The organism is uncultured Bradyrhizobium sp., assembly GCF_964252615.1.
Taxonomy (GTDB): Bacteria; Pseudomonadota; Alphaproteobacteria; order Rhizobiales; family Xanthobacteraceae; genus Bradyrhizobium.
Genome location: NZ_CAXUNQ010000018.1, coordinates 1 through 56,857 on the forward strand (window position 1 = coordinate 1; position 56,857 = coordinate 56,857).

Below are 56,857 nucleotides of genomic sequence, written 5' to 3' on the forward strand. Positions count from 1 at the left end.
GCATGAAGAATGCCGCATCGCGCCCGGGACACGGGGAGGCCGTCATGGCCGGGCTTGACCCTACGGAATTCACACATCTCGTCATACGCGGGCTTGACCCGCGTATCCATCCATCTTCGGAAGAGTCGTTTCGAAGGGGATGGATTGCCAGGTCAAGCCCGGCAATGACGATGAGATGTGTGCATCCAGTAGGGACGAGCCCGGCCATGACGTAGAAGCGCCCGGCCTTGTACCGCGCATGACGTAGACCACGCCGTCATGCCCGGCCACGCCCGCATATGACGTGATGCGAATCCGGCAGGGTCAAGCCTGCTCAAGACGGCTGGAATGGTTCGGATCGGCCTTACTTCACCGCCGAGAAGCGGCTCTCGAACGAGTTCGCGGGCACGATCGGCTGCGCGCCGGCGACAAGCGCGTTCGCGGCAGGCGCTGCGGGGTCGGAAATCGTCGGCTTGAACGGCGGCCGTACCGCCGCGACCCTGGTGTCCGCGGGTTTCGGAGCGGTCTTGGGTACGACGGCGGCCGGCCGCGGTGTATCCTTGGCGTCGCCGACTTTCGGCTTGGACGGCGCCGTCGCGGTGGTGTCGGCGTTCGTCAGCCCCACCTTGCGGGCGAGATTGCTGAAAAAGCCATCGGACTTTGCGTCCGGAGCGGCGGACGCCACGCGCGTTGCCGGCGCGGCGGCGGGCGTCACGGCAATGACGGGCTCTTCCTGCGATGCCAGCAGCGGATTACGCGGCGGATTGACGTGGGACGGAATGGTGCCGGGCGCGCGGGACAAGGCCAGCAGCGACAGGCTCTGACCCTCGCCACCTTCCGACAGGCCGGTCTCGCCACCGGGCAGCTTGGCGGCGAACACCTTGTTCATGCCGCCGTCGATGCCGGTGTTGAGCCGCGCCACCGGTGTTCCCCTGGCAATCAGCTTGGCGGTTTCAGCGGCCTCCTGCTGCTGCTTCTCCCGCACCGCGTTGGCGATCTCGTCCGGAATCATATAGGCCGGGCATTTCGCGGAGGCGTTGAACATCAGCGGCTTCGACGAATTCGGCGGCTGCGCCGGATCGAACACGTATTTGTTCTCGCAGAATTCGACCTTGGGCTCCTGCTTCGTCACCTCGAAATGATCGTTGCCTTCCTTGATCATCTTCCAGAACGGCATGTTCGGATTGTTGCGGTGCTTGGCCATGTTGACCGGCGTCATCTTGAACGGATAGGCCTGAAACTGGAATGCGCGCTGGCCGCCGAAGAAGGACTCGCGGCCCAACGAATAGATTTCGGCGATCTGCTCATCGGTCATGGCGTAGCAGCCCCGCGACGAACAGTCGCCATGCACCATCAGTTGCGAGCCGCTGCGTCCCAGCGCCTTGTCGAAGGCGTTGGGATAGCCGGTGTTGAAAGACAGGTAGTAAGCCGATTGCGGGTTCATCTGTCCGGGCGTGATCGAGTAAAAACCTTCCGGCGCCTGGCGATCGCCTTCCCGGACCTTGGGTCCGAGGTCGCCGGACCATCGGCAGATCGGATAGTTCTTCAGCAGCGCGAACTGGCCGGACCGCGTCTGTTTCCAGACCTCGAGCTCGGCTTCGGTCTTGAACAGGCGCACCAGGATCGGCGAATTCAGATCCATGTCCTTCGCCGTCATATCGGCGACAAGCTTTGCAGGAACCGGCTGGTTGGCCTTGGCGTTGTTGGCGAGCGAGATTTCATCGCTGTTGCAGCCGGCCAGCAGGCCGCCGGCTGCGAGCGCAACCGAGGCGACAAGCGCGCGGACCGGGATGCGTTCAATCACTGCAAAGCTCCGCAACCGATAGGCAATCGCGCACCCCAAGTCGTCAAGCGCCGTCGCGTCCATGCCCCAAGCCATTGAATAAAATATTATCCTTAAGCTCTCGGCCCCGCAAGCCGAACCGGCTTTGCGCCGGGTTCCATGATAGCCATGGTGAACAGAGGTTAAATATCGGTCTCAGGGCACAATTGGGGCTGAACGGACCTTATTCGGTGCAAAAAATCGTGCCGGGAAAGCTTTGACGTGGGGGTCGTTCCGCGCAGGCGGGACCAATAATCCTTGCCGTCAGTGTGCAAGATATTGAAACCACTGCTAAAACGCCGATGGAATTGCGTGCCGGTCCGCCCGCGCGGGGACGGCCGCCTTGCCGGCTCACCCCAGTTTCCGGCCAATATCCAGGAATTTCTGACGCCGGGCTTTGCGAATCATGTCGCGATCCAGGTTACGCAGCTCGTTCAGGGATTGGGCGATGGCGTCGCCGGTGATGGCGATCATGGCGACCGGATCGCGGTGCGCGCCGCCGGGCGGTTCGCGCAGGATCTGGTCAATGACCCCGAACCGCAGCATGTCCTGCGCGGTGATCTTCATGCTGGTGGCGGCTTCCTGCGCCTTGCTGCCGTCGCGCCACAGGATCGAGGAGGCGGCCTCGGGCGAGATCACGCTGTAGATCGCGTGCTCGAACATCAGCACCCGGTTCGCCGTGGTGATGGCGATGGCGCCGCCGGACATCCCCTCGCCGGTGATGATGGCGACATTGGGCACCCCGAGCGACAGGCAGGCGTCGGTGGAGCGGGCAATCGCCTCGGCCTGGCCGCGTTCCTCCGCCCCGATGCCGGGATAGGCGCCGGCGGAGTCGACGATCGACAGCACGGGAATGCCGAACCGGTCGGCCATTTCCATCAATCGCACAGCCTTGCGATACCCTTCCGGCCGGGCCATGCCGAAATTGTGCTTGATGCGGGATTCGGTGGTGGCGCCTTTCTCCTGCCCGATCACGCAGATGCTCTCGCCGCGAAAACGGCCGAAGCCGCCCATCAGCGCCTCGTCCTCGCCGAACTTGCGGTCGCCGGCCAGCGGCGTGAATTCAGTGATCAGCGCGTCGATGAAATCGCTCAGGTGAGGTCGCTGCGGATGGCGCGCCACCAGGGTTTTCTGCCACGGCGTCAGGTTGGCGTAGAGGTCTTTCAGCGCCTGCGCGGCCTTGTCCTGGATGCTTGAAATCTCCTCGCCGATGTCGCTGCCGCCGGCGGCCAGCGTGCGCAGTTCGTCGACCTTGGAATCGAGTTCCGCGACGGGTTTTTCAAAATCGAGATAGCTGCGCATGGGGCCGGTCATTCAATCAATATAGGGAGGAAGATGTCGGCAGACGAAGCGTTTTCCGAACGACCGAAGAACTGCCTTCGATTCAATCGTTTAGCATAGATAACCTTTATCCGCGGCGTACAGACCGGACCCATAGCCGCCGCTGGCTGTCGTTGCAACAGCCGCGGCCCCCGCCCTGGTAAAGGTCTCCTCGGTGTCAGGAATACCTTGAATCCTGTCGTCGGGGCCGGCAGCCGCCCGGCCTGCTGGCGGTACGATAAAACTACTTGTCCGCCAGCGGGTGCAGGTCGCGCACCAGGCTCTTCAGTCGTTCTTCCACCACATGGGTATAGATTTGCGTGGTCGAGATATCGGTGTGGCCGAGCAGGGTCTGCACGATGCGCAGATCGGCGCCGTTATGCAGAAGATGGCTGGCGAAGGCATGACGCAGCACATGCGGGCTGACCAGCCGCGGCGCCAGTCCGGCCGCCGCCGCCAGTTCCTTCAGGTCGCGGGCGAAATGCTGCCGGGTCAGGTGGCCGCTCTCGCCGAACGACGGGAATAGCCATTTCGAAACCGCGGCGCTGTTGCCGCGGTCCGTCCGCTGCGCTTCGAGCGCGGCGATGTAATCGGACATCGCCTGTTTGGAGGCTCCGTTGAGCGGCACCAGCCGTTCCTTGTTGCCCTTGCCGCGCACCACGATCATGCGCGCGTCGCGTCGCGCTGCCGCCAGCGGTAATGCGACCAGCTCCGAAACCCGCAGGCCGGTCGCATAGAGCACTTCAAGCAGGCAATACAGCCGAATCGCGCGCAGCCGCTGCGCCGCGGAGTTTTTCGGCGCATCGGTCAGGGCCTTCGCGCGTGTCAGCAGGCGGTCGACGTCGGCGATCGACAGCACCTTCGGCAGGCTGCGGCCGCGTTTCGGCCCGGAGAGGATCGCCGCCGGATCGTCGCTGCGGATGCGCTCGTTCAAAAGAAAGCGAAACAGGTGCCGCATTGCCGACAGCCGCCGCGCCACGCTCGACGACTTGAAGCCGCGGGTGTCGAGGTCGGCGAGATAGTCGCGCAGCGCCTGGGTCTCGGCGCCGGCAAAATTTCGGCCCGTGCGGGCAAGGAACGCGCTGAGATCTGCCAGATCCCGGCAATAGGCGGAAAGCGTGTTGTCGCCGGCGCCCTGTTCGGCCGCGAGCATGTCGAGGAACAGGTGGGTCAGGTGCGGGTCGGAGGTCTTGTGCAACGACATTCGATCGAGTCTCTCCCGTGAGCCGGTGAAACCGCGCGCGCGGCGCGCTCCCGGTCGATCCGATCCTACTCGCTATTTCTTGAGGAACTTGTCGGAAGGGATGGTAACCGTCATTTCCCGGGGTTTCGGGTTGACGAAATTCGCCAGCGCGAAAATCGCGCCATAGATGATGCCGCCGAGCACCGCGACGACCGTCAGGAAGCGGAACAGGCTGGGCATGAGCGGCCTTGGCGGCAATATTGACGGTGAATTGCGGGATAAGCGTGGCCGGACACCCACCATGTTCGCAACTCTCTTGCAAGACTCTCTGGCATCGGGTTTGGCCGGGGTAGTATAGGTGACGCGGAACGCCGCTTTGGCGGCCGACAGGTTCGATCAATGTCCGGAACTGCTGCAGATACCGGTGCCAGCCCCCTCCCGGAGTCCGACATAATCGCGGCGCTGGGGCGGCGTGCGATCGTGCTGGTCGGCATGATGGGTGCGGGCAAATCGACCATCGGCCGGCGGCTTGCCGCGCGGCTGCGGCTGCCGTTTGTGGATGCGGACACCGAAATCGAACTGGCCCACGCCGGCATGACAATCCCCGAAATTTTCGCGGCTCATGGCGAGCCGTATTTCCGCGACGGCGAAGCCCGGGTGATTGCGCGGCTGCTCGACGGGGGCGCCTCCGTGATCGCCACCGGCGGCGGCGCCTTCATGCGCGAGGAAACCCGTTGCCGCATCCGCCAACGGGCGGTGTCGGTCTGGCTCAAGGCCGATGCCGATACCATCATGAAGCGCGTCAAGCGCCGCGCGGACCGGCCGCTACTGCAGACCGCCGATCCGGCCGCGACGATCGGGCGTCTTATCGGGGAGCGCCATCCCCTCTACGAACTGGCCGACATCACGATCGCCTCGCGCGACGTGCCGCACGAAAAGATCGTCGAGGAGACCGTCGCGGCGCTGCATGCGCATCTTGGCGCCGCCAACCAAGCAACCGATGAAACAGCGGGCGCCGCACCATGACCGCGCCGCTGAAAAATTCCGATCCTGTCGTGGTCGATGTCGCGCTCGGCGAGCGCGCCTATGACATCGTCATCGGCCGCGGCGTGCTGCAATCGCTGGGCCGCCGTGTCGCCGGACTGCGGCCCGGCGCGCGGGCGGCCATCGTCACCGACGAATATGTGGCGACGCATTGGCTGCGCCAAACCGAGGCATCGCTGCTCGACGCCGGCGTCGCCACCTCGCGGATCATTGTCGACGAGGGCGAGGTTTCGAAAAGCTATGAGGGCATGGAGTATGTCTGCGAGGAACTGATCGCCGCCAGGATCGAGCGCGGCGATCTCGTGATCGCGCTCGGTGGCGGCGTGGTCGGGGACCTTGCGGGTTTTGCCGCCGCGGTCCTCCGCCGCGGCGTCGATTTCGTGCAGGTGCCGACCTCGCTGCTGGCGCAGGTGGATTCGTCGGTCGGCGGCAAGACCGGCATCAACTCACCGCACGGTAAAAACCTGGTCGGCGCGTTCCACCAGCCAATTCTGGTGGTCGCCGATACCGCAGTGCTCGACACCTTGTCGCCGCGCCAGTTCCGCGCCGGCTATGCCGAGGTCGCTAAATACGGCGCGCTCGGCGACGAGGCGTTCTTTACATGGCTGGAAGCCAACCACGCCGATATCGTCGCCGGCGGCAGCGCGCGCGAACACGCCATCGCCACCTCGTGCCGCGCCAAGGCGGCCATCGTGATGCGCGACGAGCGCGAGAACGGCGAGCGCGCGCTGCTCAATCTTGGCCATACCTTCGGCCACGCGCTGGAAGCGGCGACCGGATTTTCCGAGCGGCTGTTTCACGGCGAGGGCGTCGCCATCGGCATGGTGCTGGCCGCGGAGTTTTCCGCGCGGCTCGGGATGATCCCGGCATCGGACGCGTTACGCGTCAAACATCATCTTGCCGCCGTCGGGCTGCCGACCTGTCTGCAGGACATCGCAGGCTTCACCCAGGAAAAGATCAGCGCCGATGCGCTGATGGCGCTGATGGCGCAGGACAAGAAAGTAAAACGCGGCAGGCTTACCTTCATCCTGCTCGAAGCCGTCGGCCGGGCCGTGATTGCACCCGACGTCGATCCTTCGCTGCTACATGAATTCCTCGAGCGCAAGCTCGCGGGCAAATAAAATCGTCATGCCCGGGCTAGTCCAGGGCATCCACGTCTTACTTTCTTCTTTGGGGGGAAAAGACGTGGATGGCCGGGACAAGCCCGGCCATGACGAAACTTCAACCTGTAACCCGATTGGTCACGCCATGGACTGGATTTCCTTCGCCATCGTCATCACCTGCCTCCTGATCTCGGCGTTTTTCTCGGCCAGCGAGACGGCGCTGACCGGCGCGTCGCGCGCCAGCATGCTGCGGCTGTCGAAGCACGGCAACCGCGACGCCGGCGTCGTCAACAGCCTGTTTGCGATGCGCGAGCGCATGATCGGCGCGCTGCTGCTCGGCAACAATATCGCCAATATCGGAGCGTCGGCGCTGGCAACCGGCGTGTTCACCGCGTGGTTCGGCGAGGTCGGCGTGCTGTATGCCACCGGCGTGATGACGGTGATGGTGGTGATCTTTGCCGAGGTGCTGCCCAAGACCATCGCCATCAATGCGCCGGATCGCGTCTCGCTGCTGGTGGCGCGGCCGATGAAGCTGATGGTCTATGTGCTGGCGCCGCTGCTTACGCTGATCGAAACGATCGTTCGTGCGCTGATGACCTTGCTGGGCATCAAGATCGGCGCCAATCAGCCGGTGCTGTCGCCGAACGAGCGGCTGCGCGGCGCCGTCGATCTTCTGCATCATGAAGGCAAGGTCGAGAAGCAGGACCGCGACATGTTCGGCGGTCTGCTCGATCTCAGCGAGTTGCAGGTATCCGACGTGATGGTTCACCGCACCGAAATGGTGATGATCAATGCCGACCTGCCGCCCGAAGAGCTGGTGCGGGAGGTGCTGGCCACCGAATACACGCGGATTCCGTTATGGCGCGACAAGCCTGAAAACATCATCGGCGTCCTGCACGCCAAGGACCTGCTGCGGGCGATCCGGGCCTCCGAGGGCGACACCTCCAAGATCAACGTCTCCACCATTGCACTGCCGCCGTGGTTCGTGCCGGAGATGCGGCCGTTGTCGGAACAGCTCAAGGCGTTCCGCCGCCGCAAGACCCATTTCGCGCTGGTGGTCGACGAATACGGCGAAGTCGAAGGCATGGTAACGCTGGAAGACATACTGGAGGAAATCGTCGGCGATATTTCCGACGAGCACGACGTCGTGGTGGCCGGCGTGCGCGCCCAGCCGGACGGCTCGGTGGTGGTGGACGGCTCGGTGCCGATCCGCGATCTCAATCGCGCCATGGAGTGGCGGCTCCCGGACGAGGAGGCGACCACCGTTGCCGGCCTGGTCATTCACGAGGCCCGTTCGATCCCCGAGCGCGGCCAGAGCTTCACCTTCCACGGCTTCCGCTTCCGCGTGCTTCGCCGCGAGCGCAACCGCATCACCGCGCTGCGCATCGTGCCGGTGCCGCGCGAGGCGGAAACGGCCGGCGGGGTCGAAAAAAAACCGAAAGCGGGAACGGCGTTTTGACGGTTGTTCCTTAACGGTTGCCGCTCATGCTTCGCCCGGGCACTGCACCTTGAGCGCGAGCGCGTGCACAGGCCCCGCGAGTTCCGCCGCCAGCGTCCTGTTTATCATGCGGTGACGCTCGATCCGGCTCTTCCCTTCGAACGCTTTCGACACAATATACACCCTGAAATGCGTCTCGCCGCCCGGCCTGTGGCCGGAATGGCCCTCATGAAGATGTGATTCATCGACGACATCGAGGCTTTCCGGCGCGAAAGCTTCATGCAACCTGTTTGTGATAGCGTCCCTGACGGTCATGGCCGCGGCAATACGCACCTGGCTGCGGTTCGTCAACGAGAGAGTTTCGCAATGTCAAGACTTGAAGCTTTTTGCATTGCGTTGTCATAGTCAGCCATGCCGATTGATTCATCGAAATTCTTCGACAGCATTCGCATTAAGCCCAACAAGCTGAGCGCCAAGCAGCAGGCGCGCGCGCGCGAAGACGCGGTGATGTGCGAATGGCCGGACTGCAAGAACAAGGGGCCGCACCGCGCCCCCAAGGGCCGCGCCAACGACAAGGAATACTGGCATTTCTGTCTCAACCACGTGCGCGAATACAACCAGTCCTACAATTTTTTTTCCGGCATGAATGCCGATGCGGTGGCGCGCTATCAGAAAGACGCGCTGACCGGCCATCGCCCGACCTGGAAAATGGGTGCCAACGGCACCAAGGGCAAAGGCAAGACCGCCGAGGCCGACCTGGAAGGCGCCGCCGATCCGTTCAGCATGTTCAGCGAACTCAACGGCCGCGGCCGCTGGCGGCCGGGTCCCGGCGCGGGCGCCGAAGCGAAAGCGGAAACGCGGAAAGTCTTCAACGCCGAGCGCAAGGCGCTGCAGGTGATGGGGCTCGGTCCCGAGGCCACGCTCGAGGTCGTGAAGGCGAAGTACAAGGCGCTGGTGAAACAGCACCATCCCGACGCCAATGGCGGCGATCGCTCCACCGAGGATCGCCTGATCGAGATCATCAAGGCCTATAATTACCTCAAGACCGTGGTGCGCGGCGCCAGTTGAACCTCCCCAGTCGTCCAGGCGGGAACCCATGCATTCCGTTTGAGTGATGCGGAAGGTGGCAGCGGTTACCGGCGCTAACTCCAATATGACCACGGTGGTCATGGGTCCCCGCCTGCGCGTGGAAGACGCTGAGATTTTTGCCGCACCGGCGCAGGCTCGACCGCGCCGCCGCCGCGACGGCGGCGAATGATCCAGACGACGAGCGCGCCGATCAGCGCAGCGCCGATCACCAGCGGCATCCAGTAGTGTTTCGCGCTGCCTTCGAGCCCGGCCATGCCGCCGGCGCGATCCAGGGCGGATACCGCCAGCACGCCGGGCAGGATGTGCGCCGGCGCCCACAGCAGGATCGCCGCGATGTTGACCGCGTAGAAGCGCAGCGGCGACATCCCGAGCGCGCCGGCGGTGATCGGTACGAAGGCGCGGATCGGCGGTACGAAGCGCGCGAAAAATACCGCAAGCGTGCCCCAGCGATGAAAGAACGCCTCGCTTTGCGCGATCACGCCGGGATAGCGCGACATCGGCCAGGCGCTCAGGATTTCACGTTGCGCGCGATGCCCGATCCAGAACGCGATGCCGTCGCCCATCACGGCGCCGCCGATCGCGGCGGCGAACACGCCGGCGAGATCCAGTTCGCCGCCCGGCACCAGCGCGCTCAGGGCCAGAATGATGGTCGAACCCGGGATCACTGACCCGACGATAGGCACGGCTTCCAGCAGCGCCGCGACGAAGATCGTCAGGTAGCCGAGCCATGCGTGCGCCGCGACGAAGGAAGTCAGATGATCGATGAATGACGTCACGGCGTTCCCTGTCGTCTGTCGTCATGGCCGGGCTTGACCCTGCTGGATTCATGCATCTCGTCATACGCGGGCTCGACCCGCGTATCCATCCGCTTCGGAAGAGCCGTTTCGAAGCGGATGGATTGCCGGGTCAAGCCCGGCAATGACGGCCGAGATATGTGCATCCAGTAGGGTCAGGCCCGGCAATGACGGCCGAGATGTGTGCATATGGTAGATCAAGCCCGCCTATGACGAGATGTGTGAATCTCGTAGGGCTGGTCCGGCCACGTCTTGCGGGCCTTCAAGGAAGAACGACGCGGATGCCCGGCACGAGGCCGGGCGCCACGATTCCCCGGGGCCACGGTTTGGCACGCTCCGCCCGGCAAAACCGTGGTCAGTCCCCGTTGATTCGCGGGGCAGCCTTCCAAAATCCGCCGTCCCACCCTATCTCGATGATAACGCGACAGAACTTTTCATTGTGCCCCGGGCTTCTGCCGGCCGCTGGTCTCTGCTAGGTTCCTGATAGCACCCATCCGCAGCCACACCACAATCTGGTTTCGGGAGCACCCGGAACTTCGGAGGATTGATGACGACCGCCGCCATGACCAAAGCCCAGGAGCCCGCCGGCTTGCCCGACATGAAGGTGTCGGTCCGGCAGGTGTTCGGCATCGACAGCGACCTCGAGGTGCCGGCCTATTCCGAAGTCGATCCGCACGTGCCCGACATCGATTCGGATTACCGGTTCGATCGCGCCACCACGCTTGCCATTCTCGCCGGCTTCGCCAAGAACCGCCGCGTCATGGTCACCGGCTATCACGGCACCGGCAAGTCGACCCATATCGAGCAGGTCGCGGCGCGGCTGAACTGGCCCTGCGTGCGCGTCAATCTCGACAGCCACATCAGCCGGATCGACCTGGTCGGCAAGGACTCCATCGTGGTGCGCGACGGCATGCAGGTCACGGAATTCCGCGACGGCATTCTGCCGTGGGCGCTGCAGCACAATATCGCGCTGGTGTTCGACGAATATGACGCCGGCCGGCCCGATGTGATGTTCGTGATCCAGCGGGTGCTGGAAGTCTCGGGACGCTTGACCCTGCTCGACCAGAACAAGGTGATCAAACCGCACCCGGCGTTCCGGCTGTTCTCGACCGCCAACACCGTCGGCCTCGGCGACACGTCCGGCCTCTATCACGGCACCCAGCAGATCAACCAGGGCCAGATGGACCGCTGGTCGATCGTGACGACGCTGAATTACCTGGCGCATGACGAGGAAGTGGAAATCGTGCTCGCCAAGGCGCATCACTACCGCACCTCGGAGGGGCGCGACATCGTCAACAAGATGGTGCGGCTCGCCGACCTCACGCGTAACGCATTCGCCAATGGCGACCTCTCGACGGTGATGAGCCCGCGCACGGTGATCACCTGGGCGGAGAACGCGGAAATCTTCAGCGACATCGGATTTGCGTTCCGCGTCACCTTCCTCAACAAATGCGACGAACTGGAACGGCCGCTGGTGGCCGAATTCTATCAGCGCTGCTTCAATGCGGAACTGGCGGAGAGTTCGGTGAACGTGGCGTTGAGCTGACCTTTGCTGCCGCGGGTCGAAAGGACTTGCGTAATGACGACAACCACAAAAGTACGCGGTGGCGCCGAGATTGCGGCGCAGCCTCGGCGACGCTACGAGGATGACCTCTATGGATGGGTCGAAGAGCAGGTCGCGCTATTGAAAGCCGGTCGATTGTCGGAGATCGATGCCGGCAATATCGCAGAAGAGTTGGCGGACGTGGGCAAAGGCCAATACGACAAACTCGAAGGCGCGCTCCGGATCATACTTTTGCACTTGCTCAAGTGGGATCATCAGCCGGCGCGGCGCTCGCGAAGCTGGGTCCTTTCTATCGAAGAGCATCGCCGTCGTATTGCGCGGTTGCTGAAGAAAAATCCGAGCCTCACATCAAGCCTCGATGATGCTGTTGATGAAGGTTACGAGGACGCGCGAGGCGATGCAATTCGGGAAACGGATTTGGCCGCCGAAATCTTTCCGCACGCCTGCCCTTATGTGTGGGATGTCATCCTTGATCGCGTGGTGGCGCTCGATGATGTCGTGTCTCCCGGCGATACCTCAATCCTCCTATGACAACTCCCTCAAATTCCAAATTCCGCACCGGCTCCAAGGAGGCGCCGACCGAGCCGTTCAAGCGCTCGGTGGCGTCGTGCCTGCGCGCGATCGCCAAGGCGCCGGAGCTCGAAGTGACGTTCGCTTCCGAACGCCCCGGCCTTGCACCGGGCAAGGCCCGGCTGCCTGAACCGGCACGGAAGTTGACGCGGCGCGATGCCGCGATCGTGCGCGGACATGCCGATTCCATCGCGCTGAAACTCGCCTGCCATGATCCCAAGGTGCATCGCAAGCTGATGCCGGGAAATCCGCAGGCGCGCGGCGTGTTCGAGGCGGTGGAGCAGGCGCGGGTCGAAGCGCTGGGGTCGCGCCGTATGGCCGGGGTCGCGAAAAATCTCAGCGCGATGCTCGACGATCATTTTCACCGCGGCAAGTTCGACGAGATCACCGACCGCGCCGACGCGCCGCTGTCGGACGCGCTGGCGATGCTGGTGCGCGAACGCCTCACCGGCTTGGCGCCTCCGGCCGCCGCCCGCAAAATGGTCGACCTGTGGCGGCCGCTGCTGGAAGACAGGATCGGCGCGCGGCTGGACCGGCTCGATCGCCTCGCGGAGGACCAGGCCAAATTTGGCGACGCGGTGCATGACCTGTTGTCCGCGCTCGAACTCGGCGACGACCGTAACGCCGATGCCGACGACGACGAGAATGAGGACGACAACCGCGACGGCGAGAACGACCAGTCCGGCGCGGAAGGCTCGCCCGACTCGGACGCCGCGCAGGAGATGAGCGCCGACCAGGCCCAGGCCTCCACCGACGAGATGTCGGAGAGCGCCATGGAAAGCGCGCAGGCTTCCACCAGCGACACCCTCGACGACGGCGAACTCGGCGACGACGAGACGCCGGGCGAAGCGACGCGGCCGAATTCGCGCGGCGCCAACGAGCCGCGCGGGCCGGAGTATCACGCTTTCGCGCCGAAATTCGACGAAATCGTCGCCGCCGAAGACCTGTGCGATCACGACGAGTTGGAGCGGTTGCGCAGCTATCTCGACAAGCAGCTCGCGCATCTGCAAGGCATCGTGGCGCGGCTGGCCAATCGGCTGCAGCGCCGCCTGATGGCGCAGCAGAACCGCGCCTGGGAGTTCGATCTGGAAGAGGGCATCCTCGATCCGGCGCGGCTGTCGCGGGTGGTGACCGATCCCTATCATCCGCTGTCGTTCATGCATGAGAAGGAAGCGACCTTCCGTGACACCGTGGTGACGCTGCTGCTCGACAATTCCGGCTCGATGCGCGGACGGCCGATCACGGTGGCGGCAACCTGCGCGGATATTCTGGCGCGGACGCTGGAGCGCTGCGGCGTCAAGGTCGAGATCCTCGGCTTTACCACGCGCGCATGGAAGGGCGGCCAGTCGCGCGAAGCGTGGCTTGCGGCCGGCAAGCCGCCCAATCCGGGTCGCCTCAACGATCTGCGTCACATCATCTACAAATCCGCCGACGCGCCGTGGCGGCGGGCGCGCAGGAATTTGGGGCTGATGATGCGCGAAGGACTGCTCAAGGAAAACATCGACGGCGAGGCGCTGGACTGGGCGCACAAGCGGCTGCTCGGGCGTTCCGAGCAGCGCAAGATCCTGATGATGATTTCCGACGGCGCGCCGGTCGACGATTCCACCTTGTCGGTCAATCCCGGCAATTATCTCGAGCGCCACCTGCGCTATATCATCGAGGAAATCGAGACCCGCTCCCCGGTCGAACTGATCGCCATCGGCATCGGTCACGACGTCACCCGCTACTATCGCCGCGCGGTGACGATCGTGGACGCCGAAGAACTCGGCGGCGCCATCACCGAGAAACTCGCCGAACTGTTCAGCGAGACCCATGGCGCGGCGCCGGCGCCGGCCCGGGGGCGAAGGTTGCATTCGTAGACATATGGGCCGTCATTCCGGGGCGCGAGTGAAGCAAGCGAGCCCGGAATCCATAACCACCATCGTGGGTATGGATTCCGGACCTGCGCCAAGTAGCGCATCGCGGAATGACGAGGATAAACTTTTCACCCGCCGCCGCTTCCTTGCCGGCGCAGCAGCGGGGCTGGTGCCGACCGTCGTGCAGGCGCAAACGCGGCCAAAACAGCCTTCGCTGGATGAATTTTCGGCGGCGGCTTCCACGCCGATCGAGGTCAATGCCCGCCCCATTCCATCGTTCGATACCCGCGACCGCGGACGTGTCAGGTTCGGCGCGCTGGAATATCGCAGCGGGTTGATCCTGACCTCGGGGTTCCGCGGGTTTGGCGGGCTGTCGGGATGGCGGCTCGATGCCAAAGGCGAACAGTTCATTGCGATGAGCGACAAGGGTACATGGTTCACCGGCCGCATCGTCTACCAGGGCCGCCAGATGACCGGGCTCGGCGACGTCGAGGCGGCACCGATGCTGGGCGCCGACGGCAGACCGATCACCGCGCGCGGCTGGTTCGATACCGAGGCGATCGCGCTCGACGGCGCGCTGGTCTATATCGGGCTGGAACGCGTCAACCAGATCCTGCGTTTCGATTTTACCAAGGGCGGCACGCGTTCGTTCGGACAGCCGATCCCGGCGCCGCCGGCGATACGCAAGCTTCCCTACAACAAGGGACTGGAGGCGCTGGCGATGGTTCCGAAAGGCGTGCCGCTGGCCGGCACGCTGATCGCGATTTCCGAGCGCGGCCTCGACAGCGACGGCAACATCATCGGGTTTCTGATCGGCGGGCCGCAACCCGGCGATTTCTCGATTCGCCGCAGCGGCGATTTCGATATCAGCGACGCCGTCGTGCTGCAGTCCGGCGACCTTTTGATCCTGGAGCGGAAGTTTTCGCTGCTGACCGGGGTCGGCATCCGGATTCGGCGCATCGCGCTGAAATCCTTGAATCGCGGGGCCACCGTCGACGGCCCGCCGGTTTTCGAAGCCGACCTTGGCCACGAGATCGACAACATGGAAGGCATCGACGCCCACGTCACGTCCGAAGGCGACACCGTGCTGACCATGGTCTCCGACGATAATTTCTCGATGATCCAGCGCACGCTGCTGCTGCAATTTACGTTGATGGATGCTTGAGCGGACACGTCGAAAAATCGAAGCAACGACGCGTTCAGCTTGCGGCGCTCCGATGGTGACCCGCAACGGCGGACCATCGAGCGGAATGAATCTTGCAAAGCCGACGATGCGCGATGGTATATCCATCGCCTGCAATGACAAGCGGGAGCGGCGGATGAGAAGACCGGCTTGGTGGCCGTGCATTGTGGCGATGGTGCTGGCGTCGTTCGCCGCGCGGGCGGAAGTCTGGCCCTCGCGATTGATCAAGGCTGTAATTCCATTCGGTGCCGGCAGCGCCACCGACGTGGTGCCCCGGCTGGTGTTCGACCGGCTCGCGGCCGAACTGGGCCAGTCCATCGTGATCGAGAATCGCGTCGGCGCCGGCGGCACGCTGGGCACTGCGGCGGTCGCGAAGGCCGATCCCGATGGCTATACGATCCTGGCGCACTCGTCGGCGCTGACCATCGCGCCGGCGATTTTTCCCAACCTTGCCTATGACGCCACCAGGGATTTGTCGTCGGTCCTGATGATCGGTTCCAATGCCAATGTAATGATCGTGCCGGCGACGCGGCCGTGGAAAACCGTGCAGGATTTCCTGACGGCGGCGAAGGCGAAAGACGCCTCGATCGCCTTCGGCTCGGTCGGCATCGGCAGCGCGGTACATATCAGCGCCGAGAAATTCCGCCTCGCCGCCGGAATCGAGGCCACCCACGTGCCCTATCGCGGCGGCGCGGAGGTCATCACCGATATCCTGGGCGGGCGGATCGATTTCTATTTTTGTCCGCTTGCAACCGCGCTGCCCCTGATCCAGGAGGGACAGGTGCGCGCGCTGCTGGTATCCACGCCGAAGCGCGTCGCCGATCTTCCGGAGGTGCCGACGCCCGGTGAGGCCGGCTTGAAAAACGCCGACAGCGCGATCTGGTTCGGCGTGTTCGTACCGTCGAAAACGCCGCGCGACATCGTCGGCAGGCTTCATGCCGCGGGCACCAGGGTGCTGGCGGATCCGGCGATGCAGGCGAGCCTGAAGAAAGTCGGTATTGAAGCCGCAGCCATGACGCCTGCGGAAATGGACGCGCTGGTGGTGCGCGATACCGCGGCAAACGCCGAGGTGATCAGGGCCGCCGGGATCAAACCGTAAAGTCCCGTTCCGGGATGCGCCTCCGCGCAGGCCCGCAATCCATCCGCACGATGGCGGCATGGATCCGCGCGCCCCGCGGCTTCGCGTCGCCCCGGATGACGGCTATGTTTGGCGTGAGCTTCGCAAGCGACCATCCATGCTCTATTGCAATTCCACCCACCTTCTGTTCTGACCGGAAATCTCCACCATGAGCGCCTTGTTTTCCCCGATCACGCTGCGCGGCCTGACGCTTCCCAACCGCATCATGGTGGCGCCGATGTGCCAGTATTCCGCCGGCAATGGCGAAGCCAATGACTGGCACTTCACGCACATCAACAGCCTGGCGCTGTCGGGAGCTGCGATGTTCTGCATCGAAGCGACGGCGGTCGAAGCCATCGGCCGGATCACGCCGGGCTGTCTCGGGCTGTGGAACGACGCCACCGAAGCGGCGCTGAAGCCTGTCCTGGCCTCTCTGCGCAGGCATTCGAACACCGCGGTGGCGATGCAGCTCGCCCATGCCGGCCGCAAGGCGTCGAGCCATACGCCATGGGACGGCGGCCAGCAAATCCCGATCGCCGAAGGCGGCTGGCAGGCCGAAGGCCCGTCCGCGCTGCCCCACAAGGAAAATGAAGCCGCGCCGTTGGCGCTGGATAGCGCGGGATTGAAGCGCGTCCGCGACGCCTTCGTGGCGGCGGCACGACGCGCCGAACGGCTGGGCATCGACGCGCTGGAAGTGCATTGCGCGCACGGGTACCTGCTGCATCAGTTCCTGTCGCCGATCTCCAACAGACGCACCGACGCGTATGGCGGCAGCCTGCAGAACCGCCTGCGCTTTCCGCTCGACGTGTTCGACGCCGTGCGCGCCGCCTTTCCGCACCACAAGCCGGTCGGCATCAAGGTGTCGTGCACCGACTGGGTCGACGGCGGCTGGGACATCGCACAGACCATCGAGCTTGCGAAGGAGTTGAAACAGCGCGGCGTGGACTGGATCGACGCGTCGTCCGGCGGCGTGTCGCCGCTGCAGAAAATTCCGCTCGAGCCCGGCTATCAGGTGCCGTTCGCGCAGGCCATCAAGCAGGCCGCCGGTGTCAACGTCATGGCGGTAGGACTGATCACCGAAGCGACGCAGGCCGACGACATCGTCACATCCGGCAAGGCCGACATGGTGGCGCTGGCGCGCGGCATGCTCTACGACCCGCGCTGGGGCTGGCATGCCGCGGCGCAACTGGGCGGCCAGGTGGCAGCGCCGCCGGCCTATTGGCGGGCGCCGCCGCACCAACACAAGGATCTGTTCGGCGCGACCACGTTCGGCGCGCGGTGAGGAAAGGACGCCGTCATCCCGGCAGGCTCGCCGCCCTCCCGGGCAATCCGGCGCGCGACAGGGCGCCGTAAAGCGTCTCCTCCGGCATCTCGTCGCGCAGGATCGAACGCACTGCGACCAGTTTCTCGATGTCGATGCCGGTCGCAAAACCCTTGCTCTCGCACAGGAACACCACGTCCTCGAACACGACATTGCCGGTGGCGCCGGGGGCGAACGGACAGCCGCCGAGGCCGCCGAGCGAGCCATCGAGAACCCGCGCGCCGGAATCCAGCGCGGCGGATGCGTTCGCGATACCCATGCCGCGTGTGTCGTGCAGATGCACGCATACCGGCCGCGATTCGGCGATCCTGACCACCGCGGCGGTCAGTTCGCCGACCGCTTTCGGTCCGGCATATCCAACGGTGTCGGCGACCGCGACCATGTCCGCGCCGGCGTCGTAGCATTGCCCGGCAAGCCGGATCACTTCGTTCGGATCCACGGGGCCCGCGATCGAACATCCCAGCGCCATGGAAATGGCGGCCGACACGATCGGCCTGTGGTCGCTCCCGTCGCGCAGTTCGCACAGCCGGCGGATATTGGCGATGGCCTCATTGCGCGAGCGGTTGGCGTTGGCCTGGCTGTGCTCTTCGGTGGCCGAAACCACCGAGCCGATTTCGGCGACACCCGACGCCAGCGCCGCGTTGACGCCGCGCTCGTTGAGCGCCAGCGCCACGCCATGCGCGCCGGGCAGCGCTGCGACGCCGCCGACCACCTCGAGCACATCGGCGAATTGCGGAAACGTCCTGGCCGGCAGGAACGAGCCGACCTCGAAATGCCGCACGCCGCAGTCGTATTCCCGCTCGATCCATTTCCGCTTCGCCGCGGTGGAAGGAAAACGTTTTACAAGCTGCAGGCCATCGCGCAGCCCGACTTCGCGCAGGATGATCCGTCCGGCGGGATAAATCTCGTGGACATTGCTCATGGCGCCCTCGCTATGCGTTGCCGGCGGCGCGTCCGCCGCCGGGTCCCAGTTCCAGAAGTACGGAAGCGGTATCGGCGCCGAGGGTCGGCACCTTCAGTCCGTCACCGATGCTCTCGCCGTTCCACTCGACAGGAAGCGCCGGCACGCGGAAGCCCGCGCCGTCGGCATTGGTGGCATTGACGAGGCCGCCCGGGCGCAGCACGTGGGAATCGCCGAACAGATCCTCAGGCCGGTTGATCGGCGAGAAGCAGATGTTGAGCCGGTCCAGCGTCGCGGACAGTTCGGCCGGGTTCCATTGTCTGATCACGTCGGCGACGCGCGGAATGATCCGCGCCCGCGCCAGAATCCGGTCGGTGGTGGTGCGCAGGGCGGGATCGCCGGAAAACTCCGCGAGGCCGAATTCCCGGCAGAAGCTCTGCCAGTGACCTTCGGTGACGACGCCGATGAAGATGCGTTCGCCATTCGCCGTCTCGAAAATATCATAGATAGGCCACGCATGCTCGCGTTCCGGCATTGAGCGCGGCTTGTTGCCGGTCATCTCGTATTCGACCATATGCTGGGCTACCATGAACAGGCAGTTTTCGAACAGCCCGATGCGGATGCCGGCTCCGTCAGCACCGCCGCCGCGCTTCTGGTACAGCGCCGCTATGATCGCGATGGCGCCGAACATGCCGCCCATGATGTCATTGGCCGAGGAGCCGACGCGCTGCGGTTTCGCTTTGGTCCCGGTCATCACGGCGAGGCCCGACATCATCTGCACCACCTCGTCGAGCGCCGGGCGATGCTCGTAGGGGCCGGACAGGAATCCCTTGTGGCCCGCGACGATCAGATGCGGATGCCGTCGCTTCAATTCGTCGGCGCCAAGCCCCTGCCGGTCGAGCAGGCCGTCGCGAAAATTCTCCAGGAACACGTCGGCGCTCGCGAGCAGCCGGTGCATGGTTTCCTGCTCGGCGGGTTTTGCAAGGTCGAGCACGACGCTGCGCTTGCCGCGGTTGAACAGCGGGAAAAACGAGGTGCCCATGCCGCCGAGGCTGCGGGTCTTGTCGCCTGACGGCGGTTCGACCTTGATCACCTCCGCGCCGAGTTGCGCCAGGATCATTCCGCAGGCCGGACCCATCACCATGTGCGTCATCTCGACGACGCGCACGCCGGTCAGCGGCAGGTTGGGCATGGTCATCGGCGTCTCCCTTGCATCCGGGCGCTGGCGGTCAACGTCAAGCAGGACAAATGACGGCTGCAGGTATCGGCTCGGCTCACCGCGCGTCCTCCAGAATCATCCGCGACGCCTTTTCGGCGATCATGATGATGGCGGCGTTGGTGTTGCCCGAAACCAGGTCGGGCATCACCGATCCATCGACCACGCGCAGGCCGGAGGTGCCGCGCACCCGCAGCCGTTGATCGACCACCGCGAGCGGATCGCTGCCCATCCGGCAGGTCGAGGTCGGATGATAGACCGTGCTGCCGCGCTGCCGGCAGAACGCCAGCAAATCCGCATCTGTCGATACGTCAGGGCCGGGATCGACCTCCTCGGTCACGTAAGGCCGCAGCGCCGGCGCCGCCAGGATCCTGCGCAGGATCTTCAGGCCTTCGACAATGGCGGTGCGGTCGGTTTCGGTGGCGAGATAGTTGACGCGTATTTCCGGCGCCACCGCCGGATCGGCGCTCTTGATCCGCAGGCTGCCGCGGCTCTCCGGCCGCAACTGGCACACCGAAGCCGAAAATCCGGAATAGGCATGCAGTGCCTCGCCCATCCTGTCGGTCGAGAACGGCAGGAAGTGAATCTGCACGTCCGGCGTTGCCAGCCGCGGATCGGTTTTCAGGAACGCGCCCGACGTGCCGGCCGCGATCGTCAGCGGCCCGGTGCGGAAGGCGGCATATTGCATCCCCATCCTCATCCTGCGCCACGGACTGCCGACGATATCGTTGAGGGTGACGCGCTGCGTGCAGCGCGTCACAATCCGCACCTGCATGTGATCCTGCAGGTCGCGGCCGACGCCGGGCGCATCGAGCACGACATCGATCCCGTGGCCGCCGAGCAGCCCGGCGGGACCGACGCCGGAGAGCTGCAGCAGTTGCGGCGAATTGTAGGCGCCGCCGGAGATCAGGATCTCTTGTCGCGCCCGCGCCGTTCGCAGCGTCCCGGCCTGCTTGTATTCGATCGCCGCCGCGCGGCGGCCCTCGAACACAATGCGCTGCGCCAGCGCCGAGGTTTCGACGCGCAGATTGCGGTTGCGCCGGGCGGGTCGAAGGTACGACCGCGCCGTGCTGGCGCGCCGTCCGTGCCGGGTCGTGGTCTGAAACCACCCGGCGCCTTCCTGGGTTGCGCCGTTGAAGTCGGGATTTTTCGGAATGCCGGTTTCGGCGGCGGCCTCGATGAAGGCCTGCGACAGCGGATCCGGATGCCGCGAATCCGACACCGGCAACGGCCCGCCGCTGCCGTGAAAGGCGTCGGCGCCGCGCTGCTGATCCTCCGCCGCCTTGAAATAGGGCAGCACGTCGTCAAAACCCCACCCCTGATTGCCGAGTTGCCGCCAGCGGTCGTAATCCTCGTGCTGCCCGCGCACATAGAGCAGCCCATTGATCGAACTCGACCCGCCCAGCACCTTTCCGCGCGGCTGAAACACCTTGCGTCCGTTCAGGCCCGGCTCCGGCTCGGTGTGGTACATCCAGTTGACCGTGGTGTTCTTAAACAGCTTTCCGTAGCCGAGCGGCACATGGATCCAGATGTTGCGATCGCGGGGACCGGCCTCGAGCAGCAGCACGGCGTGCTTGCCGGAGGCGGAGAGCCGGTTGGCGAGTACGCAGCCGGCGGAGCCGGCTCCGACGATGATGTAGTCGTAGGTGGGAGTATCGATCGCGAGCGAGGTGTTCATGGGGGTCTCGTCCCTGGCGGCGAAGTGCAATCGATAGCAAGTTGCAGGACTGCAGGCAAAAGAGCCATGGCGTCGCAGGACGGCCGCGCTGCAAAATTCTCCTCCCTCATCCTTGCGCAACGGCTGCGCCGTTGTCGCTAGGAGGGGCCCGCCGCGCCGCGCTTCGAGGATCGGCGACAATTCCGTTACCCGCAGGGCGCCATCCTTCGAAGGCCAGCTTCGCCGGCGCCTGCGGCGGGCGGCGGGGTCTTGCCGCGTCCCGGCACGCCGCCATGCCGATGTTCAGGTGTCGGCGGAGCCGCTCAGCCGCGGCCGGTGCGCTTCGCGGTAGGCGCTCGGGTCGGCCGCGAAGGCGCTGCGGAAGGCGCGTGAAAAATAGCTGCGGCTGGAATAGCCGACGCTGACGGCAATGGCCTTGACCGGAAGGCTGGTTGTCTTGAGCAGGTGCGCTGCGAATTTCAGCCGGAATTCCTGGATGAACTCGGTCGGGCTTTGCGCGAATACCTCGCGGAATCTGTCGGCAAACACGGTTCGGCTCATGCCGGCTGCGGCGGCAAGGCTTTCCAGCGTATGCGGCTGCTCCGGCCGTTCCAGCACATCGATCATCGCGCGCGCCAATCGCGGATCGCTCATCATCACAAACACCGACGACGATGCATGACCGTGCCGCAAGTGTCGCCGCAACATCAGGACCAGAAAGGCCTTCATCAGCGTTTCCGCGATCGCATGGGAGCCCATCGCGGGCTGGGCAAGTTCGGCGATCATCAGTTCGAAAATCTGCCGCGCCGCATCATTGTCGAAAAAGCGCTCGACAACCGGCTGCCGCAGATGATCGAAAAAACCGGCGATACCGCCGGTCGTGACCTGTATCTCGCTGCGCACGATTGAAACCGCTTCGTCGGACTGCCCTCGCGTCACCAGCTGCGCCAGTTTGTCGTCCACCGACGTGCAGCGTTCCCGCCCATGGGTGTCGTCGCCTGCGTCCCGATGGCTCGCCCAGAACTGCAACGTTTTGGCCGGAGCGATAACGATGCTCTCAGGGCCCAATGGCAACGCCGCCGCGTTGCCGAGTTGAAAGAAACCGGTTCCTGCCACGACGTAATGCACGGTGACGGCGTCGATCGGCTCAAACCGCGCGCGCGCATTGTTCGGAATGCTGCAAACCACGCATCGCTGCACGTCGACCGACAGCGCATTCAGCAGGCGATCAAGCGCGGCATTATCCTCGGTTGCAGTATCCGGATCGTGCATGATGAAGGTACAAAGCTCCGCTAGGCGGCTTCCATTGCGGATCCGCTGAGTTCTAAACCTGGACTTGCAACCGCAAGCATTGAGGGCATTCGAAAAGACGCCGGATGAGGCCCCGTCAGGGCACCCAATTCGGACGATAGAGCACCGGCCATTTCGCCGCTCGGATTGTTATTGATCCGGTCGCCGAATGTCGGACGCGTAATGTCGCATTGCCCAAACATCAGCAGATACGCTTTTTCATCGCGTGACGTTTCGCTGGGCGACGCCGCCGAACGCATTAAGCGGATTAATTTATCGTCATGTTCGTCGCCCCGACGCGGACAGCGGTTCCGGAACATCCGGTTCCGACATCCGACAACGAGATCTCATGGGCGTGCCTTCTGCAGGGGTTGCGGAAGACGCGCACCGTCGCAACCGATTCATCGGCGCCGCCTGGTCGGCGTGGTGAGTGCGAGGTGGCGGAACCATGCCACTTCGTCCCAGCATCTGAAACCAGTATTCACACCTTGAGGAGAATGAAATGAATAAAACGATGTTAGCAGCCGCTTGCGCGCTGTTGTTGTCCGGATCGCTTGCACTGGCCCAGCCGAGCCAGGGTCAGGCCGGCGCCAATACGGGCCCGACAAGTAATTCGGCAACCAGCGAGAGAGCTCCGATGAACAGCGGGGCGATGCAGGACGGCAGCACCAGCGGAGCCAGCTCCGGCAGCGGATCGGGCATGACCACGTCCGGCGGCGCCAACGGAAATCCGGGCGGGATGCCGAAGACCACGACGGGTCCGACCGGCGCAGCATCAAAGGATGAATCGCCGGCGAAGTAGAACACGCGGTTAGCCGACCAGATCAACGAAGACTTGTTCTTGCCGATCGCGATCCGGCGGGACGAGACAAATCCCGATCGCTTTCAAACGGAGACGATAAATGAAGAAGATTCTTGTTGCGGCGTGCTGCGCCGCGCTCATAGGCGGCATCTCGATTGCGTCCGCGCAGACCACCGGCCCGCAAGGCCAGCAGACCATGAAATCCAATGACGGCATGGATGCCAATGCGCGGATGATGAAGAAAAAGAAGATGAAGAAGGGAATGATGAAGTCCGGCGACGGCATGTCGAAGGGCGGCATGATGGACAAGGGCGGGATGTCCAAGTAATCCCCGTCCGCGCAAGGGCCGCGCCGCCTCCGGGCGGCGCGGCCTTGCCGAGGTTTGAGCGATGTCAAACCGAGACATATTCATGTGGCTGATGGCAAGCCTGATCGCGGTCGGTGTGATGATCTGGATCGCGATCTTTATGATCGATCACTATCTGTTCGCTGAAGACCGTTCCGCGCCAGCCGGGGCCGCCGTCATTTCGGTGCCGCCCGCTGTGTCGCTCGGGGCCTTGCTCCAGGCCTGGCGTGGCGGCTGGACCGGTCAGGCATAAGCCCTGATAAGACGCGGCGAGTGCAGTCGCAGCCGGCAAAAAGCCGGGTCGTTTGACCCGGGCTTTGAAAATTTCAAGCCGCCTGGAAGCTTCAGCTCGCCTTCGCCGCGGGCTCCCCCGCCTTCTTCTTCTCGATCGCCCGCTTCAAGTCCAGCGCGCGCGGCGACAATTCCGGCCCCTTGGCCTTGAGCAGAAATGCATCCAGCCCGCCGCGGTGGTCGACGCTCTTGAGCGCATGGGTGGAGACGCGCAGGCGGACATTGCGGCCAAGCGCTTCGGACATGAAGGTGACGTTGCAGAGGTTGGGCAGGAACCTGCGCTTGGTCTTGATGTTGGAATGGCTCACCTTGTGGCCGACCAGGGGACCCTTGGCCGTCAATTCGCAGCGCCGCGACATCGCGAAAATCCTCTTGTCGCCCGCATCTCGCGGCCCTTCGAAGGCGCGGCGGGGGTTGAAAATCTGATCCTTTCAGGAACCGCGGACGTATAGGCAATGCGCCTTGCTGCGTCAAGATATCGGGGCCCGCAGCAGGGCGACGCGCCGAAGCTCGGTGAGAAGCGGATTTTGCAGGCGGACCAACCATATAAACGGCGTATTCGCTGCCGACACCATGCGGTTCCAACGACTTCAGCCAGCCGCGCCCGAATTCCACCAAACCGGGCACTATCGCGTTGTTTGCCGGATGTTTTTGCTTAAATGACAGATCGCATGTCGCAACCGGCAAATTCAAACCATCAGCATCGTCATTCCGGGGCGCGACGAAGTCGCAGGCCCGGAATCCATAACCACGGGCGGGGGTTACGGATTCCGGACCCGCGCCAGGAGGCGCGTCCCGGAATGACGATTGGTGGGCACGGCGCAACGGCGCCTTTGTCCGCCCTACGGTTCGCCGCGCTTGCGGTCCTCGCGCTGCTCGCGGCTGCGCCGCCCGCCGCGGCGCAGGGAAAGCTCGACGCGCGCTATGAGGTGACGCTTGCCGGCATACCCGTCGGCAAGGGCACCTGGGTAATCGACATTTCCGACGATGCGTATTCGGCGTCGGCTTCCGGCGGCACGTCCGGATTGCTGCAGGCATTCGCTTCCGGCTCCGGCACCGGCGGCTCGCAGGGCCGCATCGTGGGCGGCGCGCTGCTGCCGCAAAACTATTCCGCCACCGTGCGTTCGTCGAAAAAATCCGAAACCATCCGGATGTCGCTTGCCGCCGGCAATATCAAGGAATTCGCCATCGAGCCGGAGCCGCCGGTCGATCCTGACCGCATCGTCGTCACCGAGGCGCATCGCCGCGGCGTGCTTGATCCGATGACCGGTTCGCTGCTGCGCGTGCCCGGCTCCGCCGATCCGCTCAGCCCCGAAGCGTGCCGGGCGGGAGGCGCGATCTTCGACGGCCGCATGCGCTATGAACTCAGGCTCGATTACAAGCGGATGGAAACGGTGCGGGCCGAACGGGGCTATTCCGGTCCGGCCGTGGTGTGCGCGGTGTATTTTACGCCGATCGCGGGCTACATCCCCGACCGCGCCGCGATCAAATGGCTCGCCGCGCAGCGCAACATCGAGGCCTGGTTCGCGCCGATCGCCGGCACCCGCATCCTGGTGCCGTTCCGGATGATGATTCCGACCCCGCTCGGCATGGGCATGCTCGAAGCCACTCAGTTCCTGACCCAGGCCTCGCCGCCCCGCGTCGCCAAAACCCAGTGAGCCCGATGATCCATCCGTTGTCGTTGCCGGGTTCGACCCGGCAATCCATCCCCTTCGAAACGGCTCTTCCGAAGATGGATGGATACGCGGGCCAAGCCCGCGTATGACCAGTCGAGGCAGGATTCCGGCTTGACTCCGGTCGGCTTCTGATTCGACTCCCAATCGCATCCAGCTTTAAGGATTTGACCGAAAAACCACCGCTTGTTCGACGCCGACAAACTTGATCTAGTGTTGCCTGTCGCGCGCCAACGCGAGATGTTGCGGCGGCCGGGCCTGCAATCTTCCGAGTCAGCGATTCGGGCGTGTTTCGTTCCTTACCCGTTCCGAAGCTTAAGCCGCGACCTGGCAGGCGTCGCATTGTGAAACATATACCAACGCCGGCGACGCAGGAATTCCCTTAAACATATGGCCTTTTCTTCTCCCACGCCGATGTCCGGAAACGGCAGGGCTCCCGGCGCCGGCGTCACCGCGGTGCTCGGTCCCACCAATACCGGCAAGACCCATCTTGCGATCGAGCGCATGCTTGCGCATTCCTCCGGCGTGATCGGGCTGCCGCTGCGGCTGCTCGCGCGCGAGGTCTACAACAAGATCGTCGATCGCGCCGGCGTCGATTCGGTCGCGCTGATCACCGGTGAAGAGAAGATCAAACCGCCGAAAGCGCGATTCTGGGTCTCCACCGTGGAAGCGATGCCGCGCGACCTGGAGGTGTCGTTCCTCGCCGTCGATGAAATACAGATCAGTGCCGATCTCGAGCGCGGCCACGTCTTCACCGATCGCATCCTGCATCGCCGCGGCCGCGACGAAACGCTGCTGCTGGGCGCGGCCACCATGCGTCCGATCATCGAGCGGCTGCTGCCGGGCGCCAGTATCGTCACCCGGCCGCGACTGTCGCAGCTCGAATTTGCCGGCGACCGCAAGATCACCCGGCAGCCGCGGCGCACCGCGATCGTCGCGTTTTCCGCCGATGAAGTTTACGCCATCGCCGAACTGATCAAGCGCCAGCATGGCGGCGCGGCGGTGGTGCTGGGATCGCTCAGCCCCCGCACCCGCAACGCGCAGGTGGCGATGTTCCAGTCCGGCGACGTCGATTACCTGGTGGCGACCGACGCCGTCGGCATGGGGCTCAACCTCGACGTCGACCACGTCGCCTTTGCCTCCGACCGCAAATATGACGGCTATCAATTCCGCCGCCTCAATCCATCGGAATTCGCGCAGATCGCCGGCCGCGCCGGCCGCGCTACCCGCGACGGCACGTTCGGGACCACCGGGCGCTGCGCGCCGTTCGAGCCGGAATTGGTCAACGCGCTGCAGAACCACACTTTCGACAGCGTCAAAGTGCTGCAATGGCGCAATTCGAAGCTGGATTTTTCCTCGCTCGGCGCCCTGCAGGTATCGCTGGCGCTTAACCCGTCGCACGAGGCGCTGACCCGTGCGCCGGTCGCGGAGGACCTGCGCGTGCTCGATCACGCCGCCCGCGATGGCGACGTTCGCGACATGGCGCAGGGCGCCGCCGCCGTCGAGCGGCTGTGGGATGCCTGCCAGATCCCGGATTATCGCAAGCTGTCGCCGGCCGCGCACGCCGAACTGGTGACCACGCTGTTCGGCTTTCTGATGCGCAAGGGCAGGATCCCGGATGCCTGGTTTGCGGCGCAGATCGACCAGGCCGACCGCACCGACGGCGACATCGACACCCTGTCGCACCGGATCGCGCAGATCCGCACCTGGACCTTCGTGGCGAACCGGCCGGACTGGCTGGCCGATCCCGAACATTGGCAGGGCATTTCGCGCGACGTCGAAAATAAATTGTCCGATGCACTGCACGAACGGCTCACGGAGCGTTTCGTTGATCGCCGGACCAGTGTATTGATGCGCCGCCTGCGGGAAAACACGATGTTGAATACGGAAATCGGCAAGACCGGCGAAGTGATCGTAGAGGGCCATGTGATCGGCCGCCTCGACGGATTCACCTTTGCGCCTGATGCGGCCGAGGCCGGTTCCGACGCCAAGGCCTTGCAGGCGACGGCGCAGAAAGCGCTGGCCGGCGAGATCGACGCCCGCGCCGAGAAGCTGTCGGCGGCGAAAGACGATGCGTTCGTGCTGGCATCGGACGGCACCATCCGCTGGACCGGCGACGCCGTCGCCAGGCTGGTTGCGACCGACAACGTGCTGCATCCGCGCATCCGCATCATTTCCGACGATCGGCTGACCGGCGCGCCGCGCGAAGCGGTGCAGGCGCGGCTCGACCTCTGGCTCAAGACCCACATCGAGAAACTGCTGGGCCCGCTGTTCGACCTCAACAAGGCCGAGGATATCACCGGCATCGCCCGCGGCATCGCGTTCCAGCTGATCGAAGCGCTGGGCGTGCTGGAGCGCGCCAGGATCGCGGCCGAGATGAAGGACCTCGACCAGCCGTCGCGCGCGTCTTTACGCAAATACGGCGTGCGGTTCGGCGCCTATCACATCTATGTTCCGGCGCTGCTCAAGCCTGCGGCGCGCGCGCTGGCCTCGCTGCTGTGGTCGGAGAAGCAGGACGGTGTCGACACTTCTGCGCTGTCCGGCGCGCAGCATCTGGCCGGCAGCGGCCGCACCTCGTTTCCGGTCGACAAGCAGCTCGATCGCGATGCCTATCGTATCCTGGGCTACAAGCAATGCGGCGAACGCGCGGTGCGCGTCGATATCCTGGAGCGTCTGGCCGACCTCATTCGTCCGGCGCTGTCGTGGCGGCCGGGCGCGCTCGGCGAAAAGCCCGCCGGAGCGTTCGACGGCCGCGGTTTTGTGATCACGCAGGCGATGACGTCGCTGACCGGTTCGGCCGGCGAGGATTTCGCATCGATCCTGCGCGCGCTGGGTTACCGGATGGAGAAGCGGCCGCCGCTGCCGCCGGCGCCGGCCGCGGTGAAAGCCGCACCTGCGCAGGCTGCGGCAGTCGAAGCTGCACCTGCCGAAGCTGCACTTGGCGAAACTGGACTTGCCGAAACTGCACTTGCCGAAGCTGCGGCCGTGGAAGCCGTCGCGGCGGAAGCCGGCGCGGAAACGGCGCTCGCCGACCCGGCTGTGGAAGCAGGCGCCGCGCTGCAAGTACTCGACGAGTCCGGCGCGACCGCTGAAGCCGTGGCCGCGGACCCGCCGGCTGCGACCGGGAGCGCGGAGACGTCGGCAGCGCCCGGCGAGGCGCCCCAGATCCTGGATGAATCGGGGGCCGCGTTGCCGGAAGCCGAATTGCCGACGGCGCCTGATGCAAGCGGGTCGGCGTCCGGCGCGGCCGAACCGGCAACCGCAGCGGCCGGCGCCGCTGCAGATGTGCCGGCGGAAGCGGCCTCTGGAATCGATGCCGCGCCTGCGGTTGTTGCGGTTCCCGAACTGGTCGAGGTATGGCGCCCCGGCGGCCGATCGGAAGAACGCCGGCCGCGTCACGATCGCAACCGCCCTCGCCGGCCCGATCGCCCGCAAGCCCCGGCGCAGGAGGCTGCCCAGCCGGCCGGGGCCGAGCCGGGTGCCCAGCGCGAACGGCATGGACGCGCAAATAAAGGATCGCGGCGCGAGCGCAACAGCGAGTTCCGTAAATCCCGCACCGATGCGGTCGAATCCGGCGCGCCGGCGGTCGTCGCCGAAGGCGCGCAGGCTCGTGAGCCGCCCGAGAACAAAGGCCGCCCGCCGCCGCGCGAGCGCTTCCAGGGCAAGGGCAGGGAAAGGGACAAGAGCAGCAAGTTCGGCAAGCCGAAAGGCGATCGTGAAGGCCGTTCCGGCGGCGGACCGTCGCACCGGCAGTATGCGAGCAGCGCGCCGCCGCGCGAACGCGAACGGCCGGCCGACCCCAATTCGCCTTTCGCCAAGCTGGCGGCGCTCAAGGAGCAGCTCACCGCCGGCCGCAAGGATTAGCGATGGCGCCGGGCGGAACAGGCGGCGCGTTCTCACCTCTCCCCTGCGGGAAGAGGTGACGAGGGTCCGGGTTCGAGGAGCGTCTGCTTGGAGCGCCAGCGCCTCGACAAATGGTTGTGGCATGCGCGGGTGGTCAAAGCCCGCAGCAGCGCGGCGGCGCTGGTCGAGGCCGGCCGTGTCCGTGTCAACGGGTCGCGCGAGACCTCGCCTGGCCATGCCGTGAAGGCCGGCGACGTCCTCACTATCGGCCTCGATCGCACGGTGCGCATTCTCAAGGTGGTCGGATTTGCCGAGCGGCGCGGCGACGCCGCCGCGGCGCGGGTGCTGTATGCCGATTTGCAGGCGCGGCCGGAATGACTACCTGAATTGAGCGTTCCGGCGAAGGTCTGGTTCGCTTAACGCTTGTGCGTGTGCCGTGCTTGCGGCAACGCAGTTCCTGCGCTACGCAACCCTTCGAATTGACCGTTTCGGAGCCCTGGATGACTTACGTCGTCACTGAAGCCTGCATCAAGTGCAAATACACCGATTGCGTCGAGGTCTGCCCCGTGGACTGCTTTTACGAGGGCGACAACATGCTGGTCATCCATCCGGACGAATGCATCGACTGCGGCGTGTGCGAACCCGAATGCCCGGCCGATGCGATCAAGCCCGATACCGAGCCGGGACTGGAGAAATGGCTCGAGGTGAACACGGAATATGCCAAGAGCTGGCCCAACATCACGCAAAAAAAGGAATCCCCGCCCGACGCCAAGGATTTCGAGGGCATGGAGGGAAAGTTCGAGAAATATTTTTCTCCCGCTCCGGGCACCGGAGACTGACCGCCGCGGTATCTGCCGCCCGTGGATCGACCGCACGACTTAACCCTAATCGCTGTTTTGCCCGGTTATCGGCCCTGCCGGGGCCGGAATCGGCCATGAATCTTTGATTTTTGCGGCAAATGTGCTATTATGAGCACATAAGGTTAGCTCGGATCCTGTTGCCCGTTATTTGGCCCCAAGGGTTCCCGTGAAACATCGAACAGGGGCGCGGCGTTTCCGCGCGCAGGCCGTGTCACAGAAAACGCGTAAAAAAAGTTCCAGGGGTACCAAAAAAGCCGCTGCGGCCAGCCGCGGTGCAACCAAAGTCCGTGCCCGGGCTTCTCTTAAGAACACCCGGACAGCCACCAAGGCCACGGCTGCCAAGTCCTCAAAAAACAAAAGAAGCGCAATGCCCAGCAAGACTGCAACGACTTCCGTGAAAGCGGCCGGTTCGAAGGCCACTGCTTCCAAGCCCGCTCCCAGGACCCCTCTTAAGAGCGCCTCTCCCAAGACCGCCGCACTCAAGACCGCCGCACTCAAGACCGCCGCACTCAAGACCGCCGCACTCAAGACTGCCGCACCGAAGGCTGCGGCCAGACCAGCGGCAGGCAAAGTTGCCGCCGCCAGGCCGGCGGTCAAGCCGGTGGCTGTCGCGGCCAGGGTCGAGGAACCGAAGAAGGTGCTGACCCAGCGCCAGGGCTTCAAGACCAACGAATTCGTGGTCTATCCCGCCCATGGCGTCGGCCAGATCCTGGCCATCGAGGAGCAGGAGATCGCGGGCGCCAAGCTCGAGCTGTTCGTGATCAATTTCATGAAAGACAAGATGACGCTGCGGGTGCCGACCGCCAAGGTCGCCAATGTCGGCATGCGCAAGCTGTCGGAGCCGGCGCTGGTCAAGCGCGCGCTGGAAACCCTGAAAGGCCGCGCCCGCATCAAGCGCACGATGTGGTCGCGCCGCGCCCAGGAATACGAAGCCAAGATCAATTCCGGCGACATCGTCGCCATCGCCGAAGTGGTGCGCGACCTCTATCGAAGCGACTCGCAGCCCGAACAGTCCTACAGCGAACGCCAGCTCTATGAAGCGGCGCTGGACCGGTTGTCGCGCGAGATCGCGGTGGTGCAGCACGTCACCGAAACCGAGGCGGTCAAGGAGATCGAAGGCCAGCTCGCCAAGAGCCCGCGGCGCGGGGCGAAGAGCGAGACCGAGGCCGGCGCGGAAGGCGAGGGCGATACGGAAGCCGACGCCGAGGGTGATGATGCGGTGGCGGCGGACGAGGCGGCGTAACGGCGCTCACGGAACGCGAGACGACCAAAGCCCGGCCCGAAAGGCCGGGCTTTTGTTCGTCTTGCCCTACCTCAGCCTTCCCACCCCCGTCGCATGCGCCACGCACCCGTCGATGTGCTCGGTCAAAATCTCCTTTGCCCCCTCCGCATCCCGCTTCAGCGCGCACTCCTTGAGCGCGCGGTGCTGTTCCACCGTGGCGCTGCCGCGATATTGCAAGGCGTAGCGGAAGTATTTGTCGAACACGACCGCATGGGTCTGCATCAGCTCGCGCGAGCCGCAGTTCGAGATCAGGGCCTGATGGAATTCGCCGTCGTAGCGCTTGCGCAGTTCGGGGTCGTCGCCGGCGGTGAGGATGGCACGCTCGGTGGCGGCGAGCTTGTGGTGGGCCGACACCACGCGTCCTTCCCATTCGACGTCGCCGGCGCGGAAGGACTCGGTCATGGCGTGATGTTCGAGCAGGATTCGAAGCTGCGCGAGTTCGCGCAGGTTCTGGATCGAAACCGGGGCGACCTCGAAACCGCGCTGGCCTTCGGCGACGACAAAGCCCTCCGAGGCCAGGCGATTGAGGATCTCGCGCAACGTCGAGACGCTCAGCCCGTAGTCTTCCTTCATCGATTCCAGCCTGAGGCGCCCGGAGGGGGTCAGCACGCCGAAGATGATGTCGGAGCGGATGCGCTGGTAGCCGCTGTCGCCGGCGGACAGGGACGGCTGCGATGGGTCGAGAAATGTCAAAGTCCTGGTCCAGGTTGGATGGTTGTCCGGCGATCAGATGCCGACAGCGCGGCAAACGCCGCGCCTGCGGCACGCCGGCGCGGCATCAGGCAGATACGAATATATCATATATTTCATTGATTATCATATGACAATGATTTCATAATATGGTTTTCAGCAAAAAAGATCGCAAGCGGCGACCAGCCGCCGACGGCACCGGTTGTTTCGGGGAGGACGTGATGAGGCTGTCCAGAATTCTGTCCGCCGCGCTGCTCGCCGGGGCGCTGTCTGGTTCCCCCGCCTCGGCGCAGGAGGAGCGCACGATCCGGTGGGGGCATCTCAACAACACCGATCATCCGGTCTCCTTCGGCGTGCAGAAATTCGCGGAGATCCTCTCGCCAAGAGCGGCGGCAAGCTGAAGGTTCGCGAGTTCGCCTCCTCGCAGCTCGGCAACGAATTGCAGCAGCAGTCGGCGCTGCGCGGCGGCACCCAGGAGATGCTGTCGGCCTCCACTACCTCGCTGGCGACCGTGATGCCGGAATTCGGCCTGCTGGATTTTCCGTTCATCGTCGGCACCACCGATCAGGCCCAGGCGCTCGCCCGTGGCGCCTTCGGCAGGACCATGATCGATGCCCTGCCGCAGCGCGGCTTGATCGGGCTCGGCTATTGGGGGCTCGGCTTTCGCAACGTCACCAACAGCAGGCATCCGATTGCGAAACTCGAGGATTTCAGCGGCCTCAAGCTGCGCGTGATTCCGAACCCGGTCTATCTGGAGTCCTTTGGCGCCTTCAAGGCCAATCCGGTGCCGATGGCGTTCGGCGAACTGTATTCGGCGCTGGAGACGCGCACGGTCGACGGCCAGGAAAATCCCTACACAGTGATCCTGTCCAACAAGTTCTATGAAGTGCAGAAATACGTCTCGGCCACCAACCACACCTACACGCAGAACATCATCCTGGTCAGCAAGATCTTCTGGGACAGGCTTGCGCCGGCCGAGCAGAAGATGATGCGGGAAGCCTATGACGAGAGCCGCGACTATCAGAGCGAGCAGACCCGGCTGCAGACCGAAAAGGCGCTTTCCGAACTGCAGGCCAAAGGAATGCAGTACAACGCGGTCGCGCCGGAAGAACTCGAGCGCATGCGCAAGGCGGCGCAGCCGGTGGTCGACAGGATTTCCGCGAGCCTGCGTCCGGAGACCGTGAAGATCTTCAACGCCGAGCTCGAGCGCATCCGCAAGGACGTGAAGTGAGGCGTCACCCTTCCCGCTTGCGGGGAGAAGTGAGCAACCACGAACCTCCGGCCCGCCCATGGAACGCATCTTCGACCTGTACTGCGCCTTCCTTAAAGCCGTGATCGCGCTGTGCCTTGCCGTGATGGTGGTGCTGGTGTTCGGCAATGTCGTGCTGCGTTACGGCTTCAATTCCGGCATCACGATTTCGGAGGAGCTGTCGCGCTGGCTCCTGGTGTGGCTGACCTTTCTCGGCGCCGTCGTCGCGGTGCGCGAGCACACGCATCTCGGCGTCGACACGCTGGTGCGGATGCTGCCGGCCGGCGGCAAGCGGATCTGTTTCATCATCAATTATGGCCTGATGCTGTGGGCGGACTGGCTGCTGCTGACCGGGAGCTGGCGCCAGACCCTCATCAACATCGACGACCGCGCGCCGGCGACCGGCCTGTCGCTGGGCATCTTCTATTTCGCCGGCGTCGTGTTCGGCGTCTCGGCCGGCATCCTGCTGCTCTACGACCTGTTCCGCGTCGTCTCCGGGCAGGCCAGCGAGGCCGACATGGTCGCGGTCCGCGAATCCGAGGAGCACGGATGACGATCGCGGTGTTCACCTTCTCGCTGCTCGGCGCCATGGCGCTGGGCATGCCGATCGCGTTCGCGCTGATCATCTGCGGCGTGGCGCTGATGGGCGCCATCGGAATGTTCGATGCCCAGATCGTGGCGCAGAACGTCATCAACGGCGCCGACAGTTTTCCGCTGATGGCGATCCCGTTCTTCATGCTGGCCGGCGAGCTGATGAACAAGGGCGGCCTGGCGAAACGCATCGTCAACGTCGCCCTGGTCGCCGTCGGTCATCTTCGCGGCGGGCTCGGCTACGTCACCATCCTGGCGTCCTGCATCCTGGCCTCGCTGTCCGGCTCGGCCGCCGCCGATGCCGCCGCGCTGGCGGCGCTGCTGGTGCCGATGATGGTGGCCGCCGGCCACGACAAATCCCATGCGGCGGGCCTCGTCGCCGCCGGCGGCATCATCGCGCCGGTGATCCCGCCCAGCATCGGTTTTGTCATCTTCGGCGTGGCCGCGGGGGTCTCGATCTCGAAACTGTTCCTCGCCGGCATCGTTCCGGGCCTGATGCTCGGCGCCGGCCTGTGCGTGTCCTGGTGGTGGGTGGTGCGCAAGGAAAACCTGGTGCCGCCGCCGCGGGCGTCCTTGGCCGAAATGGCCAGGGCGGTGATCGACGGGTTCTGGGCGCTGATGCTGCCGGTCATCATCGTCGCAGGCCTGCGCTTCGGCATCTTCACGCCGACCGAAGCCGCGGTGGTGGTCGCGGTCTATTCGCTGTTGGTGGCGACCTGCGTCTATCGCGAACTGAAGTTCTCGCAGCTATATGAGGTTTTCGTCTCCGCCGCGCTGACCACCAGCATCGTGATGTTCCTGGTGGCGGCGGCGCTGGTGTCGTCCTGGCTGATCACGGTATCCGAGATATCGGCCCAGATCGTCACCTTGCTGAAACCGTTCATGGGCAGCAGCACGCTGCTGATGGTCGCGATCATGATCATCGTCGTCATCGTCGGCACCGCGCTCGACATGACGCCGACGATCCTGATCCTGACCCCGATCCTGATGCCGATCGTCAAGACCGCGGGCATCGATCCGGTGTATTTCGGCGTGCTGTTCATCATCAACAACGCGATCGGCCTGATCACGCCGCCGGTGGGGGTGGTGCTCAACGTCGTCTGCGGGGTCACCGGCATCAGCATGGAGCAGATCATCAAGGGCGTCTGGCCGTTCATGATCGCGCAACTGGTCGTGCTGTTCCTGATGGTGATTTTTCCCGGGCTGGTGACGGTTCCGGCGAAGTGGTTCGGGGGCTAGCGCGTGACGAGTTCAAGCCAACCGCGCGCGCACGGCGAAAACAATCCGTCGTCGCCGCGAAGACGGGGACGGCGTTTGTGGAGCTGCATCGCTATAAGAGGGAGCCAGCATGGCCGCCAGCATCATGATCCTGAACGGGCCGAACCTGAATTTCCTCGGCATCCGCGAACCGCATATCTACGGCTCGACCACGCTTGCACAAATCGAGGCGAGCTGCCGGGCGGCGGCCAGGCTGCTCGGCGTCTCGATGTCCTTCCACCAGTCCAACCTGGAAGGCGAACTGGTCAACCTGATCCAGTCGGCGCACGGCACGGCCGACGCCATCATCATGAACCCCGCGGCCTATTCGTTCACGTCGATCGCGCTGATCGACGCGCTGAAGATCTTCGAAGGGCCGAAGATCGAGGTCCATATTTCCAACATCCACGCGCGCGACGACCTGCACCGGCATTCGATCACCTCGAGCGCTTCCACCGCCGTGATCTGCGGCCTCGGACCTTACGGATACATCGCCGCCATGCTGGCGGCCGTGCAGCGGCTGGGCAGGCTGCCGGATCAGGTTCCGGCGGCGCTGCACGGCCTGCGGCCTGGCGGCAAGGCCTGAGCCGATTCATGGAGGCCGCAACCACCGCCATCAGGTTGGTCATGCCCGGCACGCGTTCCCCGGACGCAGCGCAGCGCGTAGCCCTTGCGGAGCGGTGCGCTGCAGAGCCGGGGTCCCGGTTCTGCGAAGCGGCATGAAGAATGCCGCATCGCGCCCGGGACACGGGGAGGTCGTCATGGCCGGGCTTGACCCTACTGGATCATACGCGGGTCAAGCCCGCGTATGACGAGATGCGTGAATGCAGCAGGGCCTGTCCCGGATCCACGTCTTCAAGGCGCGGAAGCAGGATAAAGACGTGGATGGCCGGGATGACGCCCGGCCATGACGGAAATGTTTGCAGAGGAGAAGCGAGATGCGCGGCGCGGGTTTCCTGGCGATCTGGAGCGACGTCGAACCGGCGGCGCTGACCGACTACCGGCACTGGCTGACGCGCGAGCACACCACCGAACGCGTGACCACCAGGGGCTTCCTCGCCGTCCGTGTGTTCGGCGCCGCGCGCGCCGGCACCAATCGCTTCTTCATCCTCTACGAGCTGGAATCCCCCGAGGTGCTCGACGGCGAAGCCTACCTGGCGCGCCTCAACGCGCCGACGCCCTGGTCGCAGCGCATCATGCCGCAGCTCGGCAACTTCATCCGCGGCGGCGGTGTCATGGCCGCCCGCGCCGGCCGCGGCGAGGCCGCCACCATCGCAGCGTTGCGGCTCGAACAGCTCCCCGACGCGCCGCAAGCGCTGGCCGACGCCTTGGTCGCGCTGGACGGGATTGCCGCGGTGCAGGTCGGGGTCACCGACGCGGCGCGGACCCAGGTGCCGACGGTGGAAAAGGGCATGCGGCAGCAGGAGGGGTTCTTTACCGGGCTCCTGATCATCGAGGCGCTGGACGAGACCTCGCTGCACGGCGCGCTGCGCGCGGCGGCGGAAATCGCGCCGCAAGCCGTGCCGGGAGGCGAGGCGGAGGTCTACCGTGGGGTGTTTGGGCTGGATGGGCGGATGGTGGATTCACCGACGTCGCTCCAACGGGGCCGGATGAGCTCTTCGGTGACGAACTGGCCACGCGTCTCTTCTCGACAATCGAATCGATCAACACCAGCGCGGTAGGCTAAATGCCTATTTCCTTCGGCGACAGACTTTTCGGCCGCATGACAACTCCGCGGCCCATCCATGGCAGTCGTGTTTTTCGCCGCCCCCACGCCCTGCCACACCTTCGCCACGACTTTGCCGCAAGAAATTTGCGCGATCGGCTTTGCCGCCAGTTTGCCGCAAGACTCGTCGGCGCAGGTCATGGTCGACTTGGCGAAATTATGGCGGCGCGGGCTTAAGCTATTGATGTCGTGTTCGATTTGACGCCGCCGGTGCGGCGCTGGGCGCCCTGCGCCGCGGCGAATGCCGCATAAGTGCTTGTCGGGGCACAGGATTTTGTGCGCGACGTGAGGCGGGGTCGCCATGCGGCTCAAGCGCTTGAGGTCATGCGCTTTTTTGCCTTGGCCGCGTGCGGGGCGGCGCGGCTGCCTTCAGTTCGCCGCAACGTGCCTGAAGTTTGCCGCAAGACTCGGCATTTTGCGCTAAGTGCTGCCGCCACATTTCGGAGTGCAAAGATTAAACCGTTGATTTAAATTCAGATTTGCCGCGCTAAACGGGCCAAGTCCGAGACGTAATTTCGGTTCAGTCCACCACGATCTTGACCCGGTCTCGCGCCTTCACTTGCCCGTGCGCGTCCAGCCCGTTGAGCACCCGGAACCGTTCGGCCGGCCGGTCGATGCCCATCATCCGGTGCGACAGCGACTCCACGGTGTCGCCGGGCTGCACGGTGATCACCTTGATGCGCAGCGGGCGGGCGGCCTGGATTTCCTCCAGCGTCAGGCGGCGGAACGAGGCGATGGTTTCGCGGGCGTTGCGGTCGCTCTCGGTGGTCTTCTGCTTGGCCGCGAAGATGAAACGGTAGACGTCGCTGCCGAAGCGCAGCGCGTAGACGCGGAATTGCCACTGGTCGCCGCGCGCCACCGCGGTCGCGGCCGGAAAGCCGTTGACGGTGATGTCCTCGGTCGAGGCCTTGTCGACATTCTCCATCCAGCCCGAATTGAGATAGTCGCCCAGCGTCTGCTCGGCCGGCACCCGGACCACGTCGAAGCGCATCGCCTGGCTGCCGCCGTCGCGCACGCCGATCACCGCCTGCGCGGTGTTGTCCAGCGTGAAGGCCTCCGGGGCCTGGAAGGTGAAGCCGAGCTTCGGATGCAGGAAGCGGCGGCCGCGCACGAAGCCCTCGCTGGGGTCTTCGCCGTAGACGATGTTGTCGATCGCATTCAGGTAGGTTTCGCGGTCCTGCTCGCCGCTCTGCGGCGCGCTGTATTGCCGCGCATTGGCCTGCGCGTTCTGCACCCGCTCCGGCGTTGCCGGATGCGATGACAGAAAGTCCTGCGAGCGTGGATCAAGTGAGGTCTTGCCGGCCTTCATCGCGGCGTTGCGTTCCATCGCGGTCAGGAAGCGCGAGGCGCCGTAGGGATCGAAACGCGCGCGGGCCGAAATGCCGACGCCGATGCCGTCGGCTTCGAATTCCTGGGCGCGCGAAAAGCTCGCCATAGTCAGCTTGGATTTTGCCAGCGCCAGCGCGGTGAGATCGGGATCGTTGCCCATATCCGTGACGACGCGCGTGACGATGGCGGCCTGCCGCGCCTGGTCCTCGCGGATCGAGGCGTGTTTTGCGAGCACATGCGCCATCTCGTGGCTCAGCACCGAGGACAATTCCGAGGTATCGCTCGCCAGCGCCACCAGCCCCCGCGTCACATAAAGCTGCCCGGTCGGAAGCGCGAATGCGTTCACCGCGCCTGAATTGAGGATCGTCACCCTGTAGGCGAGGTCGGGACGGTCGGACGCCGCCACCAGCCGGTCGACGGTCTTGGTGATCAGCGCTTCCAGCCTGGGGTCGTCATACGCGCCGCCGTAAGAGGACAGGATCCGCTCATGCTCGCGCTCGGCGGCGGGCGTCTGCGCCACCGTCCGCGCCGGCTTGGCCGCAGGAGGCGCGGCCGGAGACGACGTCTGGAACCGGTTGATATCGCCGCAGCCGGCAAGCGTCGCGGTTGCGCACAGCACGACCGACACAGCCAAACCACGGCGGCTGATCCAGGTCTGGCGCCGTCGCAAACACCGTTTTGCGGTCGTCATCTGCCTCTGCCCAGCCGCCCTAATTCTCGCCGGCCAATTCAATTTGCCCCGGCGTGCGCGCATCAATCCGCGGCCCGCCACGCGACTCGACCCAGCCGCGAACACGAATTCTTTTGTTTTCCAAGGCTTTAAGACTTATTCCCACAGCCTCGAAGGTCGGCATCACGCGCCTTGAAATAGTTACAGCAAAGTCCTGTGTCCAGCGCCTGCCAAAATTGATGTAGGACGTCGCCCCGGCCTGCCTCACCGACAGAACCTTGCCTTCGACCACGGTAAACCGCCCGATCCTGGTCAGGATATCGCCGGGGCTTTCTGCGTTTTTTATGACCTCCGTGTCGGCCCAAACGCCGCGTTTAGCCCGCCGCGCGGCGGTTTCGGCCGCGGCCAGTTCCGCGGCGCACGCCATGTCGGCGACGGTGCCCGACACCAGCGCCTCGCCCTGCGCCAGCAGCAGGCCCTGCACCGATGCGCCGCCGGCATCGGCAAACACGAAAGCGGGCTGCCGGCCGTAGCGGTCCGGAGCATCGGTCTCGCCGCGCAACACCACGCCGCGACCGGCAACCAGCGCCGACAGCGCCGGGGTGCCGTCGGCTTTGCCCGCGGCGTCTGCGGTTTCGATGCCGGCCAGATGCACCTCGCGGCCATCCTCCATGCGAAAGCTGCGGGCATCGATGACCGCCGCGACACGGCCTTCGCCTTGCGCCTCGAAGTTGCAGGCTGACGCGAATGCAAGGTTCGCGTTTGCGGCGGCGAATGCGATCACGCAAAGCAAAACGGTCGCGGCCCGGCCATCGATGTTCTTCGATTCCGCCATTCCGGAATGCGCCCTCTTGGATGCCTTGAATCCAGCACCGTGACTTGCCCTGGATTCCGGCGCATGACTATGACGCAATCGTAGCCCTGCGCATTCCGTTTTGCGGAAATAACCGTCGGCTTGCCGCTGGATGGCGGTTGCGGCATGATCGCCGTCACATAAGAAAACGCCGCGCGACAACGATGCGGCATGGACGGGAGGGTGCGATGAAGCGAATTGCGTCTGGATTACTGGCGTCGGTGATGGTCGTCGCGGCCACGGCGGCAATGGCGCAAACCAAACCTGCATTAAAACTCGGCGCCATTCTCGACATGTCCGGACTGTACGCCGACATTACCGGACCGGGCAGCGAGACCGCGGCGAAGATGGCGGCGGAGGATTTCGGCGGCGAGGTGCTGGGCCGCAAAATCGAGATCATCGCGGCGGACCATCTCAACAAGGCCGATCTTTCCGCCAATATCGCCCGCGACATGCTCGACAATCAGGGCGTCGAGGCCATTGTCGACGTCGCGGCCTCCGCCACCGCGCTGGCCGCCGGCGAGATCGCCAAAGCGCGCAACAAGATCATCATGTTCAGCGGCCCGGGATCGATCCGCCTCACCAACGAGGCCTGCGGACCCTACACCGTGCATTATGTGTTCGACACGTTCGCGCAGGCGAATACGACCGGTTACGCGGCGGTCAAGGCCGGGCTCGACACCTGGTTCTTCCTGACCGCCGACTATGCGTTCGGACAGGACCTGGAAAAGGACACCACCAACGTCGTGCTGAAGGCCGGCGGCAAGGTGCTGGGCAGCGTCAAGCATCCATTGAACACGTCCGATTTTTCGTCCTTCCTGCTGCAGGCGCAAGGCTCTAAAGCCAAAGTGGTCGGTCTCGCCAATGCCGGCGGTGACACCATCAACGCCATCAAGCAGGCGTCCGAATTCGGACTGACCAAAAGCGGCCAGAAACTGTCGCCGCTATTGGCGTTCGTGACCGATATCGACAGCGTCGGGCTTGAGACCGCGCAGGGCCTGCTGCTGGCCGAGGCGTTCTACTGGGATCTCAATGACGACACCCGCGCCTTCTCCAAGCGCTTCATGGAGCGGGTCAAGCGCGTGCCGACGTCGGCGCAGGCCGGGGTCTACTCGTCCGTCACGCATTACCTCAGGGCCGTGAAAGCCGCCGGCACCACCGATTCCGCCGCCGTGATGAAGATCATGAAGGACACGCCGATCAACGATTTCTTCGCCAACAACGGCAGGATTCGCGAGGACGGCCGCATGGTGCACGACATGTATCTGTTCGAGGTCAAGAAGCCCTCGGAATCCAAGGCGCGCTGGGACGATTACAGGCTGGTTGCCACCGTGCCCGGCAACGAAGCCTTCCAGTCGCTGGAACTGTCGCGCTGCCCGCTGGTGAAGAAGTGACGCTTCGTCGCAAAGGTTCCCTGCAATGACGGCTTCGGCAAAACGACGAAAACAAAAGGCAACATCCCGATGAACGACATGGTCCTGCAATCCCTCGACAACGGCCTGCTTACCATCACCATGAACCGACCGGATCGGCGCAACGCACTCAATCCGGAGATGACACGCGGTCTGGTCGAAGCGGCACGGCGCGCGGCGGAGGATCATGAGGTGCGCGCGGTTCTGCTCAAGGGCGCCGGCGGCACGTTCTGCGTCGGCGGCGACGTGAAATCGATGGCGGAGGGACGCGCGCCGCTGCCGTTCGAGGCCAAGAAAGCGAACCTGCGGCGCGGCATGGAAGTCTCCCGCATCCTGCACGAGATGCCGAAGCCGGTGGTGGCACAGGTCGACGGCGCCGCGGCGGGCGCGGGCCTTTCGATCGCGCTGGCCTGCGACCTCCGCGTTGCCAGCGCGTCCGCCAAGATCACCACCGCGTTCGCAAAAGTCGGACTGTCCGGCGACTACGGCGGCACCTATTTTCTGACCCATCTGCTCGGCAGCGCCAAGGCGCGCGAGCTCTATCTGATGTCGCCGGTGCTGACCGCGCAGGAAGCGCTGGCGCTCGGAATCGTCACCAAAGTGGTTCCCGATGCGGAAGTCGAGGCGGCGGCGCAGGAACTTGCGATGTCGCTGGCGCGGGGTCCGACGGTAACGCTGGGCTATATCAAGACCAACATCAACAACGCCGAACGCCTGTCGCTGGAAGCGTGCTTCGATGCGGAAGCGATGCATCACTCGCGCTCCGGCGACACTGCCGATCACAAGGAAGCTGCAAAGGCCTTTGTGGAGAAGCGCAAGCCTGCCTTCGTGGGTCATTGAGGTGGCGCCCTATCTACGGCTGCGGCAAATCTGCCTGGTGGCGCCGCAGCTTGCGCCGGTAATCTCGGACATTAGCTCAATCATGGGCCTCAACGTCTGCTATCGCGACGGCAATGTGGCTAAGTACGGGCTGGAGAACGCACTGCTGCCGGTCGACACGATCCTGCTGGAAGTGGTGGCACCGTTGCAGCCCGGCACCGCGGCGGGACGCTTCATGGACAAGACCCTGGGGCGCGGCGGCTACATGGCGATTTTCTGCTGCGACGATCCGGATGAACGCGGGCGCGCCGCCAATGCGATGGGCGTGCGCACCGCCAACGTGATCGACCATCCCCCGTATCACGGCGTGCAGTTGCATCCGCGCGATTGCCGCGCCGCCTTTATCGAGTTCAATCACACCGGCGGCAGCGACGATATGCTTGGACCCTACCCGCCGGCGGGCCCGGACTGGCAAAAGTCGATCCGCAAGGATGTGACGCAGGCGCTGGTCAGCGTGGAGATGGAAAGCCCCGAGCCGGAGGAGCTTGCCGCGCATTGGGGGCAAATCATCGGAATTCCCGCAGTCAAAGGCAGCAGCGGCGAAACCCAGATCGTACTGCCCAATTGCACGTTCAGCTTTGTCAAAGGCTTCCGCGAGATCATGGGCGCTCTGACGTTTCGGGTCGGCGACGTCGCCAAGGTGGGCGATGCCGCCAGGGCCAAGGGCCATACGGTCGCCGGCGACTCGTTTTTCCTCGGCGGCGTCACCTTCCTGCTCACGTCGTGAATGTTGACCGCGCGCCGCGCGGGCGTTCGAACCAATAACGATAAACCAGGACCGCTCTGAATGTCCGCCGCAACCAGGCCTGCCACGCATCCGCTCGATTCGTTCTTCTCGCCCTCCAGCATTGCCCTGATCGGCGCCTCGCGCGACCTCGAGAAGATTCCCGGCCGGCTGCTGTCGATGCTGCGCAAGAACCGGTATCCCGGCCGGATTTATCCGATCAATCCGAACTACGGCGAACTCGATGGGCTGAAATGCTATCCCTCGATATCGGATGTCGGAGCGCCGATCGACCTTGCCATCGTCATCATCCCGGCGCGCGCGGTATTAGGCGCGCTCGAGCAATGCGCCGCCGTCGGCGTCAAGAACGCGGTGATCATTTCGTCGGGATTTGCCGAGGAGGGCGGCGACAGCACGGCGATGCAGGACGCCATCGTGGCGCTGGCCAAAAAAAGCGGCATGCGGATTTCCGGCCCTAATGCGGAGGGCTTCTACAGCGAAGCCCAGCACGTCGCGGCGACCTTCAGCCCCACCGTGGACGTCAAGCCGGGTGCGGTGGACCTCGTCGCGACTAAGCGGCGGGCCGCCATCGTCGCCCAGAGCGGCGGCATCGGCTTTGCGATCAAGCACCGCGCCAAGGCGCTGGGTGTCGCGATCAGCTACTGCGTCAGCGCCGGCAATGAGGCCGATCTCGGCGCCGGGGAATTTCTCGACTACATGGTGCAGGATTCTTCCACCGACGTGATCCTGTTGTTCATCGAGGGCATCCGCGACGTCGACAAGTTTCTCGCTGCCGCCCGGCGCGCGGCGGATCTTGGCAAGCCCGTGATCGTCACCAAGGTCGGCCGCTCCGGCGCCGGCGAGCGCGCCGCCGCCTCGCACACCGCCAGCATGGCCGGCTGGTCCGCGGCCTACGACGCGGTGTTCGCCAAATACGGTTTTATCGTCTCCAACGATCTGGACGAGGCGGTGACCATCGCGGCGGTGTTGGTCACATCGCCATTGCCGAAAGGCGACCGGGTGGGCGTCGTCACTGTTTCCGGCGGCGCCGGCATCTGGGGGGCGGACACCGTGTCGATGCAAGGCCTGCAAGTGCCGGAACTGCCGGCGCCGATGCAGGCGGAAATCCGCAAGCTGCTGCCGTCCTATGGCGCGGCGCGCAACCCGATCGACGTCACTGCGCAGGGCGTGCACAGCGGCGGCCTGCAGAAGAGCATCGATCTGCTCGATGCGTCCGACGAGATCGACGCCATCCTGGTGGTGCTGTCGCTGTCAAGCGATATGCGGCTGCTGTTCAAGCGTGACGAACTGAAGCCGGTGATCGACGCGCAGCGCAAGCCGATCGTGTTCTACTCCTACACGCTGCCTTCAAATTTCGCACGTACCGCGCTGGCGGAGTCCGGCGTCGTCGTGCTGTCGGGCCTGACGCATGTCGGTGTTGCGATGCGCAAGATCACTGACTATGCGAGATTCAAGCTGGCGCCGCCGGTGAGCGAGACGGCATCCAGGCCGTTCGATCTGGCAGCGCGGCTGACGTCGAAAACCCTGTCGGAGCACGACAGCAAGTCGCTGCTGCGCGATGCAGGCATCGCGCTGCCCGATGAAATGCTGGTAACGGAGAAGGCCGCGCTCGACGAGGCGATCACGCGAACGGAATTTCCGCTGGTGATGAAAATCCAGTCCCGCGACATCCCGCACAAAAGCGAGGTCGGCGGCGTTCGCATCAATATCACCAGCAAGGGCGAGGCGTGGGCCGCTTACACGGCGTTGCTGGATAGCGCGCGGCGGCATCGGCCGGACGCGGTCATTCAAGGTGTGCTGGTTGGTCCGATGGCGAAGAAGGGCGTCGAGATCATAATCGGCACCATGCTGGATGCCACGTTCGGTTCGATGATCATGGTCGGCCTCGGCGGTGTCACCACCGAATTGTTCAAGGACGTGGTCTATCGCCCGGCGCCGGTCAGTCCCGCGGAAGCCGCGGCCATGCTTGGCGAACTCAAGGCGGCGCCGCTGCTCAATGGATTTCGGGGCGCGCTGAAAGCGGATATCGCGGCCCTATCGCAGTTGATTTCGCAAATTTCGCAGCTTGCCGCACGCTTCAAAGCCGGGATTTCAGAGATCGAACTGAATCCGGTGCTGGTCCATTGCGAAGGCCAGGGCGTCACTATCGTCGACGCACTGGTGGTGCCGAAAACGCGGTAGTTGTCGCGCATTCCGACGCCGTCCCCGCCTTGCAAAGATGGATGGTACGCGGGTCAAGCCCGCATATGACGAGATAGGTGCATGCGCCGGCGCCTGCGGGGAAGACGTGTCGAAGCGATGGCGGATTTCACCGTCCCTTGAAATTCGCCACCCGCCGTTCTTCGGTCGCCTTGATGCCTTCCTTGAAATCTTCCGTCGCGCGCAGCCGTGTCTGTTCGGCGAGTTCGTAGTTGGTGGCTGCCATCACGCGGTCGGCAAGACCGGCGCGCATGGTGGCGCGGGTCGAGAGCAGCCCCAGCGGCGAGCATTCGGCGATTTCGCCCGCGAGCTTCATTGCCTCGACGCGCACCTGATCCTGCGGCACGCAGACATTGGCAAGGCCCATTCGGGTGGCCTCCTCGCCACCGACGCGGCGACTGGTGTAGAAAATCAATTCGGCGTTGTTCTTTCCGACCAATTCGGGAAGCGTCGCGGTCAATCCAAAGCCGGGATGAAATCCGAGCTTGGTAAAATTGGCCGCGAAGCGCGCCTCGGGACAGGTGACGCGAAAGTCCGCTGAAACCGCCAAGCCCAGTCCGCCGCCGATGGCGGCGCCATGAACCGCGGCGACGATCGGTTTCCTGTTGCGGAAGATGCGCACTGCCTGGAGGTAGAGATGATTGATCTGGCCGAGGCTCGACGCCGGATCGGATTTTTCGCGCGCCTCGGCTTCCTGGCGGGCCGGGTCGTTGAAATTGGCGCCGGCGCAAAACGCCTTGCCTTGGGCCGCGAGCACGGATGCACGAATTTCGATGTCGCGGTCAAAGTCTTCCAGTGCATCCGCGATCTGGTTGATCAGCGAGATGTCGAAGAAATTAAGCGGCGGCCGCTGGATTTCGATGATCCCGACATGCCCATGGGTCTCGACGCCGATGTCCTTGTACTTGCTCATGATGGTCCTCCGGGTGCCTCCGAATCTCTACTCCGTCATGACCGGGCTTGTCTCCCGGTCATCCACGTCTTTCGGCGCCCAGGACGTGGATGGCCGGGACAGGCGCGGCCATGACGCGGCGAGACGTGGAACGTCCCGCCTTCAAATCAGCGCAGTCCAAGCCCGCGTGCAATGATGCCGCGCAGCACTTCGGTGGTGCCGCCCTGGATCGTCAGTTTTGGCGCGGTCTTGGTGGCGAAGGCCAGTTGCTCGTCGAGTGTCGCGTGGTTTGAAACGTTGTCATCAACGAACGCGGCGAGTTCGCGGACCCGATGCGGCAATCGCTGCTCCCAGATCGTGCCGATGTCCTTGACGATGGCGGCTTCCACCACCGGCTCCTTGCCGGCCTGCAGCATGCCGGCGACCGAAACCGACATCCGCCGCATGGTATGGAGCTGCGCCACCAGCTTGCCGATCCCCTCCGCGGCGCGCGCATCCGGCTTCGGACCGATCGCGCGAACCAGTTCCGTCAGCACGTAATAGGTTTCCAGGAATCGTTCCGGCCCCGATCGTTCATAGGCGAGTTCGCTGGTGGCCTGCTTCCAGGCGCCGTCGATTTCGCCCAATACGTGATCGTCGGGCATGAAAGCGTCGGTGAATACCACCTCGTTGAATTCGAATTGGCCGGTGATCTGGCCAATCGGATTGACTTTAATGCCGCGGGTTTTCATATCGACCAGAAACTGCGTCAGGCCGTGGCGGCGGTTTTCCTTGGTCGATGGCGAGGTACGGAAAATCGCGATCATGTAATCGGCGATGTGTGCCGACGAAGTCCAGATCTTGGTGCCGTTGATCAGCCAGCCGCCATCGGTCCTGGTCGCCTTGGTCTTGGCCGCGAACAGATCGGAGCCGGAATTCGGTTCGCTCATGCCGATCGAGAAACAGACCTCGCCGCGGCAGATCCGCGGCAGGATATCCAGCTTGATATGCTCGGGTGCGTATTTGAGAAGCACCGGCCCGCTCTGCCGGTCGGCGACGAAGAAGCGCCGCGTCGGCGCGTTGGCCACGCGCATTTCCTCGGTGACCACATAGCGCTCCAGAAAGCTGCGCTCGTGGCCGCCGTATTTCTTCGGCCAGGTCATGCCGAGCCAGCCGCGCTCGCCGACGCGTCGGGAAAATTCCGGCGCGTCGGTGTCTTCCCGGTTGGGCTTGTGCGGATCGAAGGTGCCCGCGGCGATCTCGTCGGCGAGGAAGGCGCGTACTTCCTGGCGCAGCACTTCGCATTCAGGCGGCAGGCGGATTGGATCGAAACGAAGGGCTGCGGTCATTTGAAATCTCGATTTCCAGGTGGGCTAATCTCGTTCATCTCAGCGCGACGCCACCAGCGGCCATAACTCGTCGGCGCCGCGCGCGGCAACCATCTTTCCGAGTTCCACCGCCCACCAGCTTTCATGGCCGAAATCGTCGCGCCATGCCAGCGCGCGCAGGGTATAGCGATGCAAAATATGCTCGATGGTGAAACCGATCGCGCCATGCACCTGGTGCGCGATCGCGGCGCCGTTTTCGGCGGCCTCCGAGCAGCGGATTTTAGCCGCGGAGGCCTCCAGAAACACCGCGTCGTCGAACGCCGTGCTGTTGGCGATGGTGTCCGCAGCGGAGCTTGCGGCTGCGAGGGCCGCAGCGGCTTCGCCCGCGAGTTTCGCCAGGTTGTGCTGCACGGCCTGGAATTTCGAGATTTTCTTCTCAAAGGCGACGCGTTCGTTGGAGTAGCGCACGCTGACGTCGAGCATGGATTCCAGCGCACCCGCGATCTGCAGGCTGCGCGCGACCGCGCCCATCAGCATCAGCGATGTCTGGTCGAAACCGTTCGGCGCCGGCTTGACGGCGATCGGCTCCACCTTGTTGAAGGTCACGACGTCGCTGGCGTCGCTGGCAAGGTTCAGGCCCTGCTCGATCCGGCATGCGGCGGCTTCAACCAGCGCGATCGAAACACCGCGCGTGCCGGTCGCAAGAACGGCGATATGTTTGGCGGCCTTGGCAAATGGAATGCCGCGCGCGCGCCCCGACAATGTGCCGTCCAGATCGAACGTGATGCGATCTTTCGGGCTTGCCGGCGCAACCGTCATCGCGCCTTCCGGCGATGCAATGCTCGCCCGCGCCAGCAGCCACCCCGCCAGCATGGTTTCGGCGAGCGGTACGGCTATCGCGAAACGTCCCGCCGAACTGAGGACGCTGAAGCCCTCCGCGAGACCGGCACCCGAGCCGCCAAGTTCCTCGGGCACCCATGACAGCGGCAATCCGGCTTCGGTCAGCGCCTGCCACAGCGGTGTTTTCCAGCGGCCGTCCTTGGCGTTGTTGATGGTTTGGGCGTCGGCGAGATCGGCGAGAATTCGCTCCGCGGTCTCGGCAACAATGTTCTCACTCTCCACAGCGTTCCCCTTTTCTTAAGCGCCATGATGGGGAAAAGCGCTGGCGATGACAAGCGCCGATGTCCGCTTGCAGGGCACCCGGTCATACGGGATGCGTGCCAACGGTCCGCGCAAAGCGTGGCGCGATTTCGCGTAACCGAGAAACGCACCTTGTTCCCAATTCACCGGGCGATGTGGTAGATCGCGGTATGCCAGACGCATAATCAAGAAAAGGACTGCAGATGTTCAAGGACGGTATGTGTGTTGCGATTACGGGGTCGGCATCGGGCCTAGGTGCGGCGACGGCGGTGAGCCTTGCCAAGGGCGGCGCGCGCATCGTCATCAATTATGCGTCGAGCCAGAAGGAGGCGGAGCAGACCGCCGACCTCTGCCGTACCGCCGGCGCCGAGGTTGCCCTCGTCCAGGGCGACGTATCTCGTGACGAGGACTGCAAGAAGATCGTCGCGGCGGCAGCCCCGTGGGGACGCCTGGACGCATTGATCAACAATGCCGGCACCACCAAGCATATGGCGCACGGCAATCTGGACGGACTGTCGGCCGAAGACTTTCAGCGGTTGTTCGGGGTCAACACCATCGGACCGTTCCAGATGGTCCGGGCGGCGCGATCGTTGCTCGAAGCCGGCGCCAATGCATCCGGCCGGCCGTCGGCGGTGGTAAACGTCTCCTCTGTAGCAGGCATCAGCGGCGTCGGTTCATCGGTTGCCTATGCCGCGAGCAAGGGCGCGCTGAATACCATGACGTTGTCGCTGGCGCGGGCATTGGCGCCGTTGATCCGCGTCAACACGGTGTGTCCCGGCTATATCGATACGCCGTGGTTCACCAAGGGCCGTGGCGAGGCGGGGGCCAAGCAGGTGCGCGATATGGTTGTCGGCAAAGTACCACTCAAGGTCGCATCGACAGCGGAAGACGTTGCAGCGGTGGTATGCTTCCTCGCTACTTTCGCCTCAAGCAACATGACCGGCGAACTGGTCCGCATTGATGCCGGCCTGCATCTAGTGAATTGAAGAGTTGTAAGGCGGGTTAACGCCAAAGGCGCGTAACCCGCCAGCCCAATCCATGGCGAGTCTGAGCGCGGGTTACGGCGCTTCGCGCCTAACCCACCCTACGCATTTACGTCTACCGCCCGCCCGGATCCGAAATCACACCGTGGTGCACCAACCGGTTCCAGATAAACAGCACCACCAGCGCGCCGATCGTCGCCATGATGAATCCCGCGCCCTGATCGGGGCCGTAATGCCCGATCGCCTGGCCGATCCATGTCGCCACAAAGGCGCCGACGATGCCGAGCACGGTGGTCAGGATAAATCCGCTGGGATTGTTCGGACCTGGCGAGAGCATTCGCGCGATAATGCCGGCGACGAAGCCGACAAGGATGATCCAGAGAATTCCGCCCATGGCCATGGTCCTTTTTTTAAAATGCAGAGTCTAGATCGACACTTCGTTCTCGTGCGGCAGCCGCCCGTGCGGGGTCAGTTGGTTGATCACGTCGGGCAGATGCTGGCTGAGGCCGGCAAGCAGTTCATCGCGCGAAAGTCCGGTTTGCGACGACAGCGTATTGATCTGGTCGGCGCCGAGCGCGCGCCCGAGATCGTTCGGTGAAATCTCCTTGTTCGGGCCGGGGCTCACCCATGAATTGGCGGTGTCGCCATGGCCGCTGTCCTGGAACTGCTTGAGCAGGTCGCCGAGGCCGCCGCTGATCACGCTTCCCGCGGCGCCGCCTGCCAGCAGGCCGCCAAGCCCGCCCTTGAGCAGATTGCCCAGTCCGCCACCGAGTCCTCCACCGCCAAATGCGCCGCCCAGTCCGCCGGGCAAACCGGCGTTCACCGTGTTAGGCGACGGAGCCGGCGTCGGTGCCGGATTGCCGCCCGATGGGCCGCCGCCGATATGCTTTACCGCCTTGTAGGCAAGCAATGCAAGGATCGCCATGGTCATCGGCGACATGCCGCCCTGGCCGGCGGAATCGCCTGGAACGCTTTGACCTCGCGGGCCGTTCTGCATGCCGTTGAGGATATCGAGCAAACCCATGGTTCTCTCCTGTCGCGCTCCGCCCACAACGCGAACATAACGTTGCGGCATGACGGTTACAAGGCGCGCGCCCGGCGAACGCGCAACCAGATAGGCACACGACGCGCGCTCTGCTACCGATCTGAACAGCGCCCTGACCTCGGATGCCAGCATGATCGCGACCACGCCCATCTGTATGGCCGGCGCCGGCAGCATCGGCTGCTTTGTCGGAGGCGTTCTTGCCGATGCCGGCCGCCGCGTTTCGCTGCTGGCGCGCCCGCGCATGATCGAAGAAATTAAAGGCAACGGCCTGAAGGTAACGAGCTTCGAGGGCTTTGACCGCCGGGTCGCCGCGAACCAACTCTCGCTCTCGGAGGACCCCTCGATCTTGCAGGACGCCGGTGCCGTGCTGGTGACCGTGAAAAGCACGGATACCGCCGAGATAGCCGATCTGATTGCACGGCACGCGCGACCGGACGCGGTCATTGTCAGCCTGCAAAACGGCGTCGGCAATGTTGCGGTGCTGCGCGAACGCCTCGTCGGCCGGCGCGTGCTGGGCGGAATGGTGCCGTTCAATGTCATTGCGCTGGGGCAGGGGCGGTTTCATCGGGCGACCTCCGGCGATATCGTCATCGAGCGGGACGAGGTCGGCACCGCGGCGCAACTTTCGGTCCCGAGCCTGGCGATGCAGCCGACCGATGACATCGTCGGCGTGCAATGGGGCAAGCTGCTGCTCAATCTCAACAATGCGCTGAATGCCTTATCCGGCCTGCCGTTGCGAGAGCAGCTTTCGCGGCGGTCGTGGCGCGTGCTGTTCGCAAACCAGATGGCGGAAGGGCTGGCCGCCATGAAGGCCGAAGGCATCAAGCCGGTCGCGTCGACGCCGGTCCCGCCGGCCTTGACGCCGCATCTGCTGCGGTTGCCGGATATCGCATTTCAATTGCTGCTGGGCCGGACGATGAAGATCGATCCGGAGGCGCGGTCATCGATGTGGGAGGATTTGCAACGCCGCAGGCGTACCGAGATCGATTATCTGCAGGGCGTCATCGTGGCGATTGCGCAACGGCATGGGCTGCAAGCGCCGCTGTCCCGGCGCATCGTGGAATTGATTAAGCATGCGGAGGCCGATGGCAAGGGCTCGCCGGGACTGACGCCGGAGCAGATACGTTTCGGGCCGTCAGAATAACCGGGCACTAGCTGCTGATGCGGGCGTCGGCGACGGCTTTCTGAAACAGCGCATTCATCGCCTGTGAAATCGCCTGAGTCGGGCTGACTTCGAAATAGAGTCCGGAGGACGCGCAGCTTTTCATATTGTTGGCGATCTCGCTGTTCGGCGAGGGGCCATAGGGGCCGATATTAAAGGGCGCGATCCACGTGTTGTACCAGGCGTTGGTCGGCAACGCGAGATAGGTCGTGTACAACACCGCGACCTTGATGCCGCGATTCTTGAGCGTGGTGCATAAAGCGGGATTGATCGGCGACTGGCAGCGCCCGCCGGTGGCCGGCTTGCTGCACGATCCGCCATTGTTTTCGTCAGCGACGCCATCCGACACGAAGAACAGATACTTTTTGCGGCGCCTCCGATGTCCCTGCGCCGGGCGAACTGATCGCGTTGTTGATCGAGGGAAAAATGTTGGTGTAGCCGGTGTCCTGATCGTTGTTGTCGTTCTGGCCGTTGACGGTCATCAGGTCGATATTGCCGGCCGCCGTCTTGGCGCTGGTCAGGCTGGAGGACAGGGAAAACAGGCTCCTTAGCCCGGCCGTCTGCGCGGGGCCGCCGAAATCGACATGTTGCCCTTGAATAATTTCTTCGCGTCGCTCACGCCCGCCGGTACTGGTCCGTCGGAGGTCACCGAACCGGAAGGTTCGTGATGATGCGAGCGGCAGCCGCGGTGATCGGCAGCGTTCTCGGCGAAGCCGCGATGGCCGCACGGCCAACGGTCGTGCCGTCGCCCGGCTATGATGCCTGATTGCAGGAGCAGCGCGCGGCTTCACGCCGAAGCCGGTCGACGACCCGGCGCCGCGCCGAAGGCCCAAGCCGCATCACGGCGCGCCGCGTTGACAGGCCTGCTCGTTCACCGAGCCGACGTCGCAAGCTCGGTCGGTGGCCGGCCGCGTCGCGTCCTGTCCGGCGAAGCGCCGAACAGCTTCTTCAAGTCGTTGATGCCCTCGGAAAGCCGGGGCCAGTTGCACGAAAACGAATCCCTGGCGCAGGCTGCATTCGCCGGCCGAGCACCGGGGCTGCCGGCGGTGACCACCCGCGGCTTGTTCGTTACCGCAGGCGCTGCCGGCTTGCTTTGGCTCTGCAGCGCTTCATGCTGTAGCTGCTTCTGGAGCTGCTGCTGCTTCTGAGCGAATGCCGCGGCGATGGCGCTGCGCCGCTCGCGGCCGAGATAGGCGGCATATTGCTCGTTGATATACTTCTGCTCTTCCGCGGTCGGGTTCGGGCCGGCGATGTCGAAATGCCGGTTCTGCATGAAGTCGAAATAGCTGTAGCCGCCGCCGGCCTTGCGCCGCGCGGCGAATTTCACGCCGCACTCAGCAAGCTGCGCCGCCTTGGCATCCGCGGCCTTGCCGGCAATCTCCGCGCATTCCTCATAGTCGGCCGGGCTGCGCACTCCCCACCATTGCGCCTGCGCGCGCGCCGAAAGGAGGGCGACGCAGCAGACGATTGCGGCAAGCAACAGCACGGATTGACGGGACGCATTCACAGGCGATCTTCTCAGAGTATGCAACCGGTAATTTACCGTATTCAGGACCCGGTTGTCAGCCGGGAAATGGCTTTCCTGTTTCTATTTCCGCAACGGGTTCCGGGTGGCGATGCCGCCGCCGCTCTGATATGAGCTTGCCAAGACCGCGCTTGTCGGAGGTCTTCGGTCCCGTAGCTCAGCCGGATAGAGCGGCGGTTTCCTAAACCGTAGGTCGGATGTTCGAGTCATCCCGGGATCGCCACGCTGCCGCAGACGCGGGCTCGCTTAGCCGCAGTGGCGGCGCGCGAGTGGTGCATTTCTATTTGAATGCAAATCATGCGGCATCAGTAGAGGCGCCTTGATTAGACGGTCCGCTTCCGGGCCGGGCTGCAATCAGCGCTGCTGTTTTGCGAGCAGCCGGCGCTCGACGCTGGTGAGCCGCCGTCCTGCGAGCTAACGACCGCACCTTGAATTATCGCTCTCGAAAAAGCGTCCGTCCGAAGACGTCAACTATATACATCTCTAGGTCGAGCCCGAGGGGTTTGCGGTTATATGGAGAAACATACGACATGACGATTGCATTTCTGCAACGCGGCCAGGCTGCAAGGAAGTCCCATCATGAACCGTCGCCGGTTTCTTCGGCTGCTGCCCGTGTCGGTTCTGATCGCGAGCGCCGCACGTAGCGCTTACGCGGCCTCCGAATGGCCAGTGCGCCCGATTCGGATCGTCGTTCCGTTTCCACCCGGCGGCAGCGTCGATACGCTTGCCCGGGTGATCGGTCCGGCGCTCTCGGACCGTTTCGGCCAAGCGATCGTCATCGACAACAGGTCGGGAGCCGGCGGCGCGATCGGGACCGCCGAAGCCGCACGTTCGCCCGCCGACGGCTATACGCTGCTGATGGTGTACGACACCCATGCGGTCAATCATCACCTCCATAGGCGATTACCCTACGACACCTTCACGGCGTTCCGGCCGATCAGTTTGCTCGCAACATCGCCGATGGTCTTGATAACGCCCACCCGTCTGGAGGTGAGAACGGTGGAGGATCTGATTGCGTTGGCGCGATCGCGCCCCGAAGGGCTCAGTGTCGGCCACGCCGGAGCAGGCAGCTCGAACCAGCTGCTAGCGTTGCAATTTTCTTCGCAGGCCAACATCACGATCAACCAGATACCCTATCGCGGCGCCGCCCCGATGTTGAACGACGTCGTCGGCGGTCATTTGGATTTCGTGATCTCGGCGCTTCCGGCGGTGCTGCCGCAGGTGAAAGCCGGGACCGTGCGCGCGCTTGCGGTGACGACCGCGAAGGCCGCCCCGCAGCTTCCCGACGTCCCGCCCCTCGCAACTGCCGTGCCGGGCTTCGAAGGACGTTCCTGGGTCGGCCTGCTGGTGCCGGCGGCGGTGCCCGACCCGGCGGCCGAACAGTTGGAACAGGCCGTCAGGACCATTCTCAACGACCGGGCCATTCGCGCGCGGCTGGAGGAGACGGGCTATCACGTGGAGGGCAGCGACGCCGGTACCTTCCTGTCGTTCCTGCACGCCGAATCCGACCGTTGGGGCGCCGTCATCAAGCGGTATGGAATCTCGTCTTCGGAATGAGGCGGCCGTTCAGGGCGTCATTTAGCGGACGACGCCCGCCAATTCCGCAGGTCGAGAGCCGATGAGCATGTTTGCACCGTGCAAATCATGCGATATTGTTTTTTATCTATAACGTCCGCCGGACACTCGCAGCATCGGGCAATCGCCGCGTTTGCAGCCGATGCTGCCGTCATTTGGAGAACCATGTGCGCATCTCCGTAATGGGCGGAGGCCCCGGCGGTCTCTATTTCGCCACGCTGTGGAAGCAGCGCCACCCGGATGCGCAGATCGATCTGTTCGAACAGAATCCCGCCGGCGCCACATGGGGGTTTGGCGTGGTGTTTTCCGAACAGGCGCTTGAATTCCTGCGTGCTGACGATCCCGACACGGTCGACGCCATCGCGCCGCGGATGCAGCGTTGGAACAACATCACCCTGAATTTGCGCGGCGAAAGCATCGAGATCGACGGCGTCGGCTTCTCCTCGATCGGCCGGCTCGACCTGCTCGCCATCCTGCAGCAGCGCGTTCATGCGGTCGGGGTCACGCCGCGTTACCAGACGCCGGTCCAATCGATCGACGAACTGAAAGGCTACGACCTGATCGTCGCGGCGGACGGTCTCAACTCACTGGTGCGGCGCGCCTTCGAGGGCGATTTCGGCACCTCGGTGTCGTATTCCGTGAACAAATTCGCGTGGTATGGCACACCTAAACGGTTCGAGACGCTGTCGCAGACCTTTGTCGAAACCGGACTCGGCGCTTTCAACGCGCATCACTACAGGTACGCGCCCGACATGAGTACATTCCTGGTCGAATGTGATCGCGAGACGTGGCGGCGCTATGGTTTTGCCGACAAGACGGTCGAGGAGTCCAAGGCTGTTTGCGAAACGGTGTTCGCAAGCACGCTCGACGGAGAGCCGCTGGTTTCGAACAAATCGGTATGGCGCAATTTTCCATGGATATGGAACGAACACTGGTCGTTCAAGAACATGGTGCTGATCGGCGATGCGCTGCATTCCGCGCATTTCTCGATCGGGTCCGGCACCCGCCTTGCGATGGAAGACGGCATCGCGCTGGTCAAGGCGCTGGAAACGGAGCGCGACATCCCCGCAGCGCTCGCGCGTTATGAAGCCGGGCGCAAGCCGATCGTGAAGAAGCTGGTCGCTGCCGCGCGCGCCAGCGCGGCCTGGTACGAACAATTTCCCGAACACATGAAGCTCGGCCTGATGGATTTTGCCCTCAGCTACATCACCCGATCGGGACGGATCGATGACGCGCGGCTGCGCGCCATGTCGCCGCTGTTCATGGCACGCTATGAAGCCTCGCAACATGCGGCGCGTGCATCGCGCGGCGGCGGGAACAGGAAATGAGCGCCCCGGATTCTGACAAAGCCCGCGGGATCGCCGACAAGGTGCCTTATGACAGTCCCGGCGCCTTGGAGATCGGTTTTTCGATTCCGCAAGCCTATAACGCCAGCCGTATCCTGTTCGACAATCTTTCTGCCGGCCGCGGCGACAGGCTCGCGCTCACCGGGCCCGGCGGAACGCGCACATATTCGGAGCTCTGCGCGGACGCCTCGCGATGGGGGCATGGCTTTACGTCGTTGGGCCTGCGGCGCGGCGATCGCATCCTGATGTTTTGTGACGATACGCCGGCTTATCCGGCGGCTTTGTTCGGCGCGGTGCGCGCCGGCTTCGTCCCGCTGCTGATCAACACATTGACGCCGCCGGATCTGCTGCAGTTTTATCTCGCGGATTCCGCCGCCTCGGTCGCGGTCGCCGATGCGGAGTTTTCTGCGCAGTTCGACGCCGTGGCCTGCAAGGATACCCAATTGCGGACCCTGATCGTCGTCGGCAGCCCGGCAGGCAGCGACGCGGTGCCGCACGCGGTAATGGCCGAGCAGTGGCTGCGGGATTTCCCCGCAGGGCTTGCAGAAGCCGGCACGCATCGCAACGAGATGGCATTCTGGATGTATTCGTCGGGCTCGACCGGGCGGCCCAAGGGCATCGTCCATCTGCAGCACGACATGGCTTACAGCGAAGCCGCGTTCGCACGCAACGTGTTGAAGCTCGAGCCGGACGACGTCTGCTTTTCGGTGCCGAAGATTTTTTTCGCCTATGGTTTTG

53 protein-coding genes, 1 tRNA gene and 1 pseudogene (1 of these 55 cut by a window edge) are annotated in these 56,857 nt (G+C 64.3%); 33 read left to right on the forward strand and 22 right to left on the reverse strand.

The annotated features are described in order from the left end of the window. Positions 1-343 precede the first annotated feature (343 nt). From ACFE72_RS11755 to ACFE72_RS11770, 4 genes are all read right to left on the reverse strand, one after another. On the reverse strand, positions 344-1,783 hold the full coding sequence (locus ACFE72_RS11755; protein ID WP_375413270.1) for a L,D-transpeptidase family protein: 1,440 nt from the start codon (positions 1,781-1,783) through the stop codon (positions 344-346). Positions 1,784-2,152: 369 nt separating this feature from the next. After that, a complete protein-coding gene (locus tag ACFE72_RS11760; protein ID WP_375413271.1) occupies positions 2,153-3,115 on the reverse strand; it encodes an acetyl-CoA carboxylase carboxyltransferase subunit alpha in 963 nt (320 codons plus the stop codon). A gap of 250 nt (positions 3,116-3,365) precedes the next feature. After that, positions 3,366-4,325 (reverse strand): site-specific tyrosine recombinase XerD, encoded by a 960-nt coding sequence (xerD, locus tag ACFE72_RS11765; RefSeq protein ID WP_375413272.1) that lies wholly within the window; start codon positions 4,323-4,325, stop codon positions 3,366-3,368. 72 nt (positions 4,326-4,397) lie between these two features. Continuing rightward, positions 4,398-4,544 (reverse strand): histidine kinase, encoded by a 147-nt coding sequence (locus ACFE72_RS11770; protein ID WP_375413273.1) that lies wholly within the window; start codon positions 4,542-4,544, stop codon positions 4,398-4,400. A gap of 159 nt (positions 4,545-4,703) precedes the next feature. Here ACFE72_RS11770 and ACFE72_RS11775 point away from each other — a divergent pair, with 159 nt between their 5' ends. The 3 genes from ACFE72_RS11775 (at position 4,704) to ACFE72_RS11785 (ending at position 7,910) form a co-directional block, all read left to right on the forward strand. Next, positions 4,704-5,330 (forward strand): shikimate kinase, encoded by a 627-nt coding sequence (locus ACFE72_RS11775; RefSeq protein ID WP_375413274.1) that lies wholly within the window; start codon positions 4,704-4,706, stop codon positions 5,328-5,330. Further along, positions 5,327-6,469, forward strand: coding sequence for a 3-dehydroquinate synthase (aroB, locus tag ACFE72_RS11780; protein ID WP_375413275.1), 1,143 nt, complete (start codon positions 5,327-5,329; stop codon positions 6,467-6,469). The genes ACFE72_RS11775 and aroB overlap by 4 nt, the downstream gene beginning before the upstream one ends. A 127-nt stretch (positions 6,470-6,596) precedes the next feature. Then, complete coding sequence (locus ACFE72_RS11785; RefSeq protein WP_375413276.1) at positions 6,597-7,910, forward strand: HlyC/CorC family transporter; 1,314 nt, start codon at positions 6,597-6,599, stop codon at positions 7,908-7,910. Positions 7,911-7,934: 24 nt separating this feature from the next. Here the strand turns inward: ACFE72_RS11785 and ACFE72_RS11790 are convergent, their stop codons facing one another. Further along, a complete protein-coding gene (locus tag ACFE72_RS11790; protein ID WP_375413341.1) occupies positions 7,935-8,204 on the reverse strand; it encodes a BolA family protein in 270 nt (89 codons plus the stop codon). A 96-nt stretch (positions 8,205-8,300) separates the two neighbouring features. Between ACFE72_RS11790 and ACFE72_RS11795 the strand changes: the two genes are divergently transcribed. Continuing rightward, positions 8,301-8,957, forward strand: a complete 657-nt coding sequence (locus ACFE72_RS11795; protein ID WP_375413277.1) for a J domain-containing protein — start codon at positions 8,301-8,303, stop codon at positions 8,955-8,957. 98 nt (positions 8,958-9,055) lie between these two features. Here the strand turns inward: ACFE72_RS11795 and ACFE72_RS11800 are convergent, their stop codons facing one another. Beyond that, positions 9,056-9,754 (reverse strand): DedA family protein, encoded by a 699-nt coding sequence (locus ACFE72_RS11800; RefSeq protein WP_375413278.1) that lies wholly within the window; start codon positions 9,752-9,754, stop codon positions 9,056-9,058. 565 nt (positions 9,755-10,319) lie between these two features. Here ACFE72_RS11800 and cobS point away from each other — a divergent pair. The 6 genes from cobS (at position 10,320) to ACFE72_RS11830 (ending at position 17,344) form a co-directional block, all read left to right on the forward strand. Further along, positions 10,320-11,318: a cobaltochelatase subunit CobS gene (gene cobS / locus ACFE72_RS11805; protein WP_375413279.1), complete on the forward strand. Its 999-nt coding sequence runs from the start codon at positions 10,320-10,322 to the stop codon at positions 11,316-11,318. Between the two features lie 33 nt (positions 11,319-11,351). Next, positions 11,352-11,867, forward strand: coding sequence for a DUF29 domain-containing protein (locus tag ACFE72_RS11810; RefSeq protein ID WP_375413280.1), 516 nt, complete (start codon positions 11,352-11,354; stop codon positions 11,865-11,867). Then, entirely contained in the window at positions 11,864-13,765 is a 1,902-nt protein-coding gene (gene cobT / locus ACFE72_RS11815) for a cobaltochelatase subunit CobT (RefSeq protein WP_375413281.1), read from the forward strand. The genes ACFE72_RS11810 and cobT overlap by 4 nt, the downstream gene beginning before the upstream one ends. Positions 13,766-13,835: 70 nt before the next feature. Then, positions 13,836-14,927, forward strand: a complete 1,092-nt coding sequence (locus ACFE72_RS11820; protein WP_375413342.1) for an esterase-like activity of phytase family protein — start codon at positions 13,836-13,838, stop codon at positions 14,925-14,927. A gap of 154 nt (positions 14,928-15,081) precedes the next feature. Continuing rightward, entirely contained in the window at positions 15,082-16,044 is a 963-nt protein-coding gene (locus ACFE72_RS11825) for a Bug family tripartite tricarboxylate transporter substrate binding protein (RefSeq protein ID WP_375413282.1), read from the forward strand. 187 nt (positions 16,045-16,231) lie between these two features. Further along, the gene (locus tag ACFE72_RS11830) at positions 16,232-17,344 is read left to right on the forward strand and encodes an NADH:flavin oxidoreductase/NADH oxidase (protein WP_375413283.1); all 1,113 of its coding nucleotides are present in this window, start codon (positions 16,232-16,234) and stop codon (positions 17,342-17,344) included. Positions 17,345-17,357: 13 nt separating this feature from the next. Here the strand turns inward: ACFE72_RS11830 and ACFE72_RS11835 are convergent, their stop codons facing one another. The 5 genes from ACFE72_RS11835 to ACFE72_RS11855 form a co-directional block, all read right to left on the reverse strand. After that, positions 17,358-18,305: a hydroxymethylglutaryl-CoA lyase gene (locus tag ACFE72_RS11835; protein ID WP_375413284.1), complete on the reverse strand. Its 948-nt coding sequence runs from the start codon at positions 18,303-18,305 to the stop codon at positions 17,358-17,360. A 10-nt stretch (positions 18,306-18,315) separates the two neighbouring features. Further along, a complete protein-coding gene (locus ACFE72_RS11840; RefSeq protein WP_375413285.1) occupies positions 18,316-19,482 on the reverse strand; it encodes a CaiB/BaiF CoA transferase family protein in 1,167 nt (388 codons plus the stop codon). 76 nt (positions 19,483-19,558) lie between these two features. After that, positions 19,559-21,178 carry a GMC family oxidoreductase gene (locus ACFE72_RS11845; RefSeq protein WP_375413286.1) on the reverse strand — a complete coding sequence of 540 codons (1,620 nt, stop codon included), beginning with the start codon at positions 21,176-21,178 and terminating at the stop codon, positions 19,559-19,561. A gap of 282 nt (positions 21,179-21,460) precedes the next feature. Beyond that, positions 21,461-22,429 carry a helix-turn-helix domain-containing protein gene (locus ACFE72_RS11850; RefSeq protein ID WP_375413287.1) on the reverse strand — a complete coding sequence of 323 codons (969 nt, stop codon included), beginning with the start codon at positions 22,427-22,429 and terminating at the stop codon, positions 21,461-21,463. Between the two features lie 597 nt (positions 22,430-23,026). Next, positions 23,027-23,275 (reverse strand): hypothetical protein, encoded by a 249-nt coding sequence (locus ACFE72_RS11855; RefSeq protein WP_375413288.1) that lies wholly within the window; start codon positions 23,273-23,275, stop codon positions 23,027-23,029. A 74-nt stretch (positions 23,276-23,349) separates the two neighbouring features. Here ACFE72_RS11855 and ACFE72_RS11860 point away from each other — a divergent pair, with 74 nt between their 5' ends. Both ACFE72_RS11860 and ACFE72_RS11865 read left to right on the forward strand, forming a co-directional pair. Next, a complete protein-coding gene (locus ACFE72_RS11860; protein ID WP_375413289.1) occupies positions 23,350-23,577 on the forward strand; it encodes a hypothetical protein in 228 nt (75 codons plus the stop codon). A gap of 82 nt (positions 23,578-23,659) precedes the next feature. Beyond that, positions 23,660-23,848 (forward strand): hypothetical protein, encoded by a 189-nt coding sequence (locus tag ACFE72_RS11865; protein WP_375413290.1) that lies wholly within the window; start codon positions 23,660-23,662, stop codon positions 23,846-23,848. 91 nt (positions 23,849-23,939) lie between these two features. Here the strand turns inward: ACFE72_RS11865 and rpmB are convergent, their stop codons facing one another. Continuing rightward, a complete protein-coding gene (gene rpmB / locus ACFE72_RS11870) occupies positions 23,940-24,245 on the reverse strand; it encodes a 50S ribosomal protein L28 (protein WP_375413291.1) in 306 nt (101 codons plus the stop codon). 441 nt (positions 24,246-24,686) lie between these two features. Between rpmB and ACFE72_RS11875 the strand changes: the two genes are divergently transcribed. The 5 genes from ACFE72_RS11875 to ACFE72_RS11895 all read left to right on the forward strand — a co-directional run bounded on the left by ACFE72_RS11875 (position 24,687) and on the right by ACFE72_RS11895 (position 31,505). Continuing rightward, positions 24,687-25,544 (forward strand): DUF3108 domain-containing protein, encoded by an 858-nt coding sequence (locus ACFE72_RS11875; protein ID WP_375413292.1) that lies wholly within the window; start codon positions 24,687-24,689, stop codon positions 25,542-25,544. A 405-nt stretch (positions 25,545-25,949) separates the two neighbouring features. Then, positions 25,950-29,423 carry a helicase-related protein gene (locus ACFE72_RS11880; protein ID WP_375413293.1) on the forward strand — a complete coding sequence of 1,158 codons (3,474 nt, stop codon included), beginning with the start codon at positions 25,950-25,952 and terminating at the stop codon, positions 29,421-29,423. An 87-nt stretch (positions 29,424-29,510) separates the two neighbouring features. Next, complete coding sequence (locus ACFE72_RS11885) at positions 29,511-29,780, forward strand: RNA-binding S4 domain-containing protein (protein ID WP_375413294.1); 270 nt, start codon at positions 29,511-29,513, stop codon at positions 29,778-29,780. Between the two features lie 122 nt (positions 29,781-29,902). Then, positions 29,903-30,241: a ferredoxin FdxA gene (gene fdxA / locus ACFE72_RS11890; protein ID WP_029585061.1), complete on the forward strand. Its 339-nt coding sequence runs from the start codon at positions 29,903-29,905 to the stop codon at positions 30,239-30,241. 388 nt (positions 30,242-30,629) lie between these two features. Further along, positions 30,630-31,505 carry a CarD family transcriptional regulator gene (locus ACFE72_RS11895; protein WP_375413295.1) on the forward strand — a complete coding sequence of 292 codons (876 nt, stop codon included), beginning with the start codon at positions 30,630-30,632 and terminating at the stop codon, positions 31,503-31,505. A 66-nt stretch (positions 31,506-31,571) separates the two neighbouring features. Here ACFE72_RS11895 and ACFE72_RS11900 read toward each other — a convergent pair whose 3' ends face one another. Next, positions 31,572-32,237, reverse strand: coding sequence for a GntR family transcriptional regulator (locus ACFE72_RS11900; protein ID WP_375413296.1), 666 nt, complete (start codon positions 32,235-32,237; stop codon positions 31,572-31,574). A 146-nt stretch (positions 32,238-32,383) separates the two neighbouring features. Between ACFE72_RS11900 and ACFE72_RS11905 the strand changes: the two genes are divergently transcribed. The 6 genes from ACFE72_RS11905 (at position 32,384) to ACFE72_RS11930 (ending at position 37,013) form a co-directional block, all read left to right on the forward strand. After that, positions 32,384-32,635, forward strand: a complete 252-nt coding sequence (locus tag ACFE72_RS11905; protein ID WP_375413297.1) for a hypothetical protein — start codon at positions 32,384-32,386, stop codon at positions 32,633-32,635. A 38-nt stretch (positions 32,636-32,673) separates the two neighbouring features. Continuing rightward, positions 32,674-33,465: a DctP family TRAP transporter solute-binding subunit gene (locus ACFE72_RS11910; protein ID WP_375413298.1), complete on the forward strand. Its 792-nt coding sequence runs from the start codon at positions 32,674-32,676 to the stop codon at positions 33,463-33,465. Between the two features lie 58 nt (positions 33,466-33,523). Beyond that, on the forward strand, positions 33,524-34,036 hold the full coding sequence (locus tag ACFE72_RS11915; RefSeq protein WP_375413299.1) for a TRAP transporter small permease: 513 nt from the start codon (positions 33,524-33,526) through the stop codon (positions 34,034-34,036). Continuing rightward, entirely contained in the window at positions 34,033-35,313 is a 1,281-nt protein-coding gene (locus tag ACFE72_RS11920; RefSeq protein WP_375413300.1) for a TRAP transporter large permease, read from the forward strand. The genes ACFE72_RS11915 and ACFE72_RS11920 overlap by 4 nt, the downstream gene beginning before the upstream one ends. A gap of 109 nt (positions 35,314-35,422) precedes the next feature. Continuing rightward, positions 35,423-35,917: a type II 3-dehydroquinate dehydratase gene (locus tag ACFE72_RS11925; protein ID WP_375413301.1), complete on the forward strand. Its 495-nt coding sequence runs from the start codon at positions 35,423-35,425 to the stop codon at positions 35,915-35,917. A 352-nt stretch (positions 35,918-36,269) separates the two neighbouring features. Continuing rightward, entirely contained in the window at positions 36,270-37,013 is a 744-nt protein-coding gene (locus ACFE72_RS11930; protein WP_375413302.1) for a hypothetical protein, read from the forward strand. A gap of 564 nt (positions 37,014-37,577) precedes the next feature. On the opposite strand, the gene ACFE72_RS11935 is transcribed toward ACFE72_RS11930, so the two are convergent. Together ACFE72_RS11935 and ACFE72_RS11940 are read right to left on the reverse strand one after the other, a co-directional pair. Then, complete coding sequence (locus ACFE72_RS11935; protein WP_375413303.1) at positions 37,578-39,077, reverse strand: M48 family metalloprotease; 1,500 nt, start codon at positions 39,075-39,077, stop codon at positions 37,578-37,580. A 19-nt stretch (positions 39,078-39,096) separates the two neighbouring features. After that, on the reverse strand, positions 39,097-39,891 hold the full coding sequence (locus ACFE72_RS11940) for a thermonuclease family protein (RefSeq protein WP_375413304.1): 795 nt from the start codon (positions 39,889-39,891) through the stop codon (positions 39,097-39,099). Between the two features lie 206 nt (positions 39,892-40,097). Between ACFE72_RS11940 and ACFE72_RS11945 the strand changes: the two genes are divergently transcribed. The 4 genes from ACFE72_RS11945 (at position 40,098) to ACFE72_RS11960 (ending at position 45,126) form a co-directional block, all read left to right on the forward strand. After that, positions 40,098-41,303: an ABC transporter substrate-binding protein gene (locus ACFE72_RS11945; protein ID WP_375413305.1), complete on the forward strand. Its 1,206-nt coding sequence runs from the start codon at positions 40,098-40,100 to the stop codon at positions 41,301-41,303. Positions 41,304-41,372: 69 nt separating this feature from the next. Next, a complete protein-coding gene (locus ACFE72_RS11950) occupies positions 41,373-42,161 on the forward strand; it encodes an enoyl-CoA hydratase (protein ID WP_375413306.1) in 789 nt (262 codons plus the stop codon). Position 42,162: 1 nt separating this feature from the next. After that, positions 42,163-42,927, forward strand: coding sequence for a hypothetical protein (locus ACFE72_RS11955; protein ID WP_375413307.1), 765 nt, complete (start codon positions 42,163-42,165; stop codon positions 42,925-42,927). A gap of 60 nt (positions 42,928-42,987) precedes the next feature. Then, the gene (locus ACFE72_RS11960; protein WP_375413308.1) at positions 42,988-45,126 is read left to right on the forward strand and encodes an acetate--CoA ligase family protein; all 2,139 of its coding nucleotides are present in this window, start codon (positions 42,988-42,990) and stop codon (positions 45,124-45,126) included. 127 nt (positions 45,127-45,253) lie between these two features. On the opposite strand, the gene ACFE72_RS11965 is transcribed toward ACFE72_RS11960, so the two are convergent. From ACFE72_RS11965 to ACFE72_RS11975, 3 genes are all read right to left on the reverse strand, one after another. Next, positions 45,254-46,057 carry an enoyl-CoA hydratase/isomerase family protein gene (locus tag ACFE72_RS11965; protein WP_375413309.1) on the reverse strand — a complete coding sequence of 268 codons (804 nt, stop codon included), beginning with the start codon at positions 46,055-46,057 and terminating at the stop codon, positions 45,254-45,256. 146 nt (positions 46,058-46,203) lie between these two features. Continuing rightward, positions 46,204-47,364 (reverse strand): acyl-CoA dehydrogenase family protein, encoded by a 1,161-nt coding sequence (locus ACFE72_RS11970; protein WP_375413310.1) that lies wholly within the window; start codon positions 47,362-47,364, stop codon positions 46,204-46,206. 39 nt (positions 47,365-47,403) lie between these two features. After that, the gene (locus ACFE72_RS11975) at positions 47,404-48,465 is read right to left on the reverse strand and encodes an acyl-CoA dehydrogenase family protein (RefSeq protein ID WP_375413311.1); all 1,062 of its coding nucleotides are present in this window, start codon (positions 48,463-48,465) and stop codon (positions 47,404-47,406) included. A 221-nt stretch (positions 48,466-48,686) separates the two neighbouring features. On the opposite strand from ACFE72_RS11975, the gene ACFE72_RS11980 reads away from it, so the two are divergent. Then, a complete protein-coding gene (locus ACFE72_RS11980) occupies positions 48,687-49,469 on the forward strand; it encodes an SDR family NAD(P)-dependent oxidoreductase (protein WP_375413312.1) in 783 nt (260 codons plus the stop codon). 112 nt (positions 49,470-49,581) lie between these two features. Here ACFE72_RS11980 and ACFE72_RS11985 read toward each other — a convergent pair whose 3' ends face one another. Together ACFE72_RS11985 and ACFE72_RS11990 are read right to left on the reverse strand one after the other, a co-directional pair. After that, on the reverse strand, positions 49,582-49,860 hold the full coding sequence (locus tag ACFE72_RS11985) for a GlsB/YeaQ/YmgE family stress response membrane protein (RefSeq protein ID WP_375413313.1): 279 nt from the start codon (positions 49,858-49,860) through the stop codon (positions 49,582-49,584). Positions 49,861-49,890: 30 nt separating this feature from the next. After that, positions 49,891-50,490: a YidB family protein gene (locus tag ACFE72_RS11990; RefSeq protein ID WP_375413314.1), complete on the reverse strand. Its 600-nt coding sequence runs from the start codon at positions 50,488-50,490 to the stop codon at positions 49,891-49,893. A gap of 151 nt (positions 50,491-50,641) precedes the next feature. Between ACFE72_RS11990 and ACFE72_RS11995 the strand changes: the two genes are divergently transcribed. Continuing rightward, positions 50,642-51,655 carry a 2-dehydropantoate 2-reductase gene (locus ACFE72_RS11995; RefSeq protein WP_375413315.1) on the forward strand — a complete coding sequence of 338 codons (1,014 nt, stop codon included), beginning with the start codon at positions 50,642-50,644 and terminating at the stop codon, positions 51,653-51,655. Positions 51,656-51,662: 7 nt separating this feature from the next. Here ACFE72_RS11995 and ACFE72_RS12000 read toward each other — a convergent pair. Together ACFE72_RS12000 and ACFE72_RS12005 are read right to left on the reverse strand one after the other, a co-directional pair. Then, positions 51,663-52,254: pseudogene (locus tag ACFE72_RS12000) on the reverse strand (pilus assembly protein); the annotation flags it as partial. A 290-nt stretch (positions 52,255-52,544) separates the two neighbouring features. Then, complete coding sequence (locus ACFE72_RS12005; RefSeq protein WP_375413316.1) at positions 52,545-53,180, reverse strand: hypothetical protein; 636 nt, start codon at positions 53,178-53,180, stop codon at positions 52,545-52,547. Positions 53,181-53,344: 164 nt separating this feature from the next. On the opposite strand from ACFE72_RS12005, the gene ACFE72_RS12010 reads away from it, so the two are divergent. The 4 genes from ACFE72_RS12010 to ACFE72_RS12025 all read left to right on the forward strand — a co-directional run. Beyond that, a tRNA-Arg gene (locus ACFE72_RS12010) sits at positions 53,345-53,421 on the forward strand. 356 nt (positions 53,422-53,777) lie between these two features. Beyond that, positions 53,778-54,755 carry a Bug family tripartite tricarboxylate transporter substrate binding protein gene (locus ACFE72_RS12015; RefSeq protein WP_375413317.1) on the forward strand — a complete coding sequence of 326 codons (978 nt, stop codon included), beginning with the start codon at positions 53,778-53,780 and terminating at the stop codon, positions 54,753-54,755. A gap of 185 nt (positions 54,756-54,940) precedes the next feature. Next, entirely contained in the window at positions 54,941-56,101 is a 1,161-nt protein-coding gene (locus ACFE72_RS12020) for an FAD-dependent monooxygenase (protein WP_375413318.1), read from the forward strand. Continuing rightward, on the forward strand, positions 56,098-56,857 hold the 5' portion of the coding sequence (locus tag ACFE72_RS12025) for a benzoate-CoA ligase family protein (RefSeq protein WP_375413319.1). 875 nt of this gene lie beyond the right edge of the window; the window shows 760 of its 1,635 coding nt (coding positions 1-760); its start codon is at positions 56,098-56,100; its stop codon lies beyond the right edge, outside the window. The genes ACFE72_RS12020 and ACFE72_RS12025 overlap by 4 nt, the downstream gene beginning before the upstream one ends.

Coding starts and splice junctions, on each gene's coding strand:
- ACFE72_RS11760 (WP_375413271.1), bottom strand. CDS start 3,115: ATGACCGGCCCCATGCGCAGCTATCTCGATTTTGAAAAACCCGTCGCG.
- xerD (WP_375413272.1), bottom strand. CDS start 4,325: ATGTCGTTGCACAAGACCTCCGACCCGCACCTGACCCACCTGTTCCTC.
- ACFE72_RS11770 (WP_375413273.1), bottom strand. CDS start 4,544: ATGCCCAGCCTGTTCCGCTTCCTGACGGTCGTCGCGGTGCTCGGCGGC.
- ACFE72_RS11775 (WP_375413274.1), top strand. CDS start 4,704: ATGTCCGGAACTGCTGCAGATACCGGTGCCAGCCCCCTCCCGGAGTCC.
- aroB (WP_375413275.1), top strand. CDS start 5,327: ATGACCGCGCCGCTGAAAAATTCCGATCCTGTCGTGGTCGATGTCGCG.
- ACFE72_RS11785 (WP_375413276.1), top strand. CDS start 6,597: ATGGACTGGATTTCCTTCGCCATCGTCATCACCTGCCTCCTGATCTCG.
- ACFE72_RS11790 (WP_375413341.1), bottom strand. CDS start 8,204: ATGACCGTCAGGGACGCTATCACAAACAGGTTGCATGAAGCTTTCGCG.
- ACFE72_RS11795 (WP_375413277.1), top strand. CDS start 8,301: ATGCCGATTGATTCATCGAAATTCTTCGACAGCATTCGCATTAAGCCC.
- cobS (WP_375413279.1), top strand. CDS start 10,320: ATGACGACCGCCGCCATGACCAAAGCCCAGGAGCCCGCCGGCTTGCCC.
- ACFE72_RS11810 (WP_375413280.1), top strand. CDS start 11,352: ATGACGACAACCACAAAAGTACGCGGTGGCGCCGAGATTGCGGCGCAG.
- cobT (WP_375413281.1), top strand. CDS start 11,864: ATGACAACTCCCTCAAATTCCAAATTCCGCACCGGCTCCAAGGAGGCG.
- ACFE72_RS11820 (WP_375413342.1), top strand. CDS start 13,836: ATGGATTCCGGACCTGCGCCAAGTAGCGCATCGCGGAATGACGAGGAT.
- ACFE72_RS11825 (WP_375413282.1), top strand. CDS start 15,082: ATGAGAAGACCGGCTTGGTGGCCGTGCATTGTGGCGATGGTGCTGGCG.
- ACFE72_RS11830 (WP_375413283.1), top strand. CDS start 16,232: ATGAGCGCCTTGTTTTCCCCGATCACGCTGCGCGGCCTGACGCTTCCC.
- ACFE72_RS11835 (WP_375413284.1), bottom strand. CDS start 18,305: ATGAGCAATGTCCACGAGATTTATCCCGCCGGACGGATCATCCTGCGC.
- ACFE72_RS11840 (WP_375413285.1), bottom strand. CDS start 19,482: ATGACCATGCCCAACCTGCCGCTGACCGGCGTGCGCGTCGTCGAGATG.
- ACFE72_RS11845 (WP_375413286.1), bottom strand. CDS start 21,178: ATGAACACCTCGCTCGCGATCGATACTCCCACCTACGACTACATCATC.
- ACFE72_RS11850 (WP_375413287.1), bottom strand. CDS start 22,429: ATGCACGATCCGGATACTGCAACCGAGGATAATGCCGCGCTTGATCGC.
- ACFE72_RS11860 (WP_375413289.1), top strand. CDS start 23,350: ATGAAGAAGATTCTTGTTGCGGCGTGCTGCGCCGCGCTCATAGGCGGC.
- ACFE72_RS11865 (WP_375413290.1), top strand. CDS start 23,660: ATGTGGCTGATGGCAAGCCTGATCGCGGTCGGTGTGATGATCTGGATC.
- rpmB (WP_375413291.1), bottom strand. CDS start 24,245: ATGTCGCGGCGCTGCGAATTGACGGCCAAGGGTCCCCTGGTCGGCCAC.
- ACFE72_RS11875 (WP_375413292.1), top strand. CDS start 24,687: ATGACGATTGGTGGGCACGGCGCAACGGCGCCTTTGTCCGCCCTACGG.
- ACFE72_RS11880 (WP_375413293.1), top strand. CDS start 25,950: ATGGCCTTTTCTTCTCCCACGCCGATGTCCGGAAACGGCAGGGCTCCC.
- fdxA (WP_029585061.1), top strand. CDS start 29,903: ATGACTTACGTCGTCACTGAAGCCTGCATCAAGTGCAAATACACCGAT.
- ACFE72_RS11895 (WP_375413295.1), top strand. CDS start 30,630: ATGCCCAGCAAGACTGCAACGACTTCCGTGAAAGCGGCCGGTTCGAAG.
- ACFE72_RS11905 (WP_375413297.1), top strand. CDS start 32,384: ATGGTTTTCAGCAAAAAAGATCGCAAGCGGCGACCAGCCGCCGACGGC.
- ACFE72_RS11915 (WP_375413299.1), top strand. CDS start 33,524: ATGGAACGCATCTTCGACCTGTACTGCGCCTTCCTTAAAGCCGTGATC.
- ACFE72_RS11920 (WP_375413300.1), top strand. CDS start 34,033: ATGACGATCGCGGTGTTCACCTTCTCGCTGCTCGGCGCCATGGCGCTG.
- ACFE72_RS11925 (WP_375413301.1), top strand. CDS start 35,423: ATGGCCGCCAGCATCATGATCCTGAACGGGCCGAACCTGAATTTCCTC.
- ACFE72_RS11930 (WP_375413302.1), top strand. CDS start 36,270: ATGCGCGGCGCGGGTTTCCTGGCGATCTGGAGCGACGTCGAACCGGCG.
- ACFE72_RS11935 (WP_375413303.1), bottom strand. CDS start 39,077: ATGACGACCGCAAAACGGTGTTTGCGACGGCGCCAGACCTGGATCAGC.
- ACFE72_RS11940 (WP_375413304.1), bottom strand. CDS start 39,891: ATGGCGGAATCGAAGAACATCGATGGCCGGGCCGCGACCGTTTTGCTT.
- ACFE72_RS11945 (WP_375413305.1), top strand. CDS start 40,098: ATGAAGCGAATTGCGTCTGGATTACTGGCGTCGGTGATGGTCGTCGCG.
- ACFE72_RS11950 (WP_375413306.1), top strand. CDS start 41,373: ATGAACGACATGGTCCTGCAATCCCTCGACAACGGCCTGCTTACCATC.
- ACFE72_RS11960 (WP_375413308.1), top strand. CDS start 42,988: ATGTCCGCCGCAACCAGGCCTGCCACGCATCCGCTCGATTCGTTCTTC.
- ACFE72_RS11965 (WP_375413309.1), bottom strand. CDS start 46,057: ATGAGCAAGTACAAGGACATCGGCGTCGAGACCCATGGGCATGTCGGG.
- ACFE72_RS11970 (WP_375413310.1), bottom strand. CDS start 47,364: ATGACCGCAGCCCTTCGTTTCGATCCAATCCGCCTGCCGCCTGAATGC.
- ACFE72_RS11980 (WP_375413312.1), top strand. CDS start 48,687: ATGTTCAAGGACGGTATGTGTGTTGCGATTACGGGGTCGGCATCGGGC.
- ACFE72_RS11985 (WP_375413313.1), bottom strand. CDS start 49,860: ATGGGCGGAATTCTCTGGATCATCCTTGTCGGCTTCGTCGCCGGCATT.
- ACFE72_RS11990 (WP_375413314.1), bottom strand. CDS start 50,490: ATGGGTTTGCTCGATATCCTCAACGGCATGCAGAACGGCCCGCGAGGT.
- ACFE72_RS11995 (WP_375413315.1), top strand. CDS start 50,642: ATGATCGCGACCACGCCCATCTGTATGGCCGGCGCCGGCAGCATCGGC.
- ACFE72_RS12015 (WP_375413317.1), top strand. CDS start 53,778: ATGAACCGTCGCCGGTTTCTTCGGCTGCTGCCCGTGTCGGTTCTGATC.